Origin of the sequence: Histophilus somni (assembly GCF_014202395.1) — a bacterium.
Classification (GTDB): domain Bacteria; phylum Pseudomonadota; class Gammaproteobacteria; order Enterobacterales; family Pasteurellaceae; genus Histophilus; species Histophilus somni.
Genome location: NZ_JACHGQ010000003.1, coordinates 57,672 through 115,342, shown reverse-complemented (window position 1 = coordinate 115,342; position 57,671 = coordinate 57,672). Strand labels below are relative to the sequence as shown.

Here is a 57,671-nt window from a genome sequence, read left to right as displayed (position 1 = left end):
ACATCAGATGAAATATATTTCGCATTTAAAATGGGGGATTTTAACCCTAACTATGGAGATACTTTACATGTTGTACCTAATATTCAATTAAAGCCAGAGTTAGCTAAAACTAATCAAATCGCACTAACTTTCTATAAAGATTTTGGCTTTATTACCCTCAATTATTTTGAAACGAAGTATAAAAACTTCATTGATTTTGCCAGAACGATTGGGTATCACCAAAATTCAAATGGTGGTAAAACTCCATATGAAATTAGGCAAAATATAAACAGAGAATCCGCTAAATCAAGTGGGATTGAGATTAACGCTCGTTTAAATTTGAGCGTTTTGCATAAAGCCTTGAGTGAATTTGATGTTAGTTATAAATTCAGTAAGCAAAAAGGGCAAGTGAAAGTTAAAGAGTATTTAGACCCTGCAAACCCAAATGAATTTATTAATGTTACCGCTCCAATGAATGCTATTCAGCCAGAAACAAGCATTTATGGGCTGAGTTATCATAATAAAAATGATAAATTTGGTGTGGATTTATATGTAACTCGTGTTGCCGCTAAAAAAGCCTCTGATACATATAATGATGCGTGGAGAGGAACACAAATTGAAGAAAAAAGAATTAATCCCGAAAATATCGGTAATACTAATGTAACCACTGATAGTTCTATTAGATGGAGAAGTGATGCTTACACTTTGGTTGATGTCATCGCTTACGCCAAACCGATCAAAAATTTGCTCTTACAATTTGGCGTTTATAATCTTACTAATCGCAAATATGTAACTTGGGATTCTGCTCGTTCAATTAGACAATTTGGCACAAGCAATAAAATTGATTACGTCTCCGGCAAAGGTTTCAACCGCTTCAATGCCCCAGGTCGTAACTTCAAACTTAGTGCAGAGCTAACATTCTAATGAGATAAATAGGAAGCCTGTGAAAACAGGCTTTCTTTTATAAACAATCTTTTGAAAAGTAGAATAGTTAAGGTGAATAAAAAAATATCGGTAAAAGTACTCAATGATGATGTGATTATTTCGGAACACTCTACTCCTACTTTTTTGTGATGTTACTTCGTTTAGGTATCTGTCAATAACTTGCTCAAATGGTATGTTAGCTACATCTTGGTATAAGTTTTCCATTATTTCCATTTCTATTTTGTTCGCCTAGGTAAACGCTTGAGTTTTTATGCGAAATGTTTTTTGTTTTTATGATGTTTTTTGCGGACTATTGCTCGCCATTTGTCATTTCTTTTGCTGAATGTATCCATTTGATACTCCTTTCTTTTGCTTGGTACACTTTTTTGGGTTGTTGGATCATTTTTTGTAACAGTTAATTTCTATAAAAGGCTTTTTTAGATCATAATTTATACTGTATATAAATATAATACTTTGTTTTTAGATAGGCGAAAATACTTGATTTTCAAGCATTTTTTATTTTAGATCATTGGGCTATAGTTGGTTGTTTATCAGGTTTTTTGATGAATGGCGCACCCGAGAGGATTCGAACCTCTGACCGCTCGGTTCGTAGCCGAGTACTCTATCCAGCTGAGCTACGGGTGCGTATTAGTTTGATTTTTAACCGAATATATTATTGTGTATGTTTTATTGTAGAGTTCAATAAAATCAAAAATCAACATGGCGCATCCGAGAGGATTCGAACCTCTGACCGCTCGGTTCGTAGCCGAGTACTCTATCCAGCTGAGCTACGGATGCACTGAGTAAATGGCGGTGAGAGAGGGATTCGAACCCTCGATGGAGTTTTTGACCCCATACTCCCTTAGCAGGGGAGCGCCTTCAGCCGGCTCGGCCATCTCACCACAATCGGTTTGTGGGCGGTATAATACGTTTTTCTAAAAATAAGTCAAACGATTTTTTATAAAATTTATTTGGTTGTCTGATTTATCTACAAAGTAGGTATAAAATTTATAATAGGTAGCATTATTGATTTAATATCGCCCTTAAACTGGCAAATCCGGCATTTTTCATTTCTTTTTTTTCTTGTTCTGTTGCATGTGTTTCATTTCTCTCCCATTGAAGATCATCTTGGGGTAACTCAGATAAAAAACGACTGGGCTCAGGCTTGAAAATCTCACCAAATTGTTTCCGCTCTTTGCATAAAGAAAATGTGAGAGATTTTTGTGCTCTAGTAATACCTACATAAGCTAAACGCCGTTCTTCTTCAACATTATCCTCATCAATACTGGTTTGATGTGGCAGAATATTTTCTTCCATTCCGATTAAAAAAACGTGTGGAAACTCCAAACCTTTCGAGGCATGTAATGTCATCAATTGCACTTGATTACTTTCTTCATCAGTTTCATTGCGTTCCAACATATCTCGTAGCGTCAGATGGCTGACAACCTGACTAAGAGACATAGGTTCATTGAACTCATCTCCTTTTAGCATAACTGCAACCCATTCAAATAACGTGGCTACATTTTTGCTTTGCATTTCTGCAATTTTAGGGTTGTTGGCGTGTTCATATAAATATTCTTCATAATGTAACTGTGCCAACATTCGTTTGATTGCTTGCTCAGGCTCTGAGCGTTGAATTTCATCATTGAGTTCGACAATCCAATATGCAAAGCCTTGTAAGGCATTATAGGATTTGGGATTGAGTTGGTGAATTAAGTCAAAATCAAAAATAGCGTCAAAAAGGCTAATATGTTTTTCTTGAGCAAGTTTTCCAACTTTTGCCAAAGTAGCGGAGCCTATTTCTCGTTTGGGTGTATTAATAATACGTAATAAAGCCGCATCATCATCTTGATTTATCAGTACACGTAAATAAGCCATCATATCTTTAATCTCTGCTCGAGAGAAAAAAGAAGTTCCCCCTGAGATTTTATAGGGAATTCGATTTTGCATTAAGACTTTCTCGAATAGTCTTGATTGATGATTTCCTCTATACAATATTGCATAATCACGATAACTGGTTTTATACATAAAACGATGGGTGATTAATTCTCCAACGACCAGCTCCGCTTCATGCTCCTCATTTTTTGCCTCCAGAACTTGTAGTTTTTCACCTTGCTCTAAAGTAGAAAATAAACGTTTTTCAAATACATGATCATTATTTGCGATTAAGATGTTGGCACAATGCAAAATACGCTGGTTAGAACGATAATTTTGTTCCAGTTTAATAACTTGTAATTGTGGAAAATCATTTTTTAACCGAGCCATATTTTGCGGTTGTGCACCTCGCCATGAGTAAATAGACTGATCATCATCACCAACTACAGTAAAGTGAGTATGTTGACCGACTAATAACTTCACCAATTCATATTGACTTGTATTGGTGTCTTGATATTCATCAACTAATAAATAACGAATTTTTTCTTGCCATTTAGACCGCACTTCTTGATTTTGGAGAAATAATAAAGTGGGCAACATAATTAAATCGTCAAAATCTAATACATTGTAGGCACGAATTTGATTATTGTAACGCTCATAACACTTGGCAAAAGTTTGTTGCTTGCTGTCTCTTACTTGAGTGAACGCTTGTTTAGGAAGAATAAGATCATTTTTCCAACGAGAGATCGCCGAAACTGTCTCTTGCAATAGCTCCTTATCTTCTTTTAATAGATCTGCCGTAATCTCTTTTAATAATGCCATTTGATCATATTCATCAAATAAGGTCATATTGGCTTTAAAACCGAGATGTTTGTATTCTTGTTTAATAATGTCAAAACCTAAAGTATGAAAAGTTGAAACAAGCAGACCTCTTGTTTTTTCTTTACCAATTGAATGTGCAACACGATCTTTCATTTCTCTAGCCGCTTTGTTAGTAAATGTGACAGCAGCAATTTGTTTTGGTAAGTAGCCACAATGCTCAATTAAATAAGCAATTTTATTAATAATAACCCGAGTTTTACCGGAGCCGGCACCGGCTAAAACTAAGCAAGGACCTTGCGTGTATTCTACGGCTTGTTGTTGTTGAGCATTGAGTTTCATAAGATCTTTTGGTTTAAAAGTGCGGTTAAAAACATCGACAAAATTGATGGGAAATTGTATTGCTTTAAGTTGCGTAAGTCTAAGGATTTATTTTGCATTGCTTAAAATATATTCTTTTCAGTCTTGTTTATTCCGGTTTCAAATTCGCCTCCCTCAAAAATTTGCTCTATAATAACCGCTCTTTGTGTTATTTGAGATTATTCTATTATGGCTAAAATTGCTGAAAATCCGCTTGTTCTTGTAGATGGTTCTTCTTATTTATATCGTGCATTCTATGCTTTTCCTCCATTAACAAATTCTCTTGGCGAACCGACAGGTGCAATGTATGGCGTATTGAATATGCTAAAAAGTTTAATTGCTCAGGTTCAACCGACCCATATAGCGGTTGTATTTGATGCAAAGGGAAAAACGTTCCGTGATGAAATATTTGAACAATATAAATCCCATCGTCCCCCTATGCCAGATGATTTACGTCAACAAATTCAGCCATTACACAATATTATCAAAGCACTAGGAATTCCGCTGTTGTCTGTTGAAGGTGTCGAGGCTGATGATGTAATCGGTACATTAGCGGTTCAGGCCTCTCAACAGGGAAAAAATGTTCTAATTAGCACCGGCGACAAAGATATGGCACAATTGGTTGATGATAATATTATGTTGATCAATACCATGAATAACAGTTTACTGGATAGAGATGGTGTAATAGACAAATATGGTATTCCGCCTGAATTAATTGTTGATTATTTAGCACTAATGGGCGACAGCTCCGATAATATTCCGGGAGTTAGCGGTGTCGGTGAAAAAACAGCATTGGGATTGTTGCAAGGCATTGGGAGTATGGCGGAAATTTATGCAAATTTAGAAAAAGTGGCTGGATTATCAGTTAGAGGATCAAAAAAACTCGGGGAGAAACTATCCTCCGCCAAGGCAGATGCGGATTTATCTTACCTTTTAGCAACAATAAAAACCAACGTTGAGTTAGATATTACACCGGATCAACTCGTGTTGGGGCAAAATAACCAAGATCAATTGATTGAATACTTTGCTCGTTATGAATTTAAACGTTGGCTAAACGAAGTGATAAGCGGTGAAAGCTCACTTACCAAAGCAACTCAGCAAGAAATTAAACTTGATAAAACTCAAACAAATAGTGCCTCTGAGTCGAAAGGTGCGGTCAAAAAAACGATTAAAATCGACCGCACTTCATATGAAACTATTGATACTCAAGAGAAATTAAATAGTTGGCTGGAAAAACTTCAACAGGCAGATCTTATTGCTGTTGATACGGAAACCGATGCTTTAGATCCTATGCGTGCTAATCTTGTCGGTATTTCCTTTGCACTGACCAACGGCGAGGCTTGCTATATTCCTCTGGCTCATAAACAAGCTGTAAAAGAAATAACACAAACAGATTTATTCACTGAATCAGAACAAAATGCTGAACAATTTGAGCTTGTAAAAAATCAATTAAATAAAGAGACGTGTCTAGCACAATTAAAGCCGTTGCTAGAAAATCCGTCTATTCAAAAAATTGGACAAAATATTAAATATGATTTAACTATTTTTGCCAATCATCATATTCAATTAAACGGTGTTTGTTTTGATACGATGCTACAATCCTATGTGCTTGACAGCACAGGACGACATAATATGGGTGCCTTATCGGAACGATATTTAGGACATCAAGTTATTGAATTTGAAAGTATTGCCGGTAAAGGAAAAAAACAAGTAACGTTTGATAAAATTGCCATTGCTCAAGCGACAGAATATGCTGCTGAAGATGCGGATATTACAATGAAATTACATCAAGTCCTCTGGCAAGAATTACAACAATCGCCAAGTTTAGTGAAGGTATTTAATGATATTGAGTTGCCTTTGGTAAAAGTATTATCAAAGATGGAACGCAATGGTGTACTAATTGATAGTCAGGCATTGTTAAAGCAATCTGAAAAAATTGCGAGAAGATTGACCGCACTTGAGCAACAAGTTTATCAAGAAGCGGGAGCAGAATTTAATTTAGCTTCAACCAAACAACTACAAGAAATTCTCTTTACTAAATTAGCCTTACCTATCATTGCAAAAACCCCAAAAGGTGCACCTTCAACAAATGAAGATGTATTGGAAACGCTAGCTCAACAGGGACATATTGTGCCTAAATTATTGATGGAACATCGTGGATTAGCAAAATTAAAATCTACTTACACTGATAAATTGCCTTCAATGGTGAACAAAAAAACCGGACGAGTGCATACATCTTATCATCAAGCAGTAACAGCAACGGGACGTTTATCTTCCAGCGATCCCAATTTACAAAATATTCCGATTAAAAATGAAGAAGGTCGTTGTATTCGCCAAGCCTTTATTGCACGTAAGGGGTATAAAATTATTGCCGCAGACTATTCACAAATTGAATTACGAATTATGGCACATTTATCTCAAGATAATGGTTTGATTATGGCATTTAATGAGGGAAAAGATATTCATCGTTCTACGGCAGCTGAGATTTTCGGTATTCCATTAAATGAAGTAACAAGTGAACAACGTCGAAGTGCAAAAGCAATTAACTTTGGCTTGATTTATGGAATGAGTTCTTTTGGTTTATCTAATCAACTTGGCATTTCACGGGCAAATGCTCAAAAATATATGGATCTATATTTCCAACGTTATCCGGGAGTGCAAACTTTTATGGTTGATATTCGAGAAAAAGCAAAAGAGCAGGGCTATGTAGAAACATTATTTGGACGCCGTCTATATTTGCCTGAAATCAATTCATCTAATGCAATACGCCGTAAAGGAGCTGAACGAGTGGCGATAAATGCACCAATGCAGGGTACTGCGGCAGATATTATTAAATTAGCTATGATTGCTATTCATAACGAAATCAAAAAAAATGATATTCAAATGATCATGCAGGTTCATGATGAATTGGTATTTGAAGTGAAAGAAAATAAGGTAGATGAATATTCTGCATTAATTAAGTCTTTAATGGAAAATGCGGCACATTTATCAGTCCCATTAATTGTGGATATTGGTGTGGGTGATAATTGGGATGAGGCACATTAATAGTTGAAATCAAGAGATTGAATGAATTTTAAGCTTTTAATCTCCTTTTTATAGACTTTATTATTTTTATTCAATATAATCCACGACCTGTCCCCCTTTAGCTCAGTTGGTTAGAGCAGGCGACTCATAATCGCTTGGTCACTGGTTCAAGTCCGGTAGGGGGGACCATTTAACCCCTATCCTGCAACGTATTGAAACATTTTCAAAATTTCTAAACTATGGCAAACTCTTCTCTACTACAATGTACCTATGACAGAGTGTTTTGAGCCGATACTCACTTGCGAAAGAACAAAAAGAAGTTTTACGATATTTTCCATCAGAACCAAGAAAGTTATTCTATAGATTTTTCTTTGTTATACCTATTTTATGACTTTATAAAAACAAAAATCCACGCTTGTATTGTCCATGATTTCCTCATGTTCCATTCAAGCGTGGAATTTTCATTCATGTAAAATATTTATTCTATTTTAGTATTAGCAGGTTCAGAATAAACATGGCTGATTGCACAATGATGTCCTGCCGCTCCTCTACCATAGAAATAATAACGAGAATCTTGCCATTCAACGATTGAGAAAGGCTGCATTGGCTCATCACTTGACTTGGCAAGTGTCATTTCTGCTTTCGTATGCATAACCGCAGAAATTGTCCCCAATCGTCCGTTAAACTGATATTCACGTACAAACTCAGGTACAGAAATATTAGTATCTACCTCTGTGCGTTCGATTGTTGATGATTCGTCAACCACCTCTTGAGTTAAACGTTGCAAGGTTTCTTGAACTTTCTTTTCAACTGCTTCATTTGCTGGTTGGCTAACAAAGTTACTTAAAGGCTTAATATCATCAGATTGAGTATCCATCAAGATTTCACTAGCAGGAATAACAACTTCAATTTCCTCTTGTTGATATTGCTGTTTTAGTAATTCATCTACAGATAAAAAATTGTTATTTTTTGAATTAACTACATTAACATCAACCCAAACTTTCCCACTCGCTAACTCCGGAGATGCTACCGCAGCAAATAGAGGAATCGCAGATTTCAACTCTACATTACGACGACGTCTTTGATTATTCACTCTTAAATGACGAGGTAAGCGTCGATGACGATAGTTATTATCTTGACGTTCATGAGTTTTCTCATTTTCTGTCTGTAAAACCGCTTGTTCTAAACTTGTAACAGGCTCTGTTGTTTTTTCATTTTCAACGTGTTCTTCAGTTGATACCAAATTTGGCGTATCAACTAAATTTTCCTCAACTCTAACTTTCTTACGCAAATCACGACGTTGGCGACGAGGCTGAATTGTTTCAATAGTCTCATCATCTTTTGTATGAATTTCCAACTCACCCGCTTTCTTTGTCTGAATTTTCGGATCATCAACGCCTTTCTTAGCATGCTTAGAATAACGTTCAGTATAATGAGAATGCTGTGTATCTAATTTATTATTTTCATCAGATTTAATCTCATGCTCTTGACGAATACGACGGCTAGAACGACGATCTTGGTTACGACGATTATGACGAGCATTTTTATTCTGACGAGTATTTTTGTTTTTTTTATTTTTACTTGAATTATCAGCAAACAAGTTTTTAATCCCCTCAATAATACGTCTCAATAAGGATTCTCTCTCTTGTTTTCTTTCTTGTGGCATTGGTGCCGGAGTTTCAATAGCTAATGAAACCGCCGCATTCTCGACTGCACTTTCCACTGTTGCTGCTGAATTTTCAAGGTGACGAGAAATAAAAGCGTCCTCAACAACATAAGTCTCATCATTCATTTCATGCAACTTAGCTAAGTTATAACTTAACTCATTTATTTCCTCACCTTCACGAACACGAAAAACGCTAAAGTGCGGGGTTTCCATGGCTTCATTCGGAGCTACCACAATATCAACATTATGACGTTTCTCAATACTATGGATCGCTTTCCGTTTTTCATTCAATAAATAAGAAGCAATTTGAACAGGAACAATAGTATGAACTTGTTTGGTATTTTCTTTTAATGCCTCTTCCTCAAGTAAACGTAAAATAGACAATGATAAAGATTCATTATCACGTATTTTTCCCGTTCCCTGACAACGAGGGCAAACATGATGACTTGATTCACCCAATGAAGGACTTAAACGCTGACGTGACATTTCCAGTAAGCCAAAACGTGAAATACGGCTAATTTGAATTCTAGCACGATCCTGACGAACAGCTTCTCGCATACGATTTTCAACTTCACGTTGATGACGTACCGGTGTCATATCAATAAAATCAATAACAATTAACCCGCCTAAATCACGTAAACGTAATTGACGAGCAATCTCATCCACCGCTTCTAAATTTGTATTTAAAGCCGTTTCCTCAATATCACCCCCCCGTGTAGAACGAGCCGAGTTAATATCAATTGCGGTTAATGCCTCTGTAGCATCAATAACAATGGAACCGCCGGAAGGCAATCTTACTTCCCGCTGGAACGCAGATTCAATTTGTGATTCAATTTGATAATGGCTAAACAGAGGAACTTCACCTTGATAAAGTTTAACTCGGTTAATAAAATCGGGACGCACTAATTTAATATGTGCTTTCGCTTTCTCATACACTTTCGGGCTATCAATTAATATTTCGCCAATATCACGGCGTAAATAATCACGAATAGCACGAACAATCACATCACTTTCTTGATGAATTAAAAAGGGGGCAGGACGACTTTGAGAGGCTTGTTTAATCGCTTCCCAGTGATGTAACAAGACTTTTAAATCCCACTGTAATTCTTCAGGTGATTTACCGACACCGGCAGTACGAACAATTAAGCCAACGCCTTCAGGCACGTCCAAAGAGCTTAATGCCTCTTTTAATTCTAAACGTTCATCCCCTTCAATACGACGTGAAATTCCACCTGCACGAGGATTATTAGGCATAATGACTAAATAACTTCCAGCCAAAGACACAAAGGTTGTTAAGGCAGCTCCTTTGTTACCGCGTTCTTCTTTATTGACCTGAACAATAACTTCTTGCCCCTCAGATAAAATATCTCGAATATTCGGACGACCTTGATAAACGTAATCATCCGGAAAATACTCCCGTGCAATTTCTTTTAAAGGTAAAAAACCATGTCTTTCTACACCATAATCAACAAATGCGGCTTCCAAACTCGGTTCAACACGAGTAATACGACCTTTGTAAATATTTGCTTTTTTTTGTTCATGTCCAGGATTTTCAATATCCAAATCAAATAAACGTTGCCCATCAACTAAAGCAACACGCAACTCCTCTTTTTGAGTTGCATTAATCAACATTCTTTTCATTGTCTAAATTTTCTCTAAATTTTATTATCAAAATTAGCATTAAAATAACCGCTCTTTGCTTCGCAATCTACCTCTTATCTGTCACAAAATGCCTGTCTCTCGACTGTCAGTTGCCGGATGCATTGAATGCGTTATTAAGACGGGTGTTAAAATAGCTTTCTTAATACAAACAAAATTATTGAAATGTTTAATTTTGCAAGCTGTCGTTTACTTTAATCTACCAAGAAATCACTTCATATATTAATGTCTTACGCCATTCGCAGCATTAAAAAATGATCAATGATGACTTATTTAGTTTTGAGTATTTTACCTACCCAAAAATAGGCTCTATTATCTACTGATAAATAAATTTTAGCAAGGTAATTCCTATTTTTATGCTATGATACATAACAATTTGATAAGCTGAAAAAATTTAAAAATGACACATATTAATGAAAAAATCATAAACCAAAGTGTAAAAATACTAACAATCAATGAAGATGAAAGTGGACAGCGTATTGATAATTTTTTGTTGGCAAAATTGAAAAGCGTACCCAAAAGTTTGATTTATCGAATTTTGCGTAAAGGTGAAGTAAGGGTCAACAAAGGCAGAATTAAACCTGAGTATAAACTACAAAATGGCGATATTGTTAGAATTCCACCGGTTCGTATTGCGGAAAAAGAACATACCCCTATTTCAAAAAAATTGAATAAAGTCGCACAGTTGGAACAACAAATTATCTTTGAAGACAATTATTTATTGGTGTTAAACAAGCCTTCAGGCCTTGCAGTACATGGCGGTAGCGGATTAAATTTTGGAGCAATAGAAGCATTACGTACATTACGCCCTGAAGCACGTTTTTTAGAATTAGTACACCGCTTGGACAGAGATACTTCAGGTATATTGCTTATTGCAAAGAAACGATCTGCTTTACGTAGCCTACATGAGCAACTACGTGAAAAAACCATACAAAAAGAATATCTGGCATTAGTTCGTGGTCATTGGCAATCTCATTGTAAGATGATACAAGCACCATTGTTGAAAAATGAACTTACGAGTGGCGAACGAATTGTAAAAGTAAGTGAACAAGGTAAGCCTTCAGAAACAAAGTTTAGCATTGAAGAACGTTATAATAATGCTACTTTAGTTAAGGCATCTCCTATTACAGGAAGAACTCATCAAATTCGTGTACATACCCAATACGCAGGTCATCCTATCGCACTTGATGATAAATATGGTGATAAAAATTTTAATCAACAAATGACCGCACTTGGCTTAAACCGTTTATTCTTGCATGCTTTTGCTATTTGTTTTGAACATCCTAAAACAGGGGAAAGGCTACGCCTAGTTGCTCCATTAGATCTCGCAATGAAAAATATTTTACAAGTCTTACGAGAAATAAAAAATAAAACTCTTTGACTTATTATTTTTTAAGAGATTTCCAATCAAGATTTCCGTTACTTAAAAATGCTTTTCTTATCAAAATATTAGACTAGAAAAAGTAGTGAGATCTATTTTCAATTCATTTTTAGAAAAAGGGCAATGTGCAAACCAATACAAAAAATACCAAAAGATGACACTTTTTACCCTATTCAAATTAATTAGTTTTCTTCTAATTCACCACAGAAACGATAACCTTCACCATGAACAGTAGTAATAATTTCCGGAGTATCTGCATGATCTTCAAAATGTTTTCGAATACGACGAATTGTTACATCTACTGTACGATCTTGTGGTTTTAATTCCCTTCCCGTCATTTTTCTCAATAGCTCTTCACGAGTTTGAATTTTCCTTGGGTTTTCACAAAAATGCAACATTGCTCGAAATTCGCTACGAGGTAATTTATATTCTTCTCCGTCAGGATTAATTAAAGAACGTGAATTTAAATCTAATGTCCAACCATTGAATCTATACTGTTCTACCTGACTGGTGCCAGATTTAGGTATTTCTTGCATCGTACGCTGTAAAAGATTTCTTGCACGAATAGTCAATTCTCGGGGATTAAACGGTTTAGTAATATAATCATCCGCACCGATTTCCAAACCTAAAATCTTATCTACTTCATTATCTCGACCGGTTAAAAACATTAATGCTGTATTTGTATTTTCACGCAATTCACGTGCCAACATTAAACCATTTTTCCCCGGTAAATTAATATCCATAATAACTAAGTTAATTTCACATGTAGCAAGTATACGATGCATTTGATTACCATCAGCCGCCTCCAGTGTATTATAGCCTTCAGCCTCAAAGATACTTTTTAACATATTTCTAGTAATCACTTCATCTTCAACAATCAAAATTTGCGGTATGTTCATACTTTATTCCTAGAATATAATCCAATTCAGTTCGGGGCTTATTGTATAATTGCAACATTATCGTAACAAGTGAAAAGAGATAATTTTTTCCATACAGCTAGATTTCATGACGTAGATCATAAAACGCTTGTTTTAATCTGATGCCACAGATATTATGTCGCCCTGCATAAATTGAACGATTGAACTATTTAGAAAGGGATCATTTGAATGAAAAAAATTTTAACTATTTTTTATATTTTTTTCACCGCACTTTTTTTTGCATCTCAAACACAAGGAAACATTTTTGGTAAAAAAACACAATTTTTAAAAAGCCATGAAGCATTTCAATTCAGTAGTCAACAAGAAGGAAAAAAACTTGATCTTCATTGGGCTATCGCTGAAAACTATTATCTGTATAAAAAAGAAATCAGCATTGAATTAGTGAATGATGATAACAAAAATCAACGTGTTTCTATTGAGAATCTTCATTTCCCTACCGCTGAGCTACATCAAGATGAATTTTTTGGAGAAACTGAGATTTATCGCCATCAATTAGATCTATCCATCAATCTTCCAACGGATAGTTCTTTTAATAAAGCACTCATTACCTATCAAGGTTGTACCAAAGGACTTTGTTATCCGCCTGAAACTCAAGAAATCTCTATTAACAAAGATCTGTTAAGTGTTGCGGGAAAAACTGCCATGCAACACCCTGAACAAAATCAACTTGCTGCAAACTTATTAAATAACAAATACGCACCATTAGGTTTTTTCTTGTTAGGCTTAGGGCTTGCATTTACTCCTTGCGTCTTACCTATGCTTCCCTTATTGTCAGCGATTATTATCGGTGCAAATCAAAGACCGAATAGTTTACGAGCATTGGGGTTAAGCTTTGCTTATGTACAAGGTATGGCACTCACCTATACATTATTGGGATTAATTGTAGCGGCAATCGGATTACCATTTCAAATAGCACTGCAAAGTCCTTACGTACTGGTCAGCCTATCCGTTATTTTTATTCTATTAGCATTATCCATGTTTGGAGTCTTTACTCTACAACTGCCAAGCTCGCTACAAACTAAACTCACCTTACTCAGCCAACAACAAAAGAGCGGTGCTTTTGGCGGTGTTTTTGTGATGGGAATGATTGCAGGTCTTGTTGCCTCTCCCTGTACTTCCGCGCCATTATCAGGAGCATTACTTTATGTAGCTCAAACCGGCGATCTCACAACGGGTGCATTTACACTCTATTTATTGGCCCTAGGCATGGGCATTCCTCTGATGTTAATTACTTTATTTGGCAACAAAATTCTACCAAAGTCAGGTGTTTGGATGGAAAAGGTCAAAGCTGCTTTCGGTTTCGTCATGTTACTGTTACCTATTTTCCTACTTTCTCGTGTTTTACCTGAATATAGTGATTATTTATGGGCAAGCTGGTTGTTTGCTTTCATTGTCTGGTTTTTTATTCAATTAAGAAAAAACTGGTTAGGTTGGATTATCGCCTTTGTTTTTACCGCACTATTCTTGCTCAATTCAAATTGGAATCACGAACAAAACGCAGTTCAACAACACCCCTCTCATTCTCAATTCCAACGCATTCAAAATTATGCAGAATTGCAACACGTTCTTGCTAATAATCCAAAATCGGTTGCCATGTTGGATCTTTATGCTGATTGGTGCGTTGCCTGCAAAGAGTTTGAAAAATATACGTTCAGTGCTTCAAATGTACAGCCTTTATTTGAGCATATCTTACTGTTACAAGTAAATATGACCAAAAACAGTCCGGACAATACTGAACTCATGAAGCAACTGACTGTTTTAGGATTGCCGACTATCATTTTCTTTGATCAATCAGGAAAGGAAATAGAACAAGCTCGTATAACAGGTTTTATGAACAATAATGAATTTGAACAATGGCTTAAAAGTAATGTGTTGCCATAACCTATAAATCAAATAAGAAATGACCGCACTTCAACACATAAGTGCGGTCATTTTTTAACGATTTAATTATCAATTATAAGTCATCAATAACAATATAAATTTTATGTACCGGTCCATGTACACCAACGACTTTAATTAACTCAATATCTGCTGTAGCACTCGGTCCCGAAATAATATTTATACAAGAAGGCATCCTTTCTCCTCGTTGTGCCTTTTCATGTAAAATCTTAGCCAATTGTGCAACTCGTGGTAAAACGGTGCTTTTACGTAAAACCACAATGGATTTTTCCGGTAATAAACTCACTGAACGGCCAAAATCTTTATCCGAAAATAAAACAATGCCACCGGATTCTGCCAACTCATACTCACCATACACAATACCAATATTAGCTTTCTCCGCTTGGGCAAAATTTTCTTCCGTTTGATTTAAATCCCAAATATAACTATCGTATTTTTCTTGGACAGATTGCAAAATACCCAAATCAGCTAATCTTTTGTCATTATTTAAAATAACACTACCGCCACCATATTTCTCGCAAACTTCCAGTAAAGTGCGGTTTAGTTCAGCTTCACTTGTTTCAATAACATCCGCCATCATCACTTTAGCAAAACGCACAAACTCATCAACTAAGTCGGTTTTGCTCAACTCAGTTAAACGCGTTGTCGGATAATTATTGACCAACTCAGGCATAGGCTCAGGAATGAATTGACGAGGTCTGCCCATTTTGGTAGCTAATTTATTTAAAAAGTTATCACGATTTTGTAAATCCATTAATTTTTACCTCTATTTTGGAACCATTGACGGAAACTCTCGCCATCTGGTGTTGGTAAATCACGAGCTTTAGTCCACTCTGCCAACGCTCCAACCTCAATTGGTGCTTTACCGTTTTTAATCACTTTAGCCGCCACTTTAGCACCAATTTTTACACCTATTTTCCATAACGTCGGATTTGAGTTTGCTAAAGTAAAGCCAAAAATAGACAACCGTTCTAACATTGGTGTCATACCAGCTTGTGCAATGTGTTCACGATGTTTTGAGATGAGTTGTGCCAATGGAATTTTAACCGGACAAACTGAGTTACAGGCAGTACAAAGAGAACAAGCATAAGGTAATTCTTTAAATTCTTCATAACCTCCCAATAAAGGAGATATTACCGATCCAATTGGACCCGGATAAATAGAACCATAACCATGTCCCCCAATTTGACGATATGCAGGACAAGTGTTTAAGCAAGCACCACAACGAATACAACGTAATACTTCCTTAAATTCACTTTCCAAAATAGATGAACGACCATTGTCCACAATAACCAAATGAAAATCTTCTGGACCATCGGTTTCGCCTTCAAGACGAGGACCTGTCAACCATGTATTATAAGCCGTTAATTTTGCACCTACCGCACTACGAGCAAGCATGGTGATTAATACATCTACTTCTTGGAAGGTTGGTGCTAAACGCTCCATACCCATTACTGCAATATGGGTTTTCGGTACTGTTGTAGCTAAACGCAGATTTCCTTCATTAGTAACCAAACATACCGAGCCTGTTTCAGCAACAGCAAAATTACAACCGGAAATACCAATATCAGCTTCAAGGAAATCTTTACGCAATGTTTTACGCACAAAAGCATTCATTTCTTCCGGTTGTTCCGTTCCTTTATAACCTAAGGCATCATGTAATTCTTGGCGAATTCTATGACGATCTTTATGAATAGCAGGTACAACAATATGAGAAGGTTTATCTCCAACAATTTGTAATAAATATTCGCCTAAATCAGTTTCAACGACTTTCATGCCTTCCTTTTCAAGCACTTCATTTAAACCAATTTCTTCAGTTACCATTGATTTTGATTTAACAATTGTTTTAGCATTTTTTTCTAACGCAACTTGACGAATATATTGAGTAGCCTCTTCAGCGGTTTCAGCAAAGTAAACTTTTCCACCATTTTGCTGAACTTTCTCGCTCAATTGATATAAGTAAGCATCTAAATTTGCTAAAACATGATTACGAATTTGTTTGGCTAAATCACGCCATTCTTCCCAATGCCCCAATTCATCAACCATTTTTTGACGGTTAGCACCGATAGTTTCTTGAGCTTTAACTACCGCTTTACGCATCATTTCATTATGGATTTGATTGTCCACACGCTGTTTAAATGCAAGATTACTGGTTTTTAGTGACATCTTATTTATCCTCCTGCATTAATACTTCAGCAATGTGCATGACTTTAATCTTTTTGCCTTCTCGGTTCAATCTTCCACCAATATTAATTAAGCAACTCACATCAGCACCAATTAAATACTCAGGTTCAACTTCTGTAATATGCTCAACTTTTTCAGTGACCATTTCTCCGGAGATTTCTGCCATTTTTACCGAAAATGTACCACCGAATCCGCAGCAAGTTTGCTGGTTAGTAATAGGTAAAAGCTCCAATCCTTTTACATTTTGTAAAAGTGTTAAAGGTTCATTCACAATACCCAATTTACGAGATAAGCTACAAGATGGATGATAAACAGCCTTACCTGTTAATTTTGCACCAACATTAGTTACTTTTAATTTATTTACAATAAAATCAGTAAGATCATGAAACCGATCAGCAACCTTTTGAGCTCTTTCTGCCCATTCAGTTTCACCGAAACGAGAAAATTGCTCAGGATAAGTTTTAATTGCGTAAACACAAGATCCTGCCGGTGCAACAATTGGATAATCATTTACCTCAAAAGTTGATACTAAATTCTTCATTCCTTCCAATGCTTGCTTTGTATAGCCACTATTCATTGCAGGCTGACCACAACATCCTTGCTTTTCCAAGAAGATAATCTTGCAACCTAGTTTCTCTAACAACAATACTGTATTTTTTGCCACGCCTGCCTTCACCACATCAGCAATACAAGTGACATAAAAATTGACATTCATAAGAACTCCAATATTTCAATTTAAAATAAATAAAAGTAAGCAGCATCAAAGAATACTGCTTACCAAAAGTATACATTATTTAGAAAAAAATCGGGATAACAAACAATGCAACCAGTGCGGCAATAATACCATATATTACCATTGGAATAACTGTTTTCTTAATAATTGCCCCTTCTTGGTTTTGGATATTCAATACTGAATTTACTGCAACAATATTATTAATACATACCATGTTACCCATTGCACCACCGACAGATTGTAACGCAAGAATTAATGAAGTTGATAAGCCGGTTAACTCTGCAGTTGATAACTGAACACTACCAAATGTCAGGTTAGATACTGTATTGGATCCAGAGAAAAATGCTCCGACAGCACCTAAATAAGCAGAGAAGACAGTCCAATACTCTCCTGTTGCAGCAGCGAAACTCTTACCGATAATTTTCACCATTGAACCATCTCCACCCACTAACATTAAATTCACCATAATCAATGCTCCGACAAGTGCAAAGAATGGATTTTTAGTTTGTTGGAAGCTGGTAACGAAAATATCTTTTGTATTTGCTGCCGATACTTTAAATACCGGAATAGCAATTAATACTGTTACAACAAATGGAATCAGTGCCGGCACATACAATAATTTATAGCTGGAATTAATTGATGTACCAAAAATGTCTTTCAGGCTGAAAATTAAACCATGGCTGATTTCAAAACGCCCTAACGAACCCAATTGAACTGCAAACCAAGTTGTCGCATCGTTCATCATCGCTTTGAACGGTAACTGTTGGAGGCGAGTGATAATCAAAATAGCAATTAAAAGTGCGGTAGGAAATAATGCTTTCACTACGTCATTAAAAGGAACCGCAGCTTCAATATTATTTTCAACCTTAGCCAAGCCAATACCTTTATTAGCAAGTAGAATTGAAATAAGTAACCCTATTGCACCACCAACTAATGACGGGAATTCATAGTTTACTTGTGCCAATAAAATATATGGAATAACACAAGCAAATACACTTAAATAAACATAGATAATATTTCGACGAATTTCTTTGACACTTACAACGAAACTTAAGGCAATTAAAGGAATCACCAATGCAGCGAAAGCGTGAATTAATGCTGTCATAGCACCGATTTCCAAAATTTGACCGTCGCCCAAATGAAGAGGACCAAAACCAAACCAAGTTGGTGTACCTACCGCACCGAATGATACAGGCACAGAGTTCATAATAAGTGTCAAAACAGCTACTTTAATCGCAGGGAAACCTAGACCGACAAGAATAGGTGCGGCAATCGCCGCCGGCGTTCCAAAACCACTAGCCCCTTCAATCATAAAAGCAAACGCCCAACCGATGATCATCAATTGTGCCACCGGATTTGGGTTAATAGTACCAAGCCATTTACGTAATATATTCGTCGCACCTGATACTTCAGAGAAACGATTGAATAAAATAGCACCTAAAATAACAGTGATAGGTGTTTGAACTGCTACAAGTGCAGATGCAATATTTGCACTCACAATCTTAATATCTGTACCGAAGAAAACTAACTGAATAATTAATACAACAGCGGCAATCCAAGGTAATGCCAAATAAGAAGGTAATGCGTTACGTTTTACCATTAAATAAATTAATAAAACGATAGGAAAGATACTCAAAAAGAGGGCCATAAAACTTACTCCAGTAAATAAATTATAAGATATAATTGCAACGATATATGCGATGTGAATTGTAAACAAAAATAGAAGAAAAAATAAACCTAATGTTACAAAAATATGACAAAAATCACACTTTTGTTAATTTTTTGTTTAATTTTTATGTAACGTTTTTTATTTAAACCTTGTATATACCTCTTAATGATTAGCTATTTTACATACTGCATACGAAATATTAAACCTGTCGTTGTGTGTATCACTACTCTGCTTAACTAACAGTCTTAACCATTTCTTCAATTTCCATTGTTCAAATACCATTGAACGGTTTTACGTAGGCCGGCGGTAAAATCTTGTAAAGGTGTCCAGCCCAAAGACGTTTGGATTTTGTAAGCATCAATGGCATAACGCTTATCATGACCAAGACGATCCTCGACATGAATAATCAACTCATGATATTGCTTTATTCCTTTAGGTTTATTTGGTACTAACTGTTCTAATAAATCGCAAATTGTCTGCACCACTTCTAGATTGGTTTTTGCACAATTTGCACTGATATTATAACTCTCTCCGATTTTTCCTTTTTGTAATACTTTATATAAAGCCCGTACATGATCTTCTACAAATAACCAATCCCGAATTTGCAAACCATCTCCATAAATAGGCAAAGGTTTCCCTTGCACTGCATTTAAAATCATACGTGGAATTAATTTTTCCGAATGTTGGAAAGGTCCATAATTATTAGCACAATGCGTAATTAGAATAGGTAAACCGTAGGTACGATACCATGCTCTTACTAAATGATCCGAAGCTGCTTTCGAAGCCGAATATGGACTGCTTGGTTGATAAGGGCTACTTTCAGTAGAAGCCTGTTCAGAGTCAATTAAATCACCATAAACTTCATCCGTAGAAATATGTTGAAAAACGAACCGCTCTTTTTTATTTGCAGGCAATTTAAGCCAATAATGACGAGTAACCTCAAGCAAAGCAAATGTCCCTACAATATTGGTTTGAATAAATTCAGTACTTGCTGCAATTGAGCGATCTACATGACTTTCTGCCGCCAAATGAATTACTGCATCAGGCTGATATTGCTCAAATATTTGAGTTATCACAGGTTGATCAACAATATCAGCTTGCTCAAAAAAATAACGTGGATTGAGCACCGCACTTTGTAAGCTATCAAGGTTGGCTGCATAGGTTAATTTATCCACATTAATGATAGTATGTTCAGTTTCAGTCAGTAGATAACGAATAAGTGCAGAGCCGATAAATCCGGCTCCCCCTGTAATGAGAATGTTCATGTCTTCCAAATATAAATCAAAGTTTGAAAATTGCTAACACAGCACAATTTTAGCATAGCGAATAATCGACACATCTCGCTGATTTTTATCCTTAAAAATATAACCTCTAATATTGATTTTGAATTAATTTTTCTGCAATTTGCAGATCCAGCGTATTGTCAATATCAACAGAGCAATGAGTTGGCATAAAATAGAATTTTATTGGAGGAATAAAAAAATATTTGTTCTTTAATAGTGCTTCAATATCATTAATATAGATAGCGCCATTTGCTCGATATGCTTTAGGTAATTGCTGACGAGGTGCTTCAAAATCACTGATTTCTCTATGTGGAATAATCTCATTATTTTCCATAATGAAAGATTTATAAGGATGATGTTCACATTCACAAGCTGATATAACTGATTTACACCCTCCTGAAAAAATTTCCATTGCATTCCTAATATCTATTCCGCTTCTTAAAGGAGAGGTAGGTTGAAGATGAGTAACACTTCCTTTTTCAATCTTTAATTCATTCAAATAATGTAAAATAACATCTATCGTTCTCGTATCACTTTGTGCCAGCTCAGAAGGACGTAAAAATGTTTTCGCACCATACCTTTCAGCCTCATTGAGAATATTCTCACCATCAGAATTAACAACAATTTGATCAAACACACCAGATTCTTGTGCCGCTAAAATAGCTCTACCGACCAATGAAATACCGCCTACCAATTGGAGATTTTTGTCCTTAATACCTTTGGAACCTGCCCTAGCGGGAATAATTGCAATTCTTGCCATAGATTATCCTTTTTAATAAAAAATATAGTATAACTTCAGTCAAATACTAATCTTTTTAGTCAGTAAATACAATTTTTCAATCCGATAAATTTTTCAATATTAACTAAATAAAAATAATATCCCTTTAATAGAATAAATTCTTTTCGTCTTTCTCATTAATAGAGTATAATCCCGAAGTTTTTATTTTTTCATTCATATTTAGAGGAATAAATGGCTAAAGAAGATTGCATTGAAATGCAGGGAACAATTTTAGAAACCTTGCCAAATACGATGTTTCGTGTGGAATTAGAAAACGGTCATGTCGTAACTGCACATATTTCAGGAAAGATGCGTAAAAACTATATTCGTATTTTAACAGGAGATAAAGTAACGGTTGAAATGACACCTTATGATTTGAGTAAAGGTCGTATTATTTTCCGCAGTCGTTAATAAAATTTTTATTAATTATTTGCTTTATCAGAAAGAAGGGGCTGTAATAGCCCCTTTGCTTTTATCTCTTTCTTTCTCTACGTTCTTTACGCTGTTCAGAAAAAGAGCGGTTACTTTTTTCATTAAATTTACGTCCACCACGAAACTCACGTTCATAACGCCCTTTTCGTTTACCACCTGAGCCGGCTTCAAACTCTTCCTCAGAATTGACCGCACTTACGAAAGACATACGCATCTGTTTATTTAATACACGCGTTTTAGCAAATACTTGTAACAATTCTTTTGGCATGCCCTGTGGCAATTCAATCGTTGAATAAGTGTCATAAAGTTTAATATGTCCAATATAACGACTTTGAATATCCCCTTCATTTGCAATTGCACCTACAATATGACGAACCTCGACACCATCACATCTACCGACTTCAATACGATATAAATCCATTGGTTGCGGAATACCATACCCATGACGCTCAGAACGTGGATTTTCTTTACCTCGACGCTCCCCTCTCTCTCTACGATCATTACGTCGTGAATGTTTTTCAAACACCGGATCTTCAGGAAGAATAAGTTTTTGTTTGCCTTGTAATAACATCAACATAGCTGCGGCAATGTCTTCCTGATCCTGATCTGCCGTAAATAAATCTTCCAATAAGCTACGATATTGTTCTAGATCATGATGTTCTAATTGCTTAGTGATTTTAGCCACGAAGTTTTTACGGCGACATTCTTGTAAAGCAAGATGATTAGGCATTTCCACTTCTTCAATTGCTTTTTTCATTAAGCGTTCAATATTCCCCAATAAACGACGCTCTTTAGGCTCAACAAACAAAATCGCACGGCCCGCACGACCTGCTCGGCCTGTACGCCCAATACGGTGAACATAACTTTCCGCATCCAGCGGAATATCATAATTAACAACTAAACTAATACGTTCAACATCTAAACCACGAGCCGCAACATCAGTCGCCACTAAAATATCAAGACTTCCATTGCGAAGACGATCTAATGTTTGCTCACGTAATTGCTGTGTCATGTCTCCATTTAATGCAGCTGCACGAAACCCGTGTTTTTCCAATAATTCAGTGACATCTAATGTAGCTGTTTTAGTTCGAGTAAAAATAATTGCAGCATCAAAATCTTCCACTTCTAAGAAACGCAACAATGCTTCATTTTTACGAAAACCGCGAACATACCAACAGCTTTGCGTAATATCCGGTGCAGTACGTTGTGTTGACTGAATTTTTACTTCTTGCGGACTGTGCATAAAGCGTTTTGTAATTCGTTTAATTGGAGCAGGCATCGTTGCAGAGAAAAGTGCGGTCTGGTGTTGCTCTGGAAGCTCCGCCATGACGGTTTCAACATCATCAATAAATCCCATGCGTAGCATTTCATCCGCTTCATCTAATACAATAGACTGTAAATTTGACAGATCCAATGTACCACGACGAATATGATCTAAAATACGCCCCGGTGTTCCGACGACCACTTGAGCACCTTGTTTTAAAGCTCTTAATTGAATATCGTAACGTTGTCCGCCGTACAGAGTAACAATACGCATCCCCTTAGAAAACTTCACAAACTGTTCACAAGCATCAGCAACTTGAATAGCCAACTCACGGGTTGGTGCCATTACTAACATTTGTGGATATTTTTCATTAGTATCAATTTTCGCCAATAATGGCAAAGAAAATGCCGCTGTTTTTCCACTACCGGTTTGTGCCATGCCAAGCACATCATGCCCATTTAATAGATGCGGGATACAAGCCTGTTGAATTGGGGAAGGAGTTGAAAAGCCCATTTCGGACACTGCATTAAGGATGAATTCAGGTAACCCTAAATCATTAAAAGTAATTGTTGTTTCAGTCATTAAAAATACTCGAATGTAAAAAGGAAAGCTCAATATGCTTTTGCCTTAGGTTAATTAATCGTTGTAAAGCTCGTTTCACAACACGGAATCCATGTTTGAGTTCATTCATCATGGATTATTTACTTGTCAATCAATTTTACAAGTTCGGCAAAACGATACCCAACGGAAATATATGCCTAATTAAAAACAACAAGCTTTATTTGCTTGCTTATATTGAGTCTTGTTTTGCTGGATAAATGGCTTCATTCAAAATTTCAATATTGTTCAAATAACAATGAAGATAAACAAAAAGATTATTGATTAAATTTCAATGGATAGCACATTTAAAACACTATATTGATGAAAGTAATCAGATACAGTACAGGGCAAATATAATTTGCCCTTCAAGTTACTCTATCAAATTTACTCTTGAACCGGAGAACCCTCTTCCGATTGCAGAAGATTTTCTTCATTCTTAGTTTGGTCTTTCGCCAACTCTTTCATAGTTAAACGGATGCGACCTTGACGATCAATTTCCAAAACTTTAACTATTACTTCTTGACCAATTGTAAGATAATCGCTCACTTTCTCAACACGCTCTTCCGCAATTTGAGAAATATGCACCAGACCTTCTTTGTTACCTACTAAAGCAACAAAGGCACCAAAGTCCGCAAGACGAGTTACTTTACCTTTATAAACAACGCCCGCCTCAACTTCTGCTGTAATATCTTCAATGCGAGACATCACCTCCTGAACGGCGTTTTTATCTACAGCGGCAATTTTTACTGTACCGTCGTCATCAATATCAATAGATGTACCTGTCTCTTCAGTCAAAGAACGAACTGTCGCACCGCCCTTACCGATTACATCTTTGATTTTCTTCGGATCAATTTTCATTGTATAAATGCGTGGTGCAAAATCAGAAATATCTGCTCTTGGTGCTGGGATTGCTTGCTCCATTACGCCTAAAATGTGCATACGTGCACTTTTAGCTTGGTTCAAAGCTATTTGCATAATTTCTGCAGTAATGCCTTCAATTTTAATATCCATTTGAAGTGCGGTTACACCTTCACGAGTTCCTGCAACTTTAAAGTCCATATCACCTAAATGATCTTCATCGCCTAAAATATCGGACAGTACGACAAAATTATCTTCTTCTTTCACCAATCCCATTGCAATACCTGCAACCGCCGCTTTAATCGGTACGCCCGCATCCATTAATGCAAGAGAGGCTCCACATACCGATGCCATTGAAGAAGAACCGTTAGATTCAGTAATTTCAGAAACAACACGTACTACATAAGGGAATTCAGACAAGCTAGGCATCACTGCCGCAACACCACGTTTAGCAAGACGACCATGTCCAATTTCACGACGTTTTGGCGAACCAATCATCCCTGTTTCGCCCACAGAATATGGAGGGAAATTATAATGGAATAAGAAGTGATCAGTCTTTTCACCGGTTAATTCATCAATAATTTGTGCATCACGCTCAGTACCAAGTGTCGCTACGGCTAACGCTTGAGTTTCACCTCGAGTAAAAATCGCAGAACCATGGGTGCGAGGTAACACGCCGGTACAAATATCCAATGCACGTACAGTATCCACTGTACGACCGTCGATTCGAGGCTCACCACTTAAAATGCGACCACGTACGATCTGACTTTCAAGTGCGGTGAAAATATCAATAATTTTTCCTTCGCTAATTGTTTCATCTTCTGCCGTAACTTGCGTAATTACATCCGCTTTAATCAAATCAATTTGTTCATAACGAGCTTGTTTTTCAGTAATACGATAAGCATCACCTAAACGATTCTCAGCAATAGATTTTACTTTTTCAATCAATATGGTGTTTGCTTCCGGTGCAGTCCAATCCCAACGAGGTTTACCTGCTTCGGCGGCAAACTCTTTAATTGCCTCAATAACAATTTGTTGTTGCTGATGACCAAAAACAACTGCCGCCAACATTTGCTCTTCAGTTAAAATGTCCGCTTCGGATTCAACCATCAATACAGCTTTGTCAGTACCAGCAACGACAAGATCCAAACGACTTTGCTTTTGCTCATTCATGGTTGGATTTAACACAAATTGCTCATTAATAAAACCAACTCGAGCCGCACCGATAGGACCGTTAAATGGCACACCTGACAATGAAAGAGCTGCTGATGCACCAATCATTGCCACTAAATCCGGACTAATTTGCGGATTAACAGAAACTACCGTAGCAATGATTTGAATTTCATTGAAAAATCCCTCCGGAAAGAGCGGACGAATTGGACGATCGATTAAACGAGCAATTAATGTTTCACCTTCGGATGGACGACCTTCTCGCTTAAAAAAACCACCAGGAATACGACCTGCAGCATAAGTACGCTCTTGATAATTAACGGTTAACGGGAAAAAGTCTTGACCTTCTTTCACATCTTTTTTAGCAACAACGGTTACAAAAACAGAGGTATCATCCATACTCGCCATGACAGCAGCTGTAGCTTGACGAGCAATCGCACCTGTTTCCAATGTTACAGTGTGCTGACCATATTTAAATTGTTTTACAATTGGATTCACAATATTTTCCTTATAAATTAGTAAGTTAATCTTATTGCTCTATTTTCCAATTTGCGACTAGCAAAAATAATCTTAAAAACCACCGCTCTTTACTTTTACTAAAATTATTTTCGTTAGCCGCACGCTAAGCGGAAAAATAAAGCTGAGATATTGTACAGGAGTTTTGTATTGATTGGTAATCTTTTATTAAGATAAATTAATTTATCGAATGATAATATAGAACATTATTGCTTAATTGCTTATTTAAGTTGAGTAAAAATAAATACCTATCCAGATATACATTGAAAAATAGATTTCTTCAGAAGTCGATCATAAACCGACTTCTATCTTTTCAATCCCCAGTTTTACTGCTAAAGCATTAGCAAGTTAGGTATAAATGTAATGATTTGTGGGAAAATCGTAATCAATACTAAGGTCATAAAAATTGGTATCAAGAAAGGTAAAACGCCTTTTGCTACCACACTTACAGGCATATTACCCACCCGAGCAACGACAAATAACGCCATTCCCATTGGAGGGGTTAAAATACCAATCATCATATTTAATGTAGTCATAACCCCAAAAAAGACAAGATCAATACCAAATTGCATCGCAATTGGAATCAACATTGGCAACACTAAAAATTGTAGTGCCAAGGCGTCAATGAACATTCCTAAGAATAAGAGAAGCAAATTGATCATAATTAACACTGTGATAGGCGAATCTGCAACAGCAACAAAAATTTCCGCAATTTTCATCGCAACCTGTTCACGGGCAATCATGTCACCGAAGAAAGTGACTGTCATTACCATTAATGCGGTTACACCGGTAATAGATACCGCTTCTACACAGCTTTTGAGGAAATTCTTTAGATTCAAATCATTATAAACAAACTTTCCTACAATTACGGAATATGCAGCAGCAACGACCGCCGCTTCTGTCGGTGTAAATAAACCGGAGAAAATACCACCAATAATCAAAAACGGTGTCAAAATTGCCCAAAATGTGTCTTTAAATGCGGCACAAACTTCTGCTTTGCTCGCCTTTGGTGTTTTAGGGTAACCACGTTTTTTAGAAACATAGTAGTTCATGACCATCAATGCGATGGTAACCAACACGCCAGGTACAAAACCTGCTACAAATAGCTTTGCGATGGATTCATTAGCAATAACACCATAGATTATCATTGCAATACTTGGCGGAACTAACGGACCGATGATACAGGAGGCAGCAGTAATACCACCGCAAATATCGTCATCATAGCCTGCATCACGCATCGCTTTGATTTCCAATTGACCTAAACCGCCAGCATCTGCTAAAGCAGATCCTGACATACCCGAAAAAATTAAGCTGGCACCGATATTTACATGTCCCATACCACCGGTATAGTGTCCTAATAACGTTTTTGCAAAATGAAAGATACGCTCAGTGATACCACCGGTATTCATCAAAATACCGGTTAAGATAAAAAACGGTACGGACAATAACGGGAAGCTGTCTAAGCTATCAACTAATTTACCCGATGCGGAATAAGTGATATTCCAACGTGTCATTGAAAAATAAAGTAAAGCGGCAATAAATAATGACCATCCTACAGGCGTGCCTAAGAACATAATCACTAACCAAACCGCTAAAGCGATATAAACGGCATTTTTACCGAATTTTATATAGTTGGAAATACGCAGAGATTTAAACCACTCCGGCTGAAAATATAAAATCGCAAAAATAATGACCGCACTTACAAGGAAAAAAGAAATAGGCAAGTAAGTGGCTTTGTTTCTAAAGTTTTCTGCTTGAGCTTCTAAAAAACGGAATAACATCAAAGATGCAATAATCGGCAACCCTGCGTAGAGCCATTTTTGCGTAATTTCCGTTCCAAAGGTAGCTTTTAATGCTTCCATAGGGAAAGTTGCATCAGCCCAAACGCCATAGCCTAAGTAGATAAACAGAATAATTGAGACAAAAATTAATAATTGAACAAAGGTCATCGCCATACGTTTGATTGTCAGCGGCATTAAATTGGTAATAAAGTCAATATAGACGTGTTGTTGTGCACGTACCGCCATACTGATCCCCAATAATGCCGTATAAACAAACAGCAAACGTGCTAATTCTTCCGACCATATAAGTGGCATATGAATAACTTGACGTGCAACAATTTGTGCAATCAAAATCAGGAAAATTGCGAGGAATAATGCCCCGCCAATCCATTCTTCTAACTTGTTCATTATTTTCATACATACTCCGAACAAAAAAGCTATCCCTTTCCCTCACTAGGGAAAGGGCATTTTTTATTTTTTAATGAGAGTTGAAATTTCTTCGATTGCCTGTTTCCCTAACGCACCATTTTTATTTAAGTATTCATCATAGTAAGGTTTTAACGCATCACGGAACGGTTTTACATCCGGAGTAGTTACAGTAACACCTTTCTCTTTGAAAAACGCAACTAAATTTTTTTCACCCTCTTTGAACAATTTAGTGTGATACTCTGCTGCGTTCTCAGCTGCCTCTTTAACTACTTTTTGCAAATCTTCCGGTAAATCCTCTAAAGTTTCACGACTTGCCAAGTAAAGCTGATCGTTTAAGATATGGTTAGTTAAAGCTAAATATTTTTGCACTTCATAGAATTTTTGTGCTTGGACAGTTGGTAATGGGTTTTCCTGACCGTCTACAGCATTGGTTTGTAACGCCAAATACACTTCCGAGAATGCCATTGGTGTCGGAGAAGCACCTACATATTTTGCAAAAGCTAAATTAGTTGCCGCATTCGGTACACGTAATTTTAAGCCTTTCATATCTGCAATGCTGTTGATTGCACGATTAGATGTAGTTTGGCGAGTACCGTTGTAAGCTACAGACAATAACTCAAGATTTAACTCTTTATTAATTTTTTGGATTAACCCCTTACCGAAGTTGGTTTCAAGTAATGCTTTTTTACTGATTTCAAAGTTTGGAAGCATATAAGGCAATGCGAACACTTCCGCTTCAGGGAAGAAGATTTGAAAACGGGCAGTTTCACCTAATGTAAAATCTAAAGAACCGTCTTTAAGTTGTTTTAACATTGTACGGTCATCACCAAGTTGTGCACTTGGGAAAATTGCAATTTCAATTTTACCGCCGGACTTTTCTTTTACTTCTTTCGCAAAAAATTCAACCGCTTTGTACTCATTGGAACTGGTACCTGCAACCATACCGAATTTCAGCTCATAATCTGCTGCAAAAACAGAGGCAGACATACTCAACGCTAAAGTTGCAAGAGCGAGTTTTTCAAATTTCATCGTAAGTTCTCCTATTAAAAATATGAAGGGAAAAGCACTGTTGCTGAAAGTATATTCTAAAAACAAAAAATCATTTTAAAATATATTTATAGAGTTTTATTTCAGAATTGTGACGTGGCACACAAATTTAAATAAATTTTGGAGTAAAACACCAAATAACATTGCGAGAAAATTCAATTTTTTTATATAATTCGTTCCAATATTAATCAATATTGTTAAATTAAGGACCGAAAATTGCTGACAGATCAAGATATTTTCAACCGTTATCAAGTTAAAAAAGCGGAATTTGAAAAGCAAGCTGATATTACCTTAGTTGGACACTCACTCTTTGATATGTGGAGTGATATTTCACCAGAAATTCAACTAAGAGGCAAACGTGTTGCCAACCTAGGTATTTCGGGTGTCAGTGCTAGACAATATTTAGATGTTATTATTAAACCTCAATTGATTAACTATTTAGGTAAAAAAGTCTTTATTTTCTTAGGGGTGAATGACATTGTTAAAGAGCCTGAGTATTCTCACGCCAAAGTATTGGATTGGATCTGTGATATTTGGCAAGCCTTAGTCAAAATTTCCCCTGAATCCGAATTCTTTCTATTGGAAGCAACACCGATAAATAATATTGCTACAACAGATAACTCTTCCATTATGGCGTTAAATGACTATTTACGAGAAAACTGTCCTGAACGTTTAACATTTATTGATACTTGGCAGGATTTTGTGGGTAAAGACGGAAAATTAGATTTAACTTTATGTACCGACGGTCTACATTTCAATCCGAAAGGTTACGAGGTACTAACCCGTAAATTAACGCAATATTTATAAAGAAAAGGAATAACGTTCAGTTATTCCCATAGTTTGGAGTTTTATATGTCAACATTATCACATAAACAAGTTTTAACCGCTATTCAAGGTGGATTGATCGCTTCTTGCCAGCCCGTAGATGACGGTCCTATGGATAAACCGGAAATTGTTGCAGCGATGGCTCAAGCCTCCATTATTGGTGGTGCCGCAGGCTTGCGTATTGAAGGCGTAGATAACTTAAAAGCAACTCGTCCGCTCGTGAATGTACCAATTATTGCAATTGTAAAACGAGACTTGGAAGACAGTCCTGTACGGATTACGCCGTTTCTACAAGATATTGAAGACTTAGCAGCGGCAGGTGCGGATATTATTGCGGTTGACGGTACCGATCGCAAACGTCCTGTTGACATTAAAAGTGCGGTGAAAAAAATTCACGAATTGGGGTGTTTAGCCATGGCGGACTGCTCAAATCTGAAAGAAGGTTTATATTGTCAACAACTGGGCTTTGATATTATAGGAAGTACAATGTCCGGCTATACTGGCGGCAATATTCCCGAAGAACCGGACTATCAATTAGTCAAAGATTTAAAAGCTGTCGGTTGTTATGTGATGGCGGAAGGTCGTTACAACACACCGGAACTGGCTAAAGCCGCCATTGAAATTGGTGCTGATTGTGTTACTGTTGGTTCGGCATTGACTCGCTTAGAACATATTGTAAGCTGGTTCGTCACCTCGGTTAAATCAGCTAAATCCTACTAAACCTAAGGAAAAAAGTATGCGTTGCTTAGCAATTGATATTGGCGGTACAAAAATTGCAACCGCTGTTGTTGAAGAAAAGAAGCTCTCTAACCGTCAGCAAATCAGCACGCCACAAGCAGATCCTACAGTCGCATTGCATCACGCCATCAAGCAAATTATGCAAAGTTATGCGGGACAGTTTGATGCGGTTGCAGTTGCATCGACAGGCATTATCAACAACGGTATTTTAACCGCACTTAATCCTAAAAATCTCGGTGGGCTGGTTGATTTCCCCTTACAAAAAAGCATTGCTCTCCATACAGATAAACCGATTGGCTTGCTAAATGATGTACAGGCTGCTGTTTGTGCAGAGTACCAAGATCAAGACCAAAGTGCGGTACGAAATTTTATTTTTATCACGGTATCAACTGGCGTTGGCGGAGGAATTATTCTTGATGGAAAATTATCCACTGGGCTAAATGGTATAGCCGGTCATATCGGGCATACTTTGGCAGATCCAAACGGTCCAATTTGTGGTTGCGGTCGTCGTGGTTGTGTTGAAGCGATTGCGGCGGGGCGAGCAATTGAACGTGAGGCGAATAAGTGGGAAAAACCTTGTAATCCGAAAGAAGTGTTCAACTTGTTCCGTAAAAATGATGAAAAAGCAACCGCACTTGTTCGATCCTCAGCAAAAGCTATTGCTAACTTAATTGCTGATATGGTGATTAGTTTAGATGTACAAAAGGTTGTTTTAGGCGGTAGCGTTGGATTAGCTGAGGGATACTTATCCCTCGTTCAAGAATATTTAACCGACATGCCAAAATTTTATCACTGTATTTTGGCACCGGCTAAATACGGTGCCGATGCAGGTTTAATTGGTGCGGCTTATTGGATGAAAATGCAACAAACCCCATAATAATAGGAGTAAAAAATGATTTTTGGTGATTTAACAAGAGATGATTTTAAGCGTAACTTACCACAAGTAATGGTCGATATTTGCAATCGTCTTAATACATTAGATTTAGAAAATTTGACCACAGGTCGACATGATTTAACCGATCAAATTTATATGAATGTCATGGAGTCAACGACTGTGGCTTCTGAAGATAAAAAAGCAGAATTGCATCATCAATATATTGATATTCAAGTATTAATTTCCGGTGCGGAAACAATTGAATATGGTGTTGAATATCCGAATTTAGCAGACTGTACTGCTTATAATGAGCAAGACGATTATCAGTTAATTGATGATATTCCGCATAAAAGTGCGGTAACATTACGTCCGAAAATGTTTGCGATATTTTTTCCTTATGAGCCGCACAAACCTTGCTGTAATGTTCATGGTCAAGTTACCCACTTAAAAAAATTGGTAGTTAAAATACCGATATCATTAATCGATTAAAAACAGTATAAAAACGCTAACAGGAGGCTCAATTATGGCGGCAACGAGCGGTAATATATTGGATACCATTGGTGCTTTGTATGATAGCCTAACAAAAACAGAGAAACGGATTGCCACAACGGTTCTATCTTCTCCAGAGTTGTTGGGACAAAACTCTTTAGCGGAAATTGCACAACAATTCGATGTCGGAGAAGCAACCTTTATTCGTTTTTGCCGAACATTAGGTTTTAAAGGCTTTACTGATTTCAAATTACAACTTTCGATTGAGTTGGCTACAAAAGATCGACAATCTAATTCTCTACTGGAAACGGATATATCAAAATTTGATGGAACAAGCCAAATCGCAGAAAAATTGCAAAATGTCATTCATAATGTCATTTCAGAAACCGTTAATTTGCTGGATTTTGCTCAACTCGAAAAAGTTGTTGAATTAATGCGTGTATCAAAACGAATCTTCCTGTTTGGTATCGGTTCATCAGGCTTAACTGCAGAAGAAGCAAAAAATAAATTAATGCGTATTGGATTACACGTTGATGCAACAAGCAATAATCATTTTATGTATATGCAAGCCGCATTAATGAACTCAAGTGATATTGTTATCGGTATAAGTCATTCAGGCTATTCCAAAGAAACCGTTCAAGCATTGAATATTGCCAAGAAAAACGGTGCTGTTACCGTCGCTCTTACACATAATTTACGCTCCCCTATCACTATGGTTTCTGATTATGTATTAATCAACGGTAATCGACAAGGGCAGCTACAAGGCGATTCTATCGGTACAAAAATAGCTCAACTTTTTGTATTGGACTTAATTTACACCTTGATTGTTCAAGCGGAAGAAGAAAGTGCGGTACAAACTAAACAAAAAACAGTTAATGTGATTTTAGAACAACGTATTAAATAAAATTTTAATCCCTTTTATATCAGGAGAAACAAATGAAAAACTTAAAAGGTATTTTTAGTGCATTATTAGTGTCTTTTAACGAAGACGGTTCCATAAATGAAAAAGGTTTACGTGAGATCGTTCGTTATAACATTGATAAAATGAAAATTGACGGTTTATATGTCGGAGGTAGTACCGGCGAAAACTTTATGCTCTCAACTGCAGAAAAAAAAGAAATTTTCCGTATTGCCAAAGAGGAAGCAAAAGATCAAGTTGCATTAATCGCTCAAGTCGGTAGTGTAAACTTACACGAGGCTGTTGAGTTAGGTAAATATGCAACAGAATTAGGCTACGACAGCTTATCCGCCGTCACGCCGTTCTACTACAAATTCAGCTTTGCCGAAATCAAACATTATTACGAAACGATTATTGCTGAAACCGGCAACAATATGATCGTTTACTCAATTCCATTCTTAACAGGTGTCAATATGGGCGTTGAGCAATTCGGTGAACTCTATGCCAATCCCAAAGTATTAGGAGTTAAATTTACCGCCGGTGATTTCTACCTATTGGAACGCTTGAAAAAAGCCTATCCAAACCATCTGGTTTGGGCAGGATTTGATGAAATGATGTTGCCAGCAGTCTCTTTAGGTGTTGATGGTGCAATTGGTAGTACATTTAATGTAAATGGTGTACGTGCAAGACAAATATTTGAATTGGCAAAAGCGGGAAAAGTTGCTGAAGCACTTGAGATTCAACATGTTACAAATGACTTAATCGAAGGTATACTGGCTAACGGTTTATATTTAACTATTAAAGAAATCCTTAAACTTCAAGGTGTTAATGCAGGTTACTGCCGTGAACCTATGACAGCAAAAGCGACTGAAAAACAACTTGCTGTCGCAAAAGAATTAAAAGAAAAATTCCTTTAATTCAAATAGAAATAAAAATACCGAGCATAACACTCGGTATTTTTATATTATACATTTAACCAAAAAGTTACAGGTCCATCATTAGTTAAACTCACTTGCATGTCGGCTGCAAATTGTCCGTTTGCGACCCGCACTCTCTCCGCACACTTTTGACTGAAATATTGGTAAAGTTTCTCAGCCAACTCAGGATCAGCACCTTTGGAAAAACTCGGTCTCAACCCTTTTTGCGTATCTGCAGCAAGCGTAAATTGCGAAACAATTAATATTTCTCCGCCGATTTGCTGTAAATTTAAGTTCATCTTGCCGTTTTCATCGGTGAAAATGCGATAATTTAACACCTTTTCAGCCAACTTATCCGCTTTATTTCGATCATCGTCTTTTTCAACACCCAGTAAAACCAACAATCCCTGTCCAATTTGCCCAACAATATTTTGTCCGACTTCCACTTTAGCATGGCTAACACGCTGAATTAATGCAATCATTTTTCTTCCTTAATTTTTTCTATTTGAATATTACCACAATCAAGTGAACGTATATCCGCCAGTACTGCGGAAAGTTGAGCTCCCAATAAAACTGCTGTCCAACTGAGTTGAATCCAAAGTAACATAATTGGCAACGTTGCCATTGCTCCATAAATTAACTGATAAGACGGAAAAGTTGTAATATACCAAGTAAAAGCCTGCTTACCCAATGTAAAGAAAACTGCTGCAATTAATGCACCGGCGGCAGAATGTATAATACTCACTTTTTTGTTTGGAACTACCATATACAACACGGTAAAAATAAACCATGTCAAGAAAAACGGCATCAAACTAAGAAGTTTTATACCCACGGATAAACCAAAATCTTGTTCAAATGTATAGGTTGCAAATTTAGTCACATAAGTACTAATACCGATACTCGTCGCAATAACAATCGGACCAAGCGTCAAAATTAGCCAATAAATTGCAAAGGAAAATATTGCCGGACGCACACTAGTATCAAGCCAAATTGAGTTTAAAGTGCGGTCGATAGAATGAATAAGCATTAAAGCAACAACAATTAAACTAATAATTCCAACCGCACTCATTTGTTTGGAATTATTGACAAATTGATCAATATATTCTCCAACGGCATCACCGGTTGAAGGGGCAAAATTAGTAAAAATAAATTGTTTCAGCTCGCCGGTTATTTCATTAAAAACGGGAAACGCCGCAAAAACGGAAAAAAACACCATAATCAATGGCACAAGAGCCAGCGTAGTACTATAAGTTAAATAGCCTGCTGCTTGATTTAATTTATTTTGTTTAAAGCGATACAAAAAAACTTTAAAAAAAACCTTTATGTTTCTACATAAATTTGACACTGCACATTTCTCCAATAATGTTTAAATCTTCCCGCCCTATAACTTAAATACCAACGGAAATTTTTCATGATAAACCTATCACCCTTTATTATTAAATAATATCTTAAATTCTACCGCACTATTGATCTAAATAAATTACATTAACGTCCTCTTGCTTGAATCAAACATCTAAATGTGATGACACATTCCAGTAATTTTAAATAATGTAACGCATAATTTAAATCAAAACTCTTAACTTTAACCGAATAAGCAGAAAAATGTCGTACTGGATGGCAATAAGAAAACACAAGCGAAAATCAAGGTCGTTTAGTATCAATATGACAGTCAGCGGTAATATTAAGAAGGGATTGTGAAGGTTAAATTGACCGCACTTTTCTTTGTGTGAGATAATGAGAACTAAATTTATCCACAAATAATAACAGAAAAAGGATGTGATTATGGCACTTTGGGGTGGGCGTTTTATACAAGCGACAGATAAACGTTTTAAAGATTTTAACGACTCATTGCGTTTCGACTATCGTTTAGCTGAACAAGATATTGAGGGTTCAATCGGTTGGTCTAAAGCATTGGTTACCGTAAATGTTTTAACTCAGCAAGAGCAGCAAGTTCTTGAAAACGCATTGAGTGAACTACTAATTGAAGTGCGGTCAAATCCACAAAAGATTTTACAAGATGATGCTGAAGACATTCATAGTTGGGTTGAAAGTAAACTGATTGATAAAGTAGGTAACTTAGGCAAAAAACTACATACTGGGCGTAGCCGTAATGATCAAGTTGCATTAGATATTAAGATGTGGTGTAAACAACGTGTTACTGAATTACAGCATTCCGTGCGTGAATTGCAACGTAAATTAGTGGAAACAGCAGAGCATAATCAACACGTAGTAATGCCGGGGTATACTCATTTGCAACGTGCTCAACCAATCACATTTGCTCATTGGTGTATGGCTTATGTGGAAATGTTGGATCGTGATTATGGTCGTTTACAAGACGCTTATCAACGAATGAATACTTGTCCTTTGGGGAGTGGTGCTTTAGCCGGTACTGCGTATGCCATTGATCGTGATTTACTTGCACAAGATCTGGATTTTGCGATGGCAACGAGAAATAGTTTGGATAGTGTATCTGATCGTGATCATATTATTGAACTTCTTTCCACTGCGTCTTTAAGTATGGCTCACCTTTCACGTTTCGCTGAAGATATGATCATTTTTAATAGTGGAGAGGCTGATTTTGTGGAGCTGTCGGATCGAGTAACCTCCGGTTCTTCATTAATGCCCCAAAAGAAAAATCCCGATGCTTGCGAATTAATTCGAGGCAAAGTGGGAAGAGTTGTCGGTGCTTTGACCGGTATGTTGATGACAGTGAAAGGCCTGCCTCTTGCCTATAATAAAGATATGCAAGAAGACAAAGAAGGAATTTTTGATGCGTTGGATACTTGGCAAGATTGTGTAGATATGGCGACTTTTGTGTTAGAAGATATTAAAGTTAGCGTTGAAAGAACAAAAGAAGCGGCATTAAAGGGATATTCTAACTCAACAGAATTAGCAGACTATTTAGTTGCCAAAGGTGTACCTTTCCGTGATTCTCATCATATTGTGGGTGAAACAGTAGTTTATGCTATTAAAGTACATAAAGGTTTAGAAGATTTAAGTATTGAGGAATTCCATCAATTTAGTAATGCCATAGAGGAGGATGTTTATGAAATCTTATCTTTACAATCCTGTTTGGATAAACGTTGTGCAAAAGGCGGAGTTTCACCACTACGTGTAGCTGAAGCGATAGCTGAAGCGAAAAAAAGATTTAAATAGATTCTCTCATTTCGAAAAAAGACGATATTGGCTCGTCTTTTTTCTATGCTTATTCTCATACCCTTTTAGCAGAAAATTCACATTATGATGCTGAAACAGAATTTCAAAAAGCCTTTGAAAAACTAGAAAAAGCAATACAAATGGCAGAGAATAATGAAATCATCGCATTGTGCGTAGAATTAGTAAATTTTCATCAGCCAATTTTTGAGAAATTGACATCCGACCGGCCTTAAGGCAGGGGTGGATGTCAATTATTAGTGTCTTATCTTTCAGTATTTCAATTAGTCATTTCTTCTAATTGCTTTATCATAGTATGAACAAAAAACGTCAAATTTCACTAAAATAAAAAACAGATGAAAAAGTGCGGTACTCAAAAAGTCTCTTTTTAATATTATAGCTTGATCTCTCAATAAAATTTGTTAAAATCCTCACCCTAATTGAAATTAATTCTCAATAACTTATTTGTAATTTTTATCAGCAAGGAATGTTATCCAATGTCACAGTTTTTCAATTTTTTACATCATTATATTGACTACATTATTTTGGGTTTACTCGGTGTAATGAGTTTTATTATGTTATGGTTTTCCGTTGAACGTTTTATGTATCTGACCAAAATTAAAGTGGAAAGTTACACGAATATTCATGAGTTAGATATTGATTTAAACCGTCATTTGACCATTATCTCAACAATTGGTTCTAATGCACCTTATGTCGGTTTATTAGGTACGGTAATTGGAATTTTATTAACATTCTATGAATTAGGTAACTCAGGAGGGGATATTGATGCCGCTGCTATCATGCTTAACTTATCTCTTGCCTTAAAAGCAACCGCAGTCGGTATTCTCGTTGCGATTCCTTCTATGGTATTTTACAACGGTTTAGGACGTAAAGTTGAAGTTAACCGTCTAAAATGGAAAGCCTTAAACAGTCAGCAAAATATTGGTGAGTAATGTGAAAAAATTTGATGAAATTAATATTATTCCCTTTATTGACATTATGTTGGTGCTTCTTGCCATCGTGCTAATTACAGCTTCTTTTATTTCTCAAGGGAAAATTCAAGTTAATGTACCCAAAGCAAGTAGCACTGTTGCTTTCAAGTCCGATGATCTAGCAAAATTATTGACAGTAACTGAGCAAGGGGAGATTTTTTTTAATGATAAGCCCATTTCAGTAGAAGAACTGGAGCAAGAAATTGCGACTTGGGACAAAGAGCAAAAAGTGACATTAAAAGTCGATGCTAAATCTACTTTCCAAGATTTCGTAACCTTGACAGATATTATGGCAAAAAACGAAATTAAAAATGTTGCTATTGTAACGATGAAAGAAAAGGCAAGTAAGTAATGAAGAAATATCATTCTTGGTTTGGTTTTTTCTTCTCGCTTGTATTTCATAGTGCATTAATTGGCGGTTTTTTTTGGTTTACTAAACCAGATGACAGTGCAAATGGATATAGTGCGGATTTGATTGGTACTGAGATCTCAATGGAAATGTTAATGGGTATGGTTGTAGATGATTCTAAGCCAGAACCAGTAGCTGAACCTGAGCCAGATCCTGTAGTAACAGAGGTAGTTGCAGATCCAACAATTAAACCTGAGCCAGAGAAAAAATTAAAAGAACCGGAGAAACCGAAAGATAAGCCGAAGGAAAAACCGAAGAAGAAACCTAAGGAACGTACAAAACAAAAACAGCCAAAAGATTTACCTAAAGGTGATAGAGATATTGATTCTGACGATAAAGTAAATTCGCAGGCTATGGGCTTGGGCGGAGTAACAACATCTAATCCGAATTTGATTGGAACAGGAAATAGTACTGATGAAGTTGCTGCTTATAAAAGTGCGTTGCGTCGTGAAATTGAACGCCATAAACGTTATCCACAACGTGCAAAAATGATGCGAAAACAAGGGATTGTTACTGTTAGTTTTGCTATTGGTACCGATGGGAGCTTAAGTCAAATAAGTATTGCCAAATCTTCAGGTTCAGAAGATTTGGATAAGGCAGCATTAAGTGCGGTTCAAAGTGCACGCAGTATTGGGCAAAAACCTGCTGGGCTACCAAGCCAAATTACAGTACCTATTAGCTTTAAATTACACTAATATTGAAGTTTAAGAATACTGTAATAATTTGAATACAAAAAACGCCAATAATATGTGCAATTATATTGTTGGCGGTTTCTGTAGGAAAAATAGAAATTAATCTCTGAAATTGTTAAATTGGAACGGTTGACCTAATTCCGCATTTTTTACTAATTGAATAGTCGCTTGTAGATCATCTCTTGATTTTCCTGAAACACGAACTTGCTCACCTTGAATTTGGGTTTGAACTTTTAGTTTTGCGTCTTTGATTAATTTGATGATTTTCTTTGCCATGTCTGTTTCGATACCCTGTTTTAGCTTAATTTCTTTGCTATACAATTTACCGCTATGCTCGCTATCAGCCGGAATATCCAAGGAATTATGTTGAATATCACGTTTAACACAAGCACCAATTAGAATTTCAATTAATTGCTCTAACTGGAAATCTGATTCAGTCGTAACTTTAATGGTTTCTGCTTTTTCATTTAACTCAATTGTAGCTTCAACACCACGAAAATCATAACGTGTACTTAATACACGATTTGCATTTTCTACTGCATTGCGTATTTCATATAGAGTAATTTCTGAAACAATATCAAATGACGGCATAATATGCTCCTCAATTTTAATTTTTTGTAATCCGATCATTTGCACTTAAAATACATAAAAGTGCGGTTAAGTCAGCAAAGTTTACCACAACTTGTGCTTGTTGTTGAACTTTTGGCTTGGCATGAAAAGCACAACCTAGATTTGCGACTTTCATCATGGCTAAATCATTTGCACCATCACCAATTGCTACTGTATTTTTTAAATCTATATTCCATTTTTGAGCTAAAGATTTTAACGTTTCCGCTTTATATGCTCCATCAACAATATCACCTTGTACTTTTCCAGTGAGAAAACCATGCTCAACCGCTAAGTGGTTGGAAATCGCATAATCCAGCTTTAATTTTTCTTTTAAATGATCGGCAAAATAAGTAAATCCACCTGATGCAATGGCAATTTTCCAACCATATTTTTGTAACACTTCCAACATCTCGGTTAAACCGCACATCAAAGGTAAACTATCACGAACTTGCTGTAAAATATGTTCAGGTGCTCCTTTAAGCGTTTCTACTCGACGACGTAAACTTTGTTCAAAATCAAGTTCTCCACGCATAGCCTGTTCAGTAATGGAGGCTACTAATTTTCCTGTACCAGCAAGGTTGGCTATTTCATCAATACATTCCATTTGAATAATTGTCGAATCCATATCCATAACTAATAATCCCGCTTGACTTAAACGAGCATCAAAATTTAATAATGCAATATCAAGTTCCAGTTGATGAGCAACAGTTAAGTACTGCGATTGCCAATTGCTTTTGAATAAGGCAACAGTGTAATCTAACCGATTCCAACAATCTAAAATCAGAAAATTTTCACCGCACTTTTGTTGAAAAGTTAATAAACTGTCCAAATTTAAATTTTTACCATAGAGAATGAAGTAATCTTCTCCAAGTACAGTGGGTTTTTCTGATAAAATTGGGGAAGGAAATAGCGTATAATGAGAGATAATTGTCGCTAGGTTTTGAGTTTGCATAAAAGATCCTGTAAATTATTTCTTTGTTCTTATTCTAGCCTATTTAATAATTTTAGGGAAAATAACTTGAGCTTAATAAAAGAAAAAATACTAAAAATTGGAATGTTGCTCGGCATTATTTTGCTTTGTCTAACTATTATATCTTTGATTTTATTTGGGATTAATAAGTTTAAATTAGGGTCACAATTAGCAACAATTAATCAAATGAACTACTTATCCAATTTATTAGTGCGTCAGCAAGCTAATCTTTTTGCTATGCTTTTTGCGGATAACCCCAATTCGGACCTTTTGACCAAAAAACTGAACGACTTTACGAAAGAAGAATTTGTGATTGATGCTTCTGTTTATGGTGCTAACGGTAAATTGTTAGCACATAGTGCGAATTTTGTCGGTTTGCATGATAAATTGAACTTAAATCAAAAAGCGAACAATACTACGCAACCGAATATTCAGCAAATTGTTGAACCGATTTATTCATCTAATGGTATTGAGGGTTTTTTACGTATTACTCTTGATATGAAATATAGACAAGCAAGTCAGCGTAAAATAAACCACATTTTTAATCAGTTATATGGTGAATTAATCATTCTATTTTTAGCTAGTGCTTTATTGGTGAATTCCATTCATTATTTTTTGAATTACCATCGTCGCACAAGACAAAAAACGCCTGATATGATGCCTATTACTCATGCAATAAAAAAAAGTACCGCTTCGGCGAATTTTCATCGCCGCCGTAAACGTTTTAAGCGTTCATTATCCGGTTAAAATCTCTGCTAAAGGAATATCCCAACTTTCAATGGGGAGTCGTTCTACTTCTTGAATTTGATGAGCTAATCCGACAGGGACAAAAGATTTTTTTTGCCAATTTTGTAGGGTTCTATCATAAAATCCTCCCCCCATTCCTAATCTGTTTCCATCCTTATCAAAAGCAACTAAAGGCGTAAAAATCAAATCTAAATGTGAAACAGGCAGTACATTTCGCACATTCAACTTAGGTTCTAAAATACCGAATTTATTGTAGTGCATAGGTGTATCTTTTTGGAAAGCTAAGAATAATAAATTTCCGGGAGAAAATGGGTGTAAAACAGGCAAATAAACTTTTTTTTCTTGTTGCCAAAGTTGTTCAATGAGTAATTTCGTTGAAATTTCACCATCAAAAGAAAGATACAAGGCAATATGTTCCGCACGAAACTTTTCAATCGCATCCAAGGCTTTTTGTGCAATATTTTGTTCGGCTTGAGCTTGCTCAAGTGCGGTCAGTTTTTGTCTTTTTTCTCGAATAAGTTGTCGTATTTGTTGACGTTGATTAGAAATACTCATGGGACAATATATTGGCTGGATAACTAAGAATAGCCCCGAGATGCCGCTGCGGATGTTCGGTCCTTGAACCCTACGGTTCAAGGGAATCGGCTAATATTGTTTTTAGGTTTCTTGCATGGCTAGCAAGCATACACACCAACAACAGGACGCCAATTCATTAAGTTTTCAGTATCGGCTCAGGGACTTAATCCGCCGGCAAACATCTCAGGTAATCTTTGAGTGCAATACTAACGCAATTTATTTTTATTGGCTAGAATATTTTTCAAATTATCACGATTAGATCACAGATTTATGTTTAAAAAGTTGTTTTTTGAGCCAAAATATTCTCCAAAGATCCTTCGAGTTGAGCAATCTTTTGATTAATGACATTTTCGATTGTTTGAGTTTTTTGTTGTTCCTGCATCAGTTCAAAACTTAAATTTAATGCAACGATAGAGAGGATTTTTTCCATCTGTAAAATACCGGTACGCTCTCTCATTTCCATAACACGATTATCTAATAAATGTGCTGCTTGACGCAAAGCATCGTGTTGTTCCGGAGGACAATTTAAACGTAGTACTTGCCCTGATACGGATAATTCAATGAGCTTTGACATGTGTTTTCCTATTTATAATAAAAGCTAAAAGTGTCCTTATTATGCCATAGCAAAAAATTTTCGTCATAAAAATCCCTTTGTTTCTTGGTTGCTGAAGTTAAACAGTGATAAACTGGCATATTATTTTTCAAGGAAATATCAAATGTCAGAAAAACCTCTTATTTATTCGGAATTTAATCAACAACTGAAACAAGCAAATATTGCATTAACGGTGGCTGAATTGCATGGTTTTCTTACCGGTTTAATTTGCGGTGGTATTACAGATCAACGTTGGCAGTATCTTCTTTATCAATTTACAAATGATGATCATGCGTATCCCACTTCCTTATTGAAAGAAGTGGAACAAATTTATCAGAAAATTGACCGCACTTTATCCGATATTGATAAATTTAATTTTGAGCTTTGGTTACCGGAAGAAGACAATGTTTTTGATCGAGCTGATGCTCTGTCGGAATGGACCAACCATTTTTTATTAGGATTAGGGCTAAATCAGCCTAATTTAAATAAAGAGGTAGGCGAAATCGGCGAAGCACTGGATGATTTACAAGCTATTGGACAACTTGGATATGATGAAAAAGATGATCAAGAGGAGTTATCTAAAGCATTAGAAGAAATTATTGAATATGTGAGAACGATTACCTTTTTATTCTTTAATCACGGAAACAAAGACAACCGTATTACATTAGTCAATGTATTTAGCTAAACTCGCTTAATTAATAAAGTGCGTTGTTTTCTTATTGCCTGCTGTTTATAGATTAGCTTTGTTTTTTAATCAATCGAATGACTTGTTTTTTTATGCTAGAATTCAGTGTGTTTTTTAAGCATTAAGGAGTATTTATGGATCTTGCTTATATGGCAAAAATGCCTAACGATGAGTTTGTTTTTCGTCGTAAGAAACTATTAGCACAATTAAAAGATAATTCAATTACCATCGTTTTTTCCTCTCAGGAAAAAATCCGTAATCAGGATTGTCATTATCCTTTTCGACAAGACAGTTATTTTTGGTATTTAACAGGCTTTAATGAACCTGATAGTATTTTACTTTTAATCAAAACTGCAGAAAAATCACAAAGTATTTTATTTTTGCGGCCCAAAGATCCCTTAATGGAAACGTGGAACGGAAGACGTTTGGGGATTGAAAATGCAACGAAAACGTTGTCTGTGGATTTGGCTTATGATATTGCCGAATTTGAAACACAGTTTTTACAACTGAGGGAAAATATCACCGCACTTTATTACCATTCAGCTCAACAACCTTGGGGAACTGAGTTTTTACAAGATATACTGAATAGAAAAACTGTGCAATTTGCACAAGTTTTAGATTGGGCAGTTCTTGTGGACGAAATGCGTTTGTTTAAATCAGCAAATGAAATTGCTTTGTTACAACAAGCAGGACAAATTTCTGCTTTGGCACATATTCACGCAATGCAACAAACCCGCCCTAATCGCTTTGAATATGAAATCGAAAGTGAAATACTACATCACTTCAATCGTTTCGGTGCTAGATATGTTGCGTATAACAGTATCGTAGCCGGTGGCGAAAACGCTTGTATTTTACATTACAACGAAAATGATCAAATTTTAAAAGATGGTGATTTGTTGCTTATTGACGCAGGTTGTGAATTTGCTATGTATGCAGGCGATATTACTCGTACTTTTCCTGTCAACGGTAAATTTACTCAGGCACAACGAGAAATTTATGAAATTGTATTAAAAGCACAAAAACGTGCTATTGAGTTGTTAGTGGCAGGCAATAGTATTCAACAGGCAAATGATGAAGTGGTAAGAATTAAAGTGGAGGGTTTAGTTCGTTTGGGAATTTTAACTGGCGATGTACAAACCTTAATTGATAACCAAAGTTATCGTCAATTTTATATGCACGGATTAGGGCATTGGTTGGGACTTGATGTGCATGATGTAGGAAGCTACAGCAGTGAGGTGCAAAACGGAGATCGAAATAGTAAAAAACGAGACCGCACTTTAGAAGCGGGCATGGTGTTGACTGTTGAACCCGGTTTATATATCGGTACGGATGCAAATGTACCGGAACAATATAAAGGAATTGGCGTTCGCATTGAAGACAATATTTTGATTACTGAAAATGGGAATAAAATTTTAACCTCTGCTGTACCAAAAGAAATTGAGGATATTGAAAATCTGATGCAACAATAATTTAAGTGAAGAAAGAGGGGTAAAAATATGCACTTGCGCTACGATGTTGTAATTGTCGGTGGTGGTATGACCGGTGCGAGTTTAGCATTGGCACTCAGCTATCAGACACAGGGTAAAATAAAAATAGCCGTACTGGAAAAACAAATTCCTCATCAGCATCATCACGGTGGCTTTGATGCTCGCTGTATTGCTTTATCATCAGGAAGTTGCCGGCGTTTCAATCAGATTTTATTGCCGAATAAGCAATCGCTGTGGCAATTATTAACGCCTCTTTGTGAACCTATCAAACATATTCATGTGTCAGACCGAGGGCATTTCGGTATTGCAGAGTTTTCTGCTAAAGAATTTTGTCTTGCGGCTCTGGGCGCTGTCATTGAATTAAATCAGGCGGGAGCGGTAATGATGCGAGCTATGCAGGATTGTAGCAATATAGATTATTTTTCCCCCGTTTCTATTTCTTCTCTTGAACGAAATGTTGAGCAAGTAAACATTCAGTTAGAAGATCACCGCACTTTAAGCACTCATTTATTGGTGGGAGCTGACGGTACTCAATCCAACGTAGCAAGTGCGGTGGGTATTACACAAGAGCTTGTGCATGAATATCAACAAACTGCTATTATCAGTAATATTTTGGTACAACAACCTCACCAAAACCGTGCCTTTGAACGTTTTACCGAAGAAGGACCAATCGCTTTATTGCCAATGAAAGACAATTTAATGTCTTTGGTTTGGTGCGTCAAAAATAGTCAAGAAATAATAAACCTTAATGATCAGCAATTTTTAAGCCGCTTACAACAACGTTTTGGTTGGCGAGTGGGAAAACTGAAAGAGTGTGGTAAACGTTTTGCCTACCCTCTAAATTTATATAAGGCGGCACAACATATTCAAGATCGTGTTGCCTTAGTTGGTAATGCCTGTCAAACTTTACATCCGGTCGCCGGACAAGGATTTAATTTAGGTATTCGTGATGTAATGAGTTTGGCAAATGTGGTATCGCAAGCTTATTTACAACAACAAGATTGGGGGAAATATCAAGTTTTACAAAACTATGCGAAACAACGCAACCCCGATCAACGTAATATTATTGGTTTAACTGATGGTTTAGTCTCTATTTTTGCCAATAATTTATTACCGCTACAAATTGGGCGTAATCTTGGCTTGATGGCATTTGCTCAATCTTCTTTATTGCGACAGTATTTTGCTAAAGCAACGTTAGGCTGGTGTTAAACTTATCTTTATTTGGAGTAATGACGATGAAAATATTTGATATTGCAATTATTGGTGGAGGCATGGTGGGCTTGGCTTTAGCTGCCAGCTTGCGAAATAGCCCTGTGAAAATTGCTGTAATTGAAGGATTTCCTAATAAAGAACCGATTGAGCAACTTAGTAATCGTGTGAGTGCAATAAATTTAGCCAGCGAAAAAATGTTGCAAAACTTGGAAGTTTGGCAAGCTTTATTGAATTTTAGAGCGACGGCATACGACAAAATGGATGTTTGGGAGAAAGATAGTTTTGCACAAATTCAATTTGATACACAAAGTTTAGGGCTGGAGCATTTAGGGCATATTATTGAAAATCATCTGATTCAAAATCAACTTTGGCAAAAGGTAAAAATGCAAAAAAATGTGGAAATTATTACCGCACTTCCGCATCATTTAGGACTCACCGAAAACAATGCAATTTTAACCACAAATGATGGACAAATGTTATCGGCAAAATTAATTGTAGGGGCTGACGGAGCAAATTCTTGGGTGCGTAAACAAGCAGATATTCCGCTCATTTTTCGTGATTATGGACATCATGCTTTAGTTTGCAACGTAAAAACTTCCGAATCGCATAAGAATTGTGCTAGACAAATTTTTAACAAAGACAGCATCTTAGCTTTCTTGCCTTTACATCAACAAAATTTATGCTCAATAGTGTGGTCTTTACCGCCACAACAAGCCAATGAACTCTTAAACGCAGAGGAAAATGAATTTAATAAAAACTTATCTGTAGCTTTTGACAATCGTTTAGGATTATGCGAGGTGCGTGGAGAACGCAAAGTTATACCATTAACTGCACGTTATGCACGTAGTTTTGCCAAACATCGCATTGTGTTAGTAGGAGATGCGGCTCATACTATTCACCCCTTAGCCGGACTTGGAGTCAACTTAGGTTTTCAAGATGCTGTTATACTTGCACAAGAAATTAACAAAAATTTAGCTTTAAGAATGGATATTGGTGAATACCGATATTTGCGTCATTATGAACGATGTCAGAAAACAGCGGCAGTCAAAATGTTAGTGGCAATGCAGGGACTAAAAGAACTCTTTAACGGCGATAATCCGGTGAAAAAGTTAGTACGTGGTATAGGTTTAAATACCACTAACCGATTTGGTTTCGTCAAAGAACAAATAATGAAACAAGCACTAGGAATATCCTTTTAATTTGTTTATTCAGTATGTTGTTTTGATATTAGGTTGATATGGCGTTGAGTATTATTCACTACCCAAAATTTTATAAAACAGAAAACTACTCTTTGATCAAGCCTCCGAAAGGAGGACTAAATAACCAACTGATTAAATTACAACGAAGAACGGATTCAATTAAAAGGACTGAGTCCGATACAATATCAAAATCAGTCCTTTGAATAGCAGTCCAACTTTTTAGTGTCAGATCAAAATTTGTTTTAAAAATTTTCTTTTCTTTAAACTTTTATTTATCACTAGATATTTTTTGTTGAATATAGTCTTTTAATGATATTCTTTCTCCTGAAGCTAAATTAAATTCTATATCCTTATATTTAGATCTAACTTCACTATCAAGACTTGATTCAAAAGTCTCCACCTCAAACTTTTTAGTTTTGAATATAGTATTTAGGTTCGCTTTAATGTTTCTTACATACTCATTTTTCACTTTCGATTCAATGTATCCATTCAAATTAGTACTCGTATCAAATGTTGTTAATTTATTAACATTATCTCCCGATATATTAACTTGAGGTTTTAATTGAATTTTGCCACCTACTACATCTGTCTGTCCCTCAACACTAATATTAGAATGACCACTTAAATTTCCCTTTAATTTCAATGCTTCATTTACTTTTGCATTTAATTCAGTATTTCCAGCTAATGTTACATCCCCACTAAACGCTTCCAATACTCCATGAGCATGTAATTTTCCATCAGCTTTAGCATTTCCTGTTAACTCTTGTAATCCTGCCTCATTTCCTGCCACGTTTCCATTTAGATTTAATCCCATATTTCCATCTAAATTTTCTAGTTTTCCTTCAACTTTTAGATTTCCGTTCCCCATAACAGCGGTACTAGTTGTTATATTTTGAGACATTTTTTTCGATAAATCCGATTTTAAATTTATGTCTATGTCTCCTGAAACATTTTCGCCTATACTTCCTTTAGACTTTAGATTACCATCAACATTATTATCTATTGAATAATCTTTAATGCCATTTTCGTTATTAATTTTTATGCTCGAATTATTAGCTAAATTAATGTAGCCGGAAACATTTTTAGTTGCACCTTTTACATTCAAATTAGCATTTGACGATAATTCAGAATCTAGTTTTATGTATTTTCCATGTTCCTTAATTACATTACCTTCAGCCATCAATCTTAATTTAAATTCGACGGTATCATTTATTTTTACTATTGCTTCTATTTCTCCACCAGCATTTCCTTTTATTCCACCTTGAATTATATCCATATTTTTAGTAACTAGATTACCGTCTACACCTACATTTAATTTGCTTTTGATATTTTCAGTATTAATTTGAGTAACAGTAGATAAATTACCAGTTAAATCATTACTTATTTGACCATCATGATCTATAGATAAACGATTATTAACTTTTAATTTTATTTCATCAACATATTTTTCTGGTGTAATTGTCAAATCTCCTTTAAGCTCAGTACTCACATTTACATCTGTGATTTTTCCATCTTCAAAAGCTAAATCTCCAATAACACCTACATAACCTGTACCTTGAATTTTTTTACCTTTTGAATCTAGCTTAGTTTTTGCTCCACCACTTGCTTTACCCTTAACATCACCGCTTGGATCTACATTTAATCCCAATTGAGTATTAACATCAATATTGACTTCTATATCTTTCTTTTTATCTTCTTTTTTAACATCAACTTTACCATTTTCAACTTTTACAATAGATACATTTTTAACTTTTTGATCATGCTCTACTTTAGCTGTAGCACTCCCAACCCCAATTTTTGTACCTCCATTATACATACCTGCTAGAGTAACGCCATATTTAGTTTCTTTATCTGCCTTATCATATACACTTAATTTATCAGTTTCAACTTTACCCTCTTTTGTTTCTATTTGAGAATTTTGTAATTTTAATTCTTTAGCTTTTAAATCTATTTTTTCTGCTTCTATTTTACTTGAAGTATGTTCTGTTTTATAATTTCCTTTGTTTTGAACAGTTGAATCACCTTTAAATAATGTATTTTGACTTATAATTTCATGTACCATAGCTACTTGAACACTGGCATCTGTTTCGTTTGAATTTACTTTTTTCTCAGCAGATTCTAAACTCACTTTTTCAGCTTCTATTTTAACTTCATTTCCTTTAATCTTAGATGCTTCTAATGATAACTCTTCTGTTTTAATTGTAACTTTATCAGCTTTAATTTCACTTTCATTATTATCAAATTTTGAAGATGTTAAATGATTAGTATTGTATTTAATACTATTTTCAACATTCATCGTTACCCCTAAAGATTCAGGATCTAGTTTTTTATCTGAAACATTAGCAACTAATTCTTTAATGTTATCAATATTTTTTTCCAGCATTACCTTATATTCTTTTATCTTTTGATATCCTGACACTGGATTTAAAGCATATCCTGAAAGATTGTCTTTTTCATCATACATTTTCTTTAAGGTTTGAATAATTGCAACAGATTTAGCATCTAATTTAACATTAGACCCTAATGTAACTGTTTCAGAATCCTTTTTATAATCTTCTTTGGTTTGAGATTTAACTATATCAACTTTTTCTTTAGATTTTATTTCTACTTCTTGTCCTTCAATTTTAGAACCTTTCACTAACACTTTGTCTGCTTCTATTTTCACATTAGCTTTAGCATTAATATTTGAGGAATTAGAAGTTTCAGTATTTAAATTTTCTTTAGTTTTACTAATTATTAATTTATTATCACTTTCTAAATTTCCTTCATTTACTGCAATTTTATTAGTCGCTGAAACCGTTACTGTATTCTTCTCAACCTCAGTTTTAGAAATATCATCTTCTATTCTAACTATTTTTCCTTTAAGTTCTAAATTATTAGCATTAATTTGAGAACCTTTTATTGAATTTTCATTTTTAGCTACTATTGTAACTTTTTCTCCTTCAATTTCTGATTTTGAATGTTTTTTTTCTTTAACTATCATTTTTTCATTTTTATATAATTCCATATCTACTTTTGCTGATATATTATCTAAAGTAGCATTCTTTTCAAAACCACCTTTTAAATCCCCAGCAAGTAATTGTCTTGATTCAGTTTCTGTTGTTTTGTCAAGTTCTTTAGAAGTTATTTTAACATCACTAGCTTCTATAAAGATTTTTTTCCTTTAAGGCTACTTCCAATTATTTCTAGCTCTTTATCAATCTTAGCTTTTATTTCACCTTTACTTAAAACTATAGACCCAACTGCTTCATCTTCCATCTTCTTAACTTTATTATAGTTTATACCTAATATACCATTATCTACACCATAATTTTTGTCTAATTCATTATTAATCTTTAAGACATCTATCTTAGTTGTACCCGATTTATAGTTTATTGAATCGGTACCTACAATATAACTCCCTACATTATTTGTTTTTTTAGAATCTAAAACTAAATCTTTTGCATAAATAAAACTAGCTACCGCTCTTTCACTTTTTTCGTTATGTTTAATTTTTCTAAATGTTTTAGAAATATCATAAGATGATTTATAATCTTTTGTAACTTTTTCAGCAAGATTTTCTAGTAATTCAACATTAATTTCTGCTTTATTATCAGATTTAATAATTGAACCTTTTGATTGCAATTCTTTTGATTTAATTTTTAAATTATTCTTAGCATAAATACCTGAACTAGAAATAATTTCTTTTGTTAAATTTTCTTTACCTGTTTTTATTACTATTTCCTTATCTTTTTTACTTAAAAGTTTAACATTTTTAGCACCAATATCTATATTATCTGTATAAATAGTTGAATTATTCAAAACAAGCTCATCAGTTTTCATATTATATTCTTTAGCTTCTATACTTTGACCTTTTAAACTTATTTTTTTAGAATTTGTTTCTAACTTATCTGCTTTAATAGATGCTCCTGTATTTATATCATCGTGAAGTTCTATATTATCTACATCTAATTTCATATTTTTAGCCTTAATTTGTGATTTATTCACAGCAGCTATTTTAGCCTTTCTTGCTGCCTGATCAGAAACCAAGCCTTTTTCATAAATTATATCATAATTGGCTCTTATATCTTTTTGTAAAACCATTAAATCCCAAGATAAATTTTCATATCCATCATTCAATGTTATATCATTTGATAAACTATTTTTATTAACTAATTTTTTAGCTTTAATATCTAATTCATCAATAGCTTCTATACTAGCATCTTGATTTAATAAATCATCAGTCAAATTAATTTTAATGTTTTTTGAAGAAATAATAGATTGATTGGCTTTAACATTACTTACTGCAACTGCTTCTAATATTTTTTTATCATCTATCTCAGTTGCATAAATATCTCCTTTATTAACAAAATCTCTTTGTTTATGTTTATTTTTAACTTTTTCTTTATCTTTTCTAATTAAAAAAGTATTTGTATCTTTATCATTAAATTTATTTAAAGCTTCATCAAATCTTTTAAAAATATTAGCCTCTGGGCTTAACCTTTTTGCCATTTCTTCATCAGTAGCCCATTGATTTAATAAAGAACCCGTCAAATAAAGAAATGCATATTCTGGTGTTAAAGTTTGTTTCATTCTTTTATTCCACACTTTTTCTAATTGTTCTTTAGTGTAGACATTACCTTTAGCATCTATCCATTTTAATTCATGTGTATTATTACCAAAATCTACAGCCCCCTTATTTTCAAGCGATTTAGCAGTTATATCTATTTTATTTCCAGATATAATATCTCCATTGTTTTTAATTTTACCTTTTGAATTAATATTAATATTATTTTTTGCTAATAATTCGTTAACATTAATATCCGTATACCCCGTCGACTGAATTTGTATATCATTCCCATAAATAGCCCCCAAATCACTCGCACTCACATAATTATCATCTAATGAAGATATTTCATTATTTTTTATAGAACTATGTCCTAGTACTATTTTTGTGTTTTCTGCAGCAATTTTACCTTTATTATCTAATTTTTCACTATATATCGATATATCCTTAACGCCGCTAATTCCTTTTGATGAAACATTAACATCACCTTTTTTAACCGACACTGACATATCATTGTCATCAACAACACCTGTAGTCAGTACCAATTTGTCGATATTTACAAATTTACCACCATCAACATTTATACCATTTTCATTAGCTATGTATACTTTTAGTGGATTTGATGATGCAGCTTCTAAAGTTGAATTTAAGCTTGTATTACTCGTCCCCTTCACATTCAACACTGCTATATCTGCTTCTTTAGTCTTTATATTTTTATTTCCATCGATTTCACCAAAATGAACTGTCTTATATTTATGAGTAGACTCAATGTTATTGATAACTGTCCCTTTATCTTTAACATTAAATTCATTTAAGTTATTAACAGAAACTCCCTTTGTGTTTGGCGTGTTAATATTGATTATATCGAAACCATCCTTCTTTTCTACCTCCGTGTCCCCATTTTTCACGGTCTGTGCATTTACTTGAGCGGATATCACTGCAAATAAATATACCATTGTTAATACTTTTTTCTCATTATACATAACTACTCCTTTTCACTAAGATTTCCTTTCACTAAAATTCAAACCCTAAATTTAAATTTAAAACTGAATTACCTTTATTACTCCTTGAGTATTCTAGATTAATACTTGTTTGTTTATATTTAAATTTTGAACCTATGCTCATTCCAGTTGAATATTCTTTAAAATTACTACCTAGTGCCACATCGATATATGGTATTACATTAATTTTGTTTATTGTCATTGGATATTTCAGTTTATTATTCATAACTATGAGTTTATCTGTCTTTGCTATTGATAACGGGATATTATCAATCCCATATATATTAAGTTTTCTCGTATAACGATCATACACACTATCCGAACTCATATTCTTATTATAAATCACATTCGTTATTAAATCATAGTATTTGGAATATAAATTAAAATCTATACCTGATGTAATTACATAATCCTTTTTTTTATATGCTCTTATATCCGCAATATTTATACCTATTTTAGGTTTTAACATTAATTGAACATAATAACCACTTAAATTCAATAATTTTGTATACACTAAACTTGTTTCAAACTCATAAAACCAATTGTTTGTTATATTCGTATTTTTCCTTACATTAAACCTTTTATTATTTATAGTTATCGAATTATTTAAATCTATATTATTAATATCCGTATTTACATTCAATAATATTTCTCTTTCTATTGTTTCTACATCTTCATTTAAAATGTCTTTCGTATACTGATACTGTATTGTTGCTTCATTATTTCTTATAGGTATTTTATATTTCAAGCTCATATTTCTATAATCTGATAATAGAGAAAAGTTCACATTTAATTCGTCATTCATACCTATTAATTGTTCGAAACCAAATCCAACAACATATTTAAAACCACGATAAGAATCCGAATTAATACCTTTAGAATAATCTGCAGAAATTTTAGGATATATCGCAGGTTTAAAGTCATTTATGATTATTATATTACTATCTTGACTACCTTTGATATTTTCCACCCTTATTTTTACATTATTACCTTTTATTTTTTTAAATTTAGATACTATTTCATCAATATCACGAATATTTAATATCTCTCCCTCTAATTTATTTAAATTTAATAATTCCTTTTTTAATTTTGCATTTTTTGTCGAATTATCTTGTAATATTACTTTTTGTATTTTTCCAGGAATAATAACTAAATTCTCTTCTTTATCAATAATTTTCGATGTTACATAACCTCTGTTTAATAATTCTATTGTTAATACTTCTATCTGTTTTATAAGTTCATCTCTATTCCAAAATTCTATATATTCCTTATCAATTAAATCATAATCATCTATAACATTAATCCTATATGAATAAGCATATGCTGATATTAATAACAGAATTGCAGTTATATATTTTTTCTTCATTCCCTTCTTACCATAATAAACTTTTTACGTTTTATTATCATGACATTTTTTAAATGTCAAGTTTAAAATAAAAATATCCTGAAAAATTCATCACTTTAATTTTTAGGATATTTTCCAATTCAACTATGACCATTTATTCAAAAAGTATTTTCAGATTGCCTGAAAACTGATTTTTTCTCAGCACGATAACCTTGAATATCATCAATAAAAAAAGAGTTGCTGATTTAATCCGCCCTCCATCGTGTGTGAGTCATTGTTTTTCTAACTAAAAATGTTGTTTGACTGCTTGGTGCATCATTTTATCACGCACGACATGATGATAATGAAGTGGTTTGGGTTTATCGCCCTTTTCCATTTCCAAACCATTACTTAAAACCAGTGTACTTTTATTCGTCTCTGCGACGAATAAATCATCAATTGCTTGATGAAAAAGGCTTAATTTTTCGCATTTACTTAACTTAAATTCTTATGTGTTTAAAACAAAAGGTGCCTCTTTCCGTCCAAATTACTCAATCAATATTTCAAACCGAAACAATAATAATTTATTTTGAAATAAATTTTGATTTTTTGATCAACTTCACAGTTTTTAAAATGAAAATAACTTACTATTTACATGTCTCTAAAATGCAGAGATGAAAAAATATGTTTTATTTTGAAAATTGGAGGTCGTATGATCGAAGCAATCACACACGGAGCAGAATGGTTTATCGGTTTGTTCCAAAAAGGGGGAGAAACCTTAGTCGGAATGATGAATGGTATTTTACCTCTATTAATCTCATTACTGGTTGTAATGAATGCCTTAATTAAATTTATTGGGCAAGATCGTATAGAAAGACTGGCACAGAAAAGTGCAGGCAATCCTATTTCACGTTATTTGATCTTACCGGTAATTGGCACTTTCGTTTTTTGCAATCCTATGACGTTAAGTTTAGGACGCTTCTTACCAGAGCGTTATAAACCAAGTTACTACGCCGCAGCATCTTATAGCTGCCACTCAATGAACGGCTTATTTCCTCATATCAACCCAGGTGAATTATTCGTTTATTTAGGTATTGCCAGTGGTTTAACGACTTTAGGATTACCTCTTGGACCTTTAGCTGTTAGCTATTTATTAGTCGGCATGTTCACTAACTTCTTCCGTGGTTGGATTACGGACTTTACCACAGCTTTCTTTGAAAAAAGAATGGGAATTACATTAGATAGAGAAGTGAATCTATCTCACTAAACTAATTAAACGGAATGAAAAGTAGAGGAATACATTATGAGTAATAAAGCAGTTTATATTGAAAAAGGTAACGGTGGCTGGGGTGGTCCATTAACATTACCTATTATTGAAGGCAAAAAAATACTTTATATGACCGGAGGCACTCGTCCTGCTATTGTGAATAAATTGGTGGAATTAACTGGCTGGGAAGCAGTAGATGGTTTTAAAGAAGGCGAACCGCCAGCAGAAGAAATTGGAATTGCAATTGTTGACTGTGGTGGTGTATTACGTTGTGGGCTTTACCCAAAACGTCGCATTCCAACTATTAATATTCACGCAACCGGCAAATCAGGACCTTTAGCAGAATTTATTGTTGAAGATATTTATGTTTCTGCCGTAAAAGAAAATAATATTTCGTTAATTGATGTGGATGCCGCAGCCCTTTCTGTCATATCTGAAGAAAAAATTGCTTCATCAACTACCGCAAAAGAGTATGATTCAAGTAAAAAAATCACCGAACAAAGTAATGGTTTATTGGCAAAAATAGGTATGGGAATGGGTTCTGTCGCCGCACTCTTTTTCCAAGCCGGACGTGATACTATTGATACAGTCCTGAAAACCATTTTACCGTTTATGGCATTCGTTTCCGCCTTGATTGGAATCATTATTGCTTCCGGTTTGGGGGATTTAATTGCTCATGGTTTAACACCGCTTGCAAATAGCTCACTCGGTTTAGTTACTCTTGCGTTAATTTGTTCTTTCCCACTACTCTCTCCATTCTTAGGTCCCGGTGCTGTTATTGCTCAAGTTATCGGTGTATTAGTAGGGACACAAATCGGTTTAGGGAACATTCCACCACATTTAGCCCTGCCGGCACTTTTTGCCATCAATGCTCAAGCCGCTTGTGATTTCATTCCCGTGGGGCTTTCAATGGCAGAAGCGAAACAAGATACTGTGCGAGTGGGCGTACCTTCTGTATTAGTCAGTCGTTTTTTGACTGGTGCACCGACAGTATTAATTGCATGGGCGGTATCTGCATTCATTTATCAGTAATCACTTTACAAGCGGTTAAATTTGCAAACCAACCGCTTGTAAAAAAAAGGAATATTCAAATGACGATTATCTATAAAACAACGTTTACTAAAATCGGCAATTTTGCTCATGATGCACTAAACGACAATATGTTAATCACTTTCAAACAAAATGCACCTGCCGATTTAGAAGATTACTGTTTCTTACACAATCCATCTGAATTAAGCGACGCTTTACAAGTTGGCGATATTGCCGAATTTGATGGTGTTGAATATCCGATTACCGCCATTGGCAGTGTAGCGTCGGATAATTTATCCGCACTCGGACACATTACTTTCCGTTTTGATGGGGCGACCGAAGCGGAATTTCCGGGAAGTGTTCATGTTGTTGGTGTTCCACCAAAAACATTAATGGAAAGTTCCATCTTAGTTATTAAACGTGATTAAGTCCAAATTAGAAATGATTTCAAATTGAAAGTTAAAGGAATATATTATGAATAATGAAAAAAAAGTAGCCATCGTTGTCGGTGGTGGTCAAACACTAGGGGCATTTTTATCTAAAGGTTTAGCGGATGCTGGCTATCGTATTGTTGTTGCCGACTTAAATGGCGAAAATGCACAAAAAGTAGCTGCTGATATTAACGTCAAGCAAGGCGAAGGAAATGCAATTGGGGTGCAAGTTGATGCGGGCGATGAATCAAGCGTTGAAGCTTTGACAAAAGTAACGGATTGTGTATTTGGTCGTGCTGATGTCTTGGTCTATAACGCAGGTACTGCAAAAGCTTCACCCATTTGGGATTTCAATTTAAATGATTTTGATTTATCAGTAAAAGTGAATCTAACGGGTTACTTTTTAACTGCCAAGCATTTTTCCCGTTTAATGATTCGTGATGGCATTAAAGGGCGTATCATTCAAATTAACTCTAAATCGGGTAAAGTCGGAAGTAAGTACAATTCTGGTTATAGTGCGGCAAAATTTGGCGGTGTTGGCTTAACACAATCCTTAGCATTAGATCTTGCTGACAAAGGCATTACAGTTCATTCATTAATGTTAGGCAATTTATTGAAATCGCCGATGTTCCAATCTTTAATTCCACAATATGCGGCTAAACTTGGTATCTCGGAGAGTGAAGTGGAGCAAGTTTATATTGATAAAGTACCTTTAAAGCGAGGTTGTGATTATCAAGATGT

The 57,671-nt window shown here is 35.2% G+C and carries 46 protein-coding genes, 4 tRNA genes, 1 other RNA gene and 1 pseudogene (2 of these 52 cut by a window edge); 26 read left to right on the top strand and 26 right to left on the bottom strand.

What is annotated here, in order from left to right:
- Positions 1-903 carry the final stretch of a TonB-dependent receptor domain-containing protein gene (locus HNR69_RS02825; RefSeq protein WP_183405640.1) on the top strand. The gene continues 2,457 nt to the left of window position 1, outside the view, so the window shows 903 of its 3,360 coding nt (coding positions 2,458-3,360); the start codon falls outside the window, past its left edge; its stop codon occupies positions 901-903.
- Positions 904-1,471: 568 nt separating this feature from the next.
- Here the strand turns inward: HNR69_RS02825 and HNR69_RS02820 are convergent.
- The 4 genes from HNR69_RS02820 to rep form a co-directional block, all read right to left on the bottom strand.
- Positions 1,472-1,548, bottom strand: a tRNA-Arg gene (locus HNR69_RS02820).
- 76 nt (positions 1,549-1,624) lie between these two features.
- Positions 1,625-1,701 (bottom strand) — tRNA-Arg (locus tag HNR69_RS02815).
- A gap of 10 nt (positions 1,702-1,711) precedes the next feature.
- A tRNA-Ser gene (locus HNR69_RS02810) sits at positions 1,712-1,805 on the bottom strand.
- Positions 1,806-1,926: 121 nt separating this feature from the next.
- A complete protein-coding gene (gene rep / locus HNR69_RS02805; RefSeq protein WP_075293772.1) occupies positions 1,927-3,939 on the bottom strand; it encodes a DNA helicase Rep in 2,013 nt (670 codons plus the stop codon).
- Positions 3,940-4,146: 207 nt separating this feature from the next.
- Here rep and polA point away from each other — a divergent pair, with 207 nt between their 5' ends.
- Entirely contained in the window at positions 4,147-7,002 is a 2,856-nt protein-coding gene (gene polA, locus HNR69_RS02800; RefSeq protein ID WP_075293771.1) for a DNA polymerase I, read from the top strand.
- 91 nt (positions 7,003-7,093) lie between these two features.
- A tRNA-Ile gene (locus tag HNR69_RS02795) sits at positions 7,094-7,170 on the top strand.
- A 289-nt stretch (positions 7,171-7,459) separates the two neighbouring features.
- Here the strand turns inward: HNR69_RS02795 and rne are convergent.
- Complete coding sequence (gene rne, locus HNR69_RS02790) at positions 7,460-10,288, bottom strand: ribonuclease E (protein WP_075319941.1); 2,829 nt, start codon at positions 10,286-10,288, stop codon at positions 7,460-7,462.
- 418 nt (positions 10,289-10,706) lie between these two features.
- Between rne and rluC the strand changes: the two genes are divergently transcribed.
- On the top strand, positions 10,707-11,687 hold the full coding sequence (gene rluC / locus HNR69_RS02785; RefSeq protein ID WP_075293769.1) for a 23S rRNA pseudouridine(955/2504/2580) synthase RluC: 981 nt from the start codon (positions 10,707-10,709) through the stop codon (positions 11,685-11,687).
- A 182-nt stretch (positions 11,688-11,869) separates the two neighbouring features.
- On the opposite strand, the gene arcA is transcribed toward rluC, so the two are convergent.
- Positions 11,870-12,586 (bottom strand): two-component system response regulator ArcA, encoded by a 717-nt coding sequence (gene arcA / locus HNR69_RS02780; RefSeq protein WP_011608868.1) that lies wholly within the window; start codon positions 12,584-12,586, stop codon positions 11,870-11,872.
- A 207-nt stretch (positions 12,587-12,793) separates the two neighbouring features.
- Between arcA and HNR69_RS02775 the strand changes: the two genes are divergently transcribed.
- On the top strand, positions 12,794-14,506 hold the full coding sequence (locus HNR69_RS02775; RefSeq protein ID WP_075293768.1) for a protein-disulfide reductase DsbD: 1,713 nt from the start codon (positions 12,794-12,796) through the stop codon (positions 14,504-14,506).
- A 73-nt stretch (positions 14,507-14,579) separates the two neighbouring features.
- Here HNR69_RS02775 and HNR69_RS02770 read toward each other — a convergent pair whose 3' ends face one another.
- The 6 genes from HNR69_RS02770 to HNR69_RS02745 all read right to left on the bottom strand — a co-directional run bounded on the left by HNR69_RS02770 (position 14,580) and on the right by HNR69_RS02745 (position 21,153).
- The gene (locus HNR69_RS02770; RefSeq protein ID WP_183405639.1) at positions 14,580-15,278 is read right to left on the bottom strand and encodes a LutC/YkgG family protein; all 699 of its coding nucleotides are present in this window, start codon (positions 15,276-15,278) and stop codon (positions 14,580-14,582) included.
- Positions 15,278-16,690: a LutB/LldF family L-lactate oxidation iron-sulfur protein gene (locus HNR69_RS02765; RefSeq protein WP_075293767.1), complete on the bottom strand. Its 1,413-nt coding sequence runs from the start codon at positions 16,688-16,690 to the stop codon at positions 15,278-15,280. Before HNR69_RS02765 ends, HNR69_RS02770 begins: the two co-directional genes overlap by 1 nt.
- A gap of 1 nt (position 16,691) precedes the next feature.
- The gene (locus HNR69_RS02760) at positions 16,692-17,423 is read right to left on the bottom strand and encodes a (Fe-S)-binding protein (RefSeq protein ID WP_011608864.1); all 732 of its coding nucleotides are present in this window, start codon (positions 17,421-17,423) and stop codon (positions 16,692-16,694) included.
- Between the two features lie 79 nt (positions 17,424-17,502).
- Positions 17,503-19,089 carry an L-lactate permease gene (locus HNR69_RS02755; RefSeq protein ID WP_012340299.1) on the bottom strand — a complete coding sequence of 529 codons (1,587 nt, stop codon included), beginning with the start codon at positions 19,087-19,089 and terminating at the stop codon, positions 17,503-17,505.
- A 278-nt stretch (positions 19,090-19,367) separates the two neighbouring features.
- On the bottom strand, positions 19,368-20,375 hold the full coding sequence (gene rfbB / locus HNR69_RS02750; RefSeq protein WP_075293766.1) for a dTDP-glucose 4,6-dehydratase: 1,008 nt from the start codon (positions 20,373-20,375) through the stop codon (positions 19,368-19,370).
- Positions 20,376-20,481: 106 nt separating this feature from the next.
- Positions 20,482-21,153: an acylneuraminate cytidylyltransferase family protein gene (locus HNR69_RS02745; protein ID WP_075293765.1), complete on the bottom strand. Its 672-nt coding sequence runs from the start codon at positions 21,151-21,153 to the stop codon at positions 20,482-20,484.
- A gap of 210 nt (positions 21,154-21,363) precedes the next feature.
- Between HNR69_RS02745 and infA the strand changes: the two genes are divergently transcribed.
- Entirely contained in the window at positions 21,364-21,582 is a 219-nt protein-coding gene (infA, locus tag HNR69_RS02740; protein WP_005627617.1) for a translation initiation factor IF-1, read from the top strand.
- A 61-nt stretch (positions 21,583-21,643) separates the two neighbouring features.
- Here infA and HNR69_RS02735 read toward each other — a convergent pair whose 3' ends face one another.
- From HNR69_RS02735 to HNR69_RS02720, 4 genes are all read right to left on the bottom strand, one after another.
- Positions 21,644-23,449 (bottom strand): DEAD/DEAH box helicase, encoded by a 1,806-nt coding sequence (locus HNR69_RS02735; RefSeq protein ID WP_075293764.1) that lies wholly within the window; start codon positions 23,447-23,449, stop codon positions 21,644-21,646.
- 402 nt (positions 23,450-23,851) lie between these two features.
- Positions 23,852-25,993: a polyribonucleotide nucleotidyltransferase gene (gene pnp / locus HNR69_RS02730; RefSeq protein WP_135026454.1), complete on the bottom strand. Its 2,142-nt coding sequence runs from the start codon at positions 25,991-25,993 to the stop codon at positions 23,852-23,854.
- A 350-nt stretch (positions 25,994-26,343) separates the two neighbouring features.
- Positions 26,344-28,209, bottom strand: a complete 1,866-nt coding sequence (locus tag HNR69_RS02725) for a TRAP transporter large permease subunit (RefSeq protein ID WP_075293762.1) — start codon at positions 28,207-28,209, stop codon at positions 26,344-26,346.
- A 54-nt stretch (positions 28,210-28,263) separates the two neighbouring features.
- Positions 28,264-29,250 (bottom strand): sialic acid TRAP transporter substrate-binding protein SiaP, encoded by a 987-nt coding sequence (locus HNR69_RS02720; protein ID WP_041604132.1) that lies wholly within the window; start codon positions 29,248-29,250, stop codon positions 28,264-28,266.
- A 234-nt stretch (positions 29,251-29,484) separates the two neighbouring features.
- Between HNR69_RS02720 and HNR69_RS02715 the strand changes: the two genes are divergently transcribed.
- From HNR69_RS02715 to nanA, 6 genes are read left to right on the top strand one after another with little or no spacing between them, the layout of a single operon-like run.
- The gene (locus HNR69_RS02715; protein ID WP_075293761.1) at positions 29,485-30,075 is read left to right on the top strand and encodes an SGNH/GDSL hydrolase family protein; all 591 of its coding nucleotides are present in this window, start codon (positions 29,485-29,487) and stop codon (positions 30,073-30,075) included.
- A 45-nt stretch (positions 30,076-30,120) separates the two neighbouring features.
- The gene (locus HNR69_RS02710) at positions 30,121-30,813 is read left to right on the top strand and encodes an N-acetylmannosamine-6-phosphate 2-epimerase (RefSeq protein ID WP_075293760.1); all 693 of its coding nucleotides are present in this window, start codon (positions 30,121-30,123) and stop codon (positions 30,811-30,813) included.
- Positions 30,814-30,829: 16 nt separating this feature from the next.
- Positions 30,830-31,708 carry an N-acetylmannosamine kinase gene (locus tag HNR69_RS02705; RefSeq protein ID WP_075293759.1) on the top strand — a complete coding sequence of 293 codons (879 nt, stop codon included), beginning with the start codon at positions 30,830-30,832 and terminating at the stop codon, positions 31,706-31,708.
- 15 nt (positions 31,709-31,723) lie between these two features.
- On the top strand, positions 31,724-32,194 hold the full coding sequence (nanQ, locus tag HNR69_RS02700; protein WP_075293758.1) for an N-acetylneuraminate anomerase: 471 nt from the start codon (positions 31,724-31,726) through the stop codon (positions 32,192-32,194).
- Positions 32,195-32,228: 34 nt separating this feature from the next.
- Complete coding sequence (locus HNR69_RS02695) at positions 32,229-33,098, top strand: MurR/RpiR family transcriptional regulator (protein ID WP_075293757.1); 870 nt, start codon at positions 32,229-32,231, stop codon at positions 33,096-33,098.
- 32 nt (positions 33,099-33,130) lie between these two features.
- The gene (nanA, locus tag HNR69_RS02690) at positions 33,131-34,009 is read left to right on the top strand and encodes an N-acetylneuraminate lyase (protein ID WP_075293756.1); all 879 of its coding nucleotides are present in this window, start codon (positions 33,131-33,133) and stop codon (positions 34,007-34,009) included.
- A gap of 47 nt (positions 34,010-34,056) precedes the next feature.
- On the opposite strand, the gene dtd is transcribed toward nanA, so the two are convergent.
- On the bottom strand, positions 34,057-34,491 hold the full coding sequence (gene dtd, locus HNR69_RS02685; protein WP_075293755.1) for a D-aminoacyl-tRNA deacylase: 435 nt from the start codon (positions 34,489-34,491) through the stop codon (positions 34,057-34,059).
- The gene (locus tag HNR69_RS02680) at positions 34,488-35,354 is read right to left on the bottom strand and encodes a virulence factor BrkB family protein (RefSeq protein ID WP_011608849.1); all 867 of its coding nucleotides are present in this window, start codon (positions 35,352-35,354) and stop codon (positions 34,488-34,490) included. The genes dtd and HNR69_RS02680 overlap by 4 nt, the downstream gene beginning before the upstream one ends.
- A gap of 437 nt (positions 35,355-35,791) precedes the next feature.
- Between HNR69_RS02680 and argH the strand changes: the two genes are divergently transcribed.
- From argH to HNR69_RS02660, 4 genes are all read left to right on the top strand, one after another.
- Positions 35,792-37,165 (top strand): argininosuccinate lyase, encoded by a 1,374-nt coding sequence (argH, locus tag HNR69_RS02675; protein WP_075293754.1) that lies wholly within the window; start codon positions 35,792-35,794, stop codon positions 37,163-37,165.
- A gap of 494 nt (positions 37,166-37,659) precedes the next feature.
- Positions 37,660-38,115 (top strand): TonB-system energizer ExbB, encoded by a 456-nt coding sequence (exbB, locus tag HNR69_RS02670; protein ID WP_011608847.1) that lies wholly within the window; start codon positions 37,660-37,662, stop codon positions 38,113-38,115.
- 1 nt (position 38,116) lies between these two features.
- Positions 38,117-38,506 carry a TonB system transport protein ExbD gene (gene exbD, locus HNR69_RS02665; RefSeq protein WP_012340286.1) on the top strand — a complete coding sequence of 130 codons (390 nt, stop codon included), beginning with the start codon at positions 38,117-38,119 and terminating at the stop codon, positions 38,504-38,506.
- Positions 38,506-39,258 (top strand): energy transducer TonB, encoded by a 753-nt coding sequence (locus HNR69_RS02660; protein ID WP_075293753.1) that lies wholly within the window; start codon positions 38,506-38,508, stop codon positions 39,256-39,258. The genes exbD and HNR69_RS02660 overlap by 1 nt, the downstream gene beginning before the upstream one ends.
- A gap of 96 nt (positions 39,259-39,354) precedes the next feature.
- On the opposite strand, the gene HNR69_RS02655 is transcribed toward HNR69_RS02660, so the two are convergent.
- On the bottom strand, positions 39,355-39,846 hold the full coding sequence (locus tag HNR69_RS02655; protein ID WP_075293953.1) for a YajQ family cyclic di-GMP-binding protein: 492 nt from the start codon (positions 39,844-39,846) through the stop codon (positions 39,355-39,357).
- Between the two features lie 16 nt (positions 39,847-39,862).
- Entirely contained in the window at positions 39,863-40,816 is a 954-nt protein-coding gene (serB, locus tag HNR69_RS02650; protein ID WP_075293752.1) for a phosphoserine phosphatase, read from the bottom strand.
- A 66-nt stretch (positions 40,817-40,882) separates the two neighbouring features.
- On the opposite strand from serB, the gene HNR69_RS02645 reads away from it, so the two are divergent.
- Entirely contained in the window at positions 40,883-41,581 is a 699-nt protein-coding gene (locus tag HNR69_RS02645) for a YtjB family periplasmic protein (protein ID WP_075293751.1), read from the top strand.
- Here HNR69_RS02645 and HNR69_RS02640 read toward each other — a convergent pair.
- The 3 genes from HNR69_RS02640 to HNR69_RS02630 form a co-directional block, all read right to left on the bottom strand.
- Positions 41,570-42,136, bottom strand: coding sequence for a 5-formyltetrahydrofolate cyclo-ligase (locus tag HNR69_RS02640; RefSeq protein WP_075293750.1), 567 nt, complete (start codon positions 42,134-42,136; stop codon positions 41,570-41,572). The two genes, HNR69_RS02645 and HNR69_RS02640, sit on opposite strands and share 12 nt — an antisense overlap.
- Positions 42,137-42,164: 28 nt before the next feature.
- A non-coding RNA gene (ssrS, locus tag HNR69_RS02635) (6S RNA) lies at positions 42,165-42,350 on the bottom strand.
- 81 nt (positions 42,351-42,431) lie between these two features.
- Positions 42,432-42,731 (bottom strand): cell division protein ZapA, encoded by a 300-nt coding sequence (locus tag HNR69_RS02630; RefSeq protein ID WP_011608840.1) that lies wholly within the window; start codon positions 42,729-42,731, stop codon positions 42,432-42,434.
- A 142-nt stretch (positions 42,732-42,873) separates the two neighbouring features.
- Between HNR69_RS02630 and HNR69_RS02625 the strand changes: the two genes are divergently transcribed.
- The 5 genes and pseudogenes from HNR69_RS02625 to HNR69_RS09735 all read left to right on the top strand — a co-directional run.
- The gene (locus HNR69_RS02625) at positions 42,874-43,434 is read left to right on the top strand and encodes a YecA/YgfB family protein (RefSeq protein ID WP_075293749.1); all 561 of its coding nucleotides are present in this window, start codon (positions 42,874-42,876) and stop codon (positions 43,432-43,434) included.
- A gap of 134 nt (positions 43,435-43,568) precedes the next feature.
- On the top strand, positions 43,569-44,903 hold the full coding sequence (gene pepP, locus HNR69_RS02620; protein WP_075293748.1) for a Xaa-Pro aminopeptidase: 1,335 nt from the start codon (positions 43,569-43,571) through the stop codon (positions 44,901-44,903).
- Between the two features lie 27 nt (positions 44,904-44,930).
- Positions 44,931-46,130: a 2-octaprenyl-6-methoxyphenyl hydroxylase gene (gene ubiH / locus HNR69_RS02615; RefSeq protein WP_075293747.1), complete on the top strand. Its 1,200-nt coding sequence runs from the start codon at positions 44,931-44,933 to the stop codon at positions 46,128-46,130.
- Positions 46,131-46,156: 26 nt separating this feature from the next.
- Positions 46,157-47,332, top strand: coding sequence for an FAD-dependent monooxygenase (locus tag HNR69_RS02610; RefSeq protein ID WP_075293746.1), 1,176 nt, complete (start codon positions 46,157-46,159; stop codon positions 47,330-47,332).
- A 138-nt stretch (positions 47,333-47,470) separates the two neighbouring features.
- A pseudogene (locus HNR69_RS09735) lies at positions 47,471-47,539 on the top strand (IS3 family transposase); the annotation flags it as partial.
- Positions 47,540-47,600: 61 nt separating this feature from the next.
- Here HNR69_RS09735 and HNR69_RS02600 read toward each other — a convergent pair.
- The 3 genes from HNR69_RS02600 to HNR69_RS02590 form a co-directional block, all read right to left on the bottom strand.
- Positions 47,601-50,339, bottom strand: a complete 2,739-nt coding sequence (locus HNR69_RS02600; protein ID WP_075293745.1) for a translocation/assembly module TamB domain-containing protein — start codon at positions 50,337-50,339, stop codon at positions 47,601-47,603.
- Positions 50,340-50,476: 137 nt separating this feature from the next.
- Positions 50,477-52,861: a two-partner secretion domain-containing protein gene (locus HNR69_RS02595; protein ID WP_075293744.1), complete on the bottom strand. Its 2,385-nt coding sequence runs from the start codon at positions 52,859-52,861 to the stop codon at positions 50,477-50,479.
- 31 nt (positions 52,862-52,892) lie between these two features.
- Positions 52,893-54,245 (bottom strand): ShlB/FhaC/HecB family protein, encoded by a 1,353-nt coding sequence (locus tag HNR69_RS02590; protein ID WP_075293743.1) that lies wholly within the window; start codon positions 54,243-54,245, stop codon positions 52,893-52,895.
- Positions 54,246-54,915: 670 nt separating this feature from the next.
- Here HNR69_RS02590 and srlA point away from each other — a divergent pair.
- The 4 genes in view from srlA to srlD are tightly spaced (at most 59 nt apart) and all read left to right on the top strand, a layout consistent with a single transcriptional unit that may run on beyond the window.
- Entirely contained in the window at positions 54,916-55,470 is a 555-nt protein-coding gene (gene srlA / locus HNR69_RS02585) for a PTS glucitol/sorbitol transporter subunit IIC (RefSeq protein ID WP_011608835.1), read from the top strand.
- A 36-nt stretch (positions 55,471-55,506) separates the two neighbouring features.
- The gene (srlE, locus tag HNR69_RS02580; RefSeq protein ID WP_075293742.1) at positions 55,507-56,502 is read left to right on the top strand and encodes a PTS glucitol/sorbitol transporter subunit IIB; all 996 of its coding nucleotides are present in this window, start codon (positions 55,507-55,509) and stop codon (positions 56,500-56,502) included.
- Between the two features lie 59 nt (positions 56,503-56,561).
- Entirely contained in the window at positions 56,562-56,927 is a 366-nt protein-coding gene (gene srlB / locus HNR69_RS02575) for a PTS glucitol/sorbitol transporter subunit IIA (protein ID WP_012340271.1), read from the top strand.
- A gap of 46 nt (positions 56,928-56,973) precedes the next feature.
- Positions 56,974-57,671 carry the 5' portion of a sorbitol-6-phosphate dehydrogenase gene (srlD, locus tag HNR69_RS02570; RefSeq protein ID WP_011608832.1) on the top strand. The gene runs 91 nt beyond the window's last position, so 698 of the gene's 789 nt are visible here — the first part of the coding sequence; its start codon is at positions 56,974-56,976; the stop codon falls past the right edge of the window.

Excerpts from the sequence above, each read along its gene's own strand:
- HNR69_RS02710 (WP_075293760.1), top strand. The coding sequence starts at position 30,121 with ATGTCAACATTATCACATAAACAAGTTTTAACCGCTATTCAAGGTGGA.
- srlB (WP_012340271.1), top strand. The coding sequence starts at position 56,562 with ATGACGATTATCTATAAAACAACGTTTACTAAAATCGGCAATTTTGCT.
- dtd (WP_075293755.1), bottom strand. The coding sequence starts at position 34,491 with ATGATTGCATTAATTCAGCGTGTTAGCCATGCTAAAGTGGAAGTCGGA.
- HNR69_RS02600 (WP_075293745.1), bottom strand. The coding sequence starts at position 50,339 with ATGGAATTATATAAAAATGAAAAAATGATAGTTAAAGAAAAAAAACAT.
- pepP (WP_075293748.1), top strand. The coding sequence starts at position 43,569 with ATGGATCTTGCTTATATGGCAAAAATGCCTAACGATGAGTTTGTTTTT.
- rep (WP_075293772.1), bottom strand. The coding sequence starts at position 3,939 with ATGAAACTCAATGCTCAACAACAACAAGCCGTAGAATACACGCAAGGT.
- HNR69_RS02755 (WP_012340299.1), bottom strand. The coding sequence starts at position 19,089 with ATGGCCCTCTTTTTGAGTATCTTTCCTATCGTTTTATTAATTTATTTA.
- HNR69_RS02610 (WP_075293746.1), top strand. The coding sequence starts at position 46,157 with ATGAAAATATTTGATATTGCAATTATTGGTGGAGGCATGGTGGGCTTG.
- rluC (WP_075293769.1), top strand. The coding sequence starts at position 10,707 with ATGACACATATTAATGAAAAAATCATAAACCAAAGTGTAAAAATACTA.
- HNR69_RS02720 (WP_041604132.1), bottom strand. The coding sequence starts at position 29,250 with ATGAAATTTGAAAAACTCGCTCTTGCAACTTTAGCGTTGAGTATGTCT.
- HNR69_RS02745 (WP_075293765.1), bottom strand. The coding sequence starts at position 21,153 with ATGGCAAGAATTGCAATTATTCCCGCTAGGGCAGGTTCCAAAGGTATT.
- ubiH (WP_075293747.1), top strand. The coding sequence starts at position 44,931 with ATGCACTTGCGCTACGATGTTGTAATTGTCGGTGGTGGTATGACCGGT.
- arcA (WP_011608868.1), bottom strand. The coding sequence starts at position 12,586 with ATGAACATACCGCAAATTTTGATTGTTGAAGATGAAGTGATTACTAGA.
- HNR69_RS02770 (WP_183405639.1), bottom strand. The coding sequence starts at position 15,278 with ATGGATTTACAAAATCGTGATAACTTTTTAAATAAATTAGCTACCAAA.
- polA (WP_075293771.1), top strand. The coding sequence starts at position 4,147 with ATGGCTAAAATTGCTGAAAATCCGCTTGTTCTTGTAGATGGTTCTTCT.
- HNR69_RS02630 (WP_011608840.1), bottom strand. The coding sequence starts at position 42,731 with ATGTCAAAGCTCATTGAATTATCCGTATCAGGGCAAGTACTACGTTTA.
- HNR69_RS02705 (WP_075293759.1), top strand. The coding sequence starts at position 30,830 with ATGCGTTGCTTAGCAATTGATATTGGCGGTACAAAAATTGCAACCGCT.
- srlA (WP_011608835.1), top strand. The coding sequence starts at position 54,916 with ATGATCGAAGCAATCACACACGGAGCAGAATGGTTTATCGGTTTGTTC.
- HNR69_RS02735 (WP_075293764.1), bottom strand. The coding sequence starts at position 23,449 with ATGACTGAAACAACAATTACTTTTAATGATTTAGGGTTACCTGAATTC.
- nanA (WP_075293756.1), top strand. The coding sequence starts at position 33,131 with ATGAAAAACTTAAAAGGTATTTTTAGTGCATTATTAGTGTCTTTTAAC.
- rfbB (WP_075293766.1), bottom strand. The coding sequence starts at position 20,375 with ATGAACATTCTCATTACAGGGGGAGCCGGATTTATCGGCTCTGCACTT.
- HNR69_RS02765 (WP_075293767.1), bottom strand. The coding sequence starts at position 16,690 with ATGTCACTAAAAACCAGTAATCTTGCATTTAAACAGCGTGTGGACAAT.
- serB (WP_075293752.1), bottom strand. The coding sequence starts at position 40,816 with ATGCAAACTCAAAACCTAGCGACAATTATCTCTCATTATACGCTATTT.
- HNR69_RS02660 (WP_075293753.1), top strand. The coding sequence starts at position 38,506 with ATGAAGAAATATCATTCTTGGTTTGGTTTTTTCTTCTCGCTTGTATTT.
- srlE (WP_075293742.1), top strand. The coding sequence starts at position 55,507 with ATGAGTAATAAAGCAGTTTATATTGAAAAAGGTAACGGTGGCTGGGGT.
- HNR69_RS02640 (WP_075293750.1), bottom strand. The coding sequence starts at position 42,136 with ATGAGTATTTCTAATCAACGTCAACAAATACGACAACTTATTCGAGAA.
- nanQ (WP_075293758.1), top strand. The coding sequence starts at position 31,724 with ATGATTTTTGGTGATTTAACAAGAGATGATTTTAAGCGTAACTTACCA.
- HNR69_RS02775 (WP_075293768.1), top strand. The coding sequence starts at position 12,794 with ATGAAAAAAATTTTAACTATTTTTTATATTTTTTTCACCGCACTTTTT.
- HNR69_RS02695 (WP_075293757.1), top strand. The coding sequence starts at position 32,229 with ATGGCGGCAACGAGCGGTAATATATTGGATACCATTGGTGCTTTGTAT.
- HNR69_RS02725 (WP_075293762.1), bottom strand. The coding sequence starts at position 28,209 with ATGAAAATAATGAACAAGTTAGAAGAATGGATTGGCGGGGCATTATTC.
- infA (WP_005627617.1), top strand. The coding sequence starts at position 21,364 with ATGGCTAAAGAAGATTGCATTGAAATGCAGGGAACAATTTTAGAAACC.
- argH (WP_075293754.1), top strand. The coding sequence starts at position 35,792 with ATGGCACTTTGGGGTGGGCGTTTTATACAAGCGACAGATAAACGTTTT.
- HNR69_RS02760 (WP_011608864.1), bottom strand. The coding sequence starts at position 17,423 with ATGAATGTCAATTTTTATGTCACTTGTATTGCTGATGTGGTGAAGGCA.
- HNR69_RS02625 (WP_075293749.1), top strand. The coding sequence starts at position 42,874 with ATGTCAGAAAAACCTCTTATTTATTCGGAATTTAATCAACAACTGAAA.
- HNR69_RS02590 (WP_075293743.1), bottom strand. The coding sequence starts at position 54,245 with ATGAAGAAAAAATATATAACTGCAATTCTGTTATTAATATCAGCATAT.
- HNR69_RS02655 (WP_075293953.1), bottom strand. The coding sequence starts at position 39,846 with ATGCCGTCATTTGATATTGTTTCAGAAATTACTCTATATGAAATACGC.
- rne (WP_075319941.1), bottom strand. The coding sequence starts at position 10,288 with ATGAAAAGAATGTTGATTAATGCAACTCAAAAAGAGGAGTTGCGTGTT.
- exbB (WP_011608847.1), top strand. The coding sequence starts at position 37,660 with ATGTCACAGTTTTTCAATTTTTTACATCATTATATTGACTACATTATT.
- HNR69_RS02595 (WP_075293744.1), bottom strand. The coding sequence starts at position 52,861 with ATGTATAATGAGAAAAAAGTATTAACAATGGTATATTTATTTGCAGTG.